General features: G+C 67.6%; 40 protein-coding genes and 1 tRNA gene. 29 read left to right on the forward strand and 12 right to left on the reverse strand.

Translation table 11 applies throughout. The features are described 5' to 3' along the window. Window positions 1-17: 17 nt before the first annotated feature. On the reverse strand, window positions 18-368 hold the full coding sequence (locus ON39_RS11910; protein ID WP_040733638.1) for a DMT family transporter: 351 nt from the start codon (window positions 366-368) through the stop codon (window positions 18-20). 73 nt (window positions 369-441) lie between these two features. On the opposite strand from ON39_RS11910, the gene ON39_RS11915 reads away from it, so the two are divergent. Both ON39_RS11915 and hisI read left to right on the forward strand, forming a co-directional pair. Next, a complete protein-coding gene (locus tag ON39_RS11915; RefSeq protein ID WP_211336361.1) occupies window positions 442-867 on the forward strand; it encodes a MarR family winged helix-turn-helix transcriptional regulator in 426 nt (141 codons plus the stop codon). A gap of 7 nt (window positions 868-874) precedes the next feature. Then, a complete protein-coding gene (hisI, locus tag ON39_RS11920) occupies window positions 875-1,213 on the forward strand; it encodes a phosphoribosyl-AMP cyclohydrolase (protein WP_040733640.1) in 339 nt (112 codons plus the stop codon). 40 nt (window positions 1,214-1,253) lie between these two features. On the opposite strand, the gene ON39_RS11925 is transcribed toward hisI, so the two are convergent. From ON39_RS11925 to ON39_RS11940, 4 genes are all read right to left on the reverse strand, one after another. After that, window positions 1,254-1,697 carry a MarR family winged helix-turn-helix transcriptional regulator gene (locus ON39_RS11925; protein WP_246003010.1) on the reverse strand — a complete coding sequence of 148 codons (444 nt, stop codon included), beginning with the start codon at window positions 1,695-1,697 and terminating at the stop codon, window positions 1,254-1,256. 201 nt (window positions 1,698-1,898) lie between these two features. Next, on the reverse strand, window positions 1,899-2,480 hold the full coding sequence (locus tag ON39_RS11930) for a hypothetical protein (protein WP_040733642.1): 582 nt from the start codon (window positions 2,478-2,480) through the stop codon (window positions 1,899-1,901). Between the two features lie 80 nt (window positions 2,481-2,560). Next, entirely contained in the window at window positions 2,561-3,022 is a 462-nt protein-coding gene (locus ON39_RS11935; protein ID WP_040733643.1) for a peroxiredoxin, read from the reverse strand. A gap of 93 nt (window positions 3,023-3,115) precedes the next feature. After that, window positions 3,116-3,409 carry a hypothetical protein gene (locus tag ON39_RS11940; RefSeq protein ID WP_040733644.1) on the reverse strand — a complete coding sequence of 98 codons (294 nt, stop codon included), beginning with the start codon at window positions 3,407-3,409 and terminating at the stop codon, window positions 3,116-3,118. A gap of 220 nt (window positions 3,410-3,629) precedes the next feature. Between ON39_RS11940 and ON39_RS11945 the strand changes: the two genes are divergently transcribed. From ON39_RS11945 to ON39_RS11995, 11 genes are all read left to right on the forward strand, one after another. Beyond that, entirely contained in the window at window positions 3,630-5,174 is a 1,545-nt protein-coding gene (locus ON39_RS11945; protein ID WP_040733672.1) for an anthranilate synthase component I, read from the forward strand. 41 nt (window positions 5,175-5,215) lie between these two features. Further along, window positions 5,216-5,953, forward strand: a complete 738-nt coding sequence (locus ON39_RS11950; RefSeq protein ID WP_040733673.1) for a TIGR02234 family membrane protein — start codon at window positions 5,216-5,218, stop codon at window positions 5,951-5,953. A gap of 183 nt (window positions 5,954-6,136) precedes the next feature. Then, the gene (trpC, locus tag ON39_RS11955; RefSeq protein WP_040733645.1) at window positions 6,137-6,955 is read left to right on the forward strand and encodes an indole-3-glycerol phosphate synthase TrpC; all 819 of its coding nucleotides are present in this window, start codon (window positions 6,137-6,139) and stop codon (window positions 6,953-6,955) included. Further along, window positions 6,952-8,214, forward strand: a complete 1,263-nt coding sequence (gene trpB / locus ON39_RS11960; protein WP_040733646.1) for a tryptophan synthase subunit beta — start codon at window positions 6,952-6,954, stop codon at window positions 8,212-8,214. Before trpC ends, trpB begins: the two co-directional genes overlap by 4 nt. Further along, the gene (gene trpA / locus ON39_RS11965) at window positions 8,211-9,011 is read left to right on the forward strand and encodes a tryptophan synthase subunit alpha (RefSeq protein ID WP_040733647.1); all 801 of its coding nucleotides are present in this window, start codon (window positions 8,211-8,213) and stop codon (window positions 9,009-9,011) included. Before trpB ends, trpA begins: the two co-directional genes overlap by 4 nt. Before the next feature lie 73 nt (window positions 9,012-9,084). After that, entirely contained in the window at window positions 9,085-10,494 is a 1,410-nt protein-coding gene (gene lgt / locus ON39_RS47215; protein ID WP_083894392.1) for a prolipoprotein diacylglyceryl transferase, read from the forward strand. A gap of 914 nt (window positions 10,495-11,408) precedes the next feature. After that, entirely contained in the window at window positions 11,409-11,915 is a 507-nt protein-coding gene (locus ON39_RS11975) for a TM2 domain-containing protein (protein WP_040733648.1), read from the forward strand. A 273-nt stretch (window positions 11,916-12,188) separates the two neighbouring features. After that, window positions 12,189-12,917 carry an amino acid ABC transporter substrate-binding protein gene (locus ON39_RS11980; protein ID WP_040733675.1) on the forward strand — a complete coding sequence of 243 codons (729 nt, stop codon included), beginning with the start codon at window positions 12,189-12,191 and terminating at the stop codon, window positions 12,915-12,917. Between the two features lie 12 nt (window positions 12,918-12,929). After that, window positions 12,930-13,598, forward strand: a complete 669-nt coding sequence (locus tag ON39_RS11985; RefSeq protein ID WP_040733649.1) for an amino acid ABC transporter permease — start codon at window positions 12,930-12,932, stop codon at window positions 13,596-13,598. 234 nt (window positions 13,599-13,832) lie between these two features. After that, window positions 13,833-15,251 carry a pyruvate kinase gene (pyk, locus tag ON39_RS11990; RefSeq protein ID WP_174412518.1) on the forward strand — a complete coding sequence of 473 codons (1,419 nt, stop codon included), beginning with the start codon at window positions 13,833-13,835 and terminating at the stop codon, window positions 15,249-15,251. 95 nt (window positions 15,252-15,346) lie between these two features. Next, window positions 15,347-16,165 (forward strand): acyl-CoA thioesterase, encoded by an 819-nt coding sequence (locus ON39_RS11995; protein WP_246003011.1) that lies wholly within the window; start codon window positions 15,347-15,349, stop codon window positions 16,163-16,165. 66 nt (window positions 16,166-16,231) lie between these two features. Here the strand turns inward: ON39_RS11995 and ON39_RS12000 are convergent, their stop codons facing one another. The 4 genes from ON39_RS12000 to ON39_RS12015 all read right to left on the reverse strand — a co-directional run bounded on the left by ON39_RS12000 (window position 16,232) and on the right by ON39_RS12015 (window position 19,617). Beyond that, window positions 16,232-16,651 carry a hypothetical protein gene (locus ON39_RS12000; protein WP_040733650.1) on the reverse strand — a complete coding sequence of 140 codons (420 nt, stop codon included), beginning with the start codon at window positions 16,649-16,651 and terminating at the stop codon, window positions 16,232-16,234. Between the two features lie 130 nt (window positions 16,652-16,781). Next, complete coding sequence (locus tag ON39_RS12005; protein ID WP_040733651.1) at window positions 16,782-17,402, reverse strand: arsenate reductase/protein-tyrosine-phosphatase family protein; 621 nt, start codon at window positions 17,400-17,402, stop codon at window positions 16,782-16,784. Between the two features lie 242 nt (window positions 17,403-17,644). Then, on the reverse strand, window positions 17,645-18,157 hold the full coding sequence (locus tag ON39_RS12010) for a monooxygenase family protein (RefSeq protein WP_040733679.1): 513 nt from the start codon (window positions 18,155-18,157) through the stop codon (window positions 17,645-17,647). 1,376 nt (window positions 18,158-19,533) lie between these two features. Further along, window positions 19,534-19,617: transfer RNA gene (locus ON39_RS12015), tRNA-Leu, on the reverse strand. 223 nt (window positions 19,618-19,840) lie between these two features. Here ON39_RS12015 and ON39_RS12020 point away from each other — a divergent pair. The 7 genes from ON39_RS12020 to ON39_RS12050 all read left to right on the forward strand — a co-directional run bounded on the left by ON39_RS12020 (window position 19,841) and on the right by ON39_RS12050 (window position 27,971). Beyond that, entirely contained in the window at window positions 19,841-20,458 is a 618-nt protein-coding gene (locus ON39_RS12020; RefSeq protein ID WP_014983319.1) for an ANTAR domain-containing response regulator, read from the forward strand. Between the two features lie 228 nt (window positions 20,459-20,686). Beyond that, a complete protein-coding gene (locus ON39_RS12025) occupies window positions 20,687-21,889 on the forward strand; it encodes a branched-chain amino acid ABC transporter substrate-binding protein (protein ID WP_040733655.1) in 1,203 nt (400 codons plus the stop codon). A gap of 96 nt (window positions 21,890-21,985) precedes the next feature. Next, window positions 21,986-23,023: a branched-chain amino acid ABC transporter permease gene (locus ON39_RS12030; protein ID WP_040733657.1), complete on the forward strand. Its 1,038-nt coding sequence runs from the start codon at window positions 21,986-21,988 to the stop codon at window positions 23,021-23,023. Further along, a complete protein-coding gene (locus tag ON39_RS12035; protein ID WP_040733658.1) occupies window positions 23,020-24,450 on the forward strand; it encodes a branched-chain amino acid ABC transporter permease in 1,431 nt (476 codons plus the stop codon). Before ON39_RS12030 ends, ON39_RS12035 begins: the two co-directional genes overlap by 4 nt. Next, a complete protein-coding gene (locus ON39_RS12040; protein WP_040733659.1) occupies window positions 24,447-25,442 on the forward strand; it encodes an ABC transporter ATP-binding protein in 996 nt (331 codons plus the stop codon). Before ON39_RS12035 ends, ON39_RS12040 begins: the two co-directional genes overlap by 4 nt. Window positions 25,443-25,549: 107 nt before the next feature. Continuing rightward, entirely contained in the window at window positions 25,550-26,245 is a 696-nt protein-coding gene (locus ON39_RS12045) for an ABC transporter ATP-binding protein (RefSeq protein WP_040733680.1), read from the forward strand. Window positions 26,246-26,294: 49 nt separating this feature from the next. Then, complete coding sequence (locus ON39_RS12050) at window positions 26,295-27,971, forward strand: DUF885 domain-containing protein (protein WP_246003002.1); 1,677 nt, start codon at window positions 26,295-26,297, stop codon at window positions 27,969-27,971. A gap of 7 nt (window positions 27,972-27,978) precedes the next feature. Here ON39_RS12050 and ON39_RS12055 read toward each other — a convergent pair whose 3' ends face one another. Beyond that, complete coding sequence (locus ON39_RS12055) at window positions 27,979-28,632, reverse strand: hypothetical protein (protein WP_051186530.1); 654 nt, start codon at window positions 28,630-28,632, stop codon at window positions 27,979-27,981. 208 nt (window positions 28,633-28,840) lie between these two features. Between ON39_RS12055 and polA the strand changes: the two genes are divergently transcribed. From polA to ON39_RS12075, 5 genes are all read left to right on the forward strand, one after another. Next, window positions 28,841-31,504, forward strand: a complete 2,664-nt coding sequence (polA, locus tag ON39_RS12060; protein WP_040733661.1) for a DNA polymerase I — start codon at window positions 28,841-28,843, stop codon at window positions 31,502-31,504. Window positions 31,505-31,674: 170 nt separating this feature from the next. Further along, window positions 31,675-32,547 (forward strand): alpha/beta fold hydrolase, encoded by an 873-nt coding sequence (locus tag ON39_RS12065; RefSeq protein WP_040733662.1) that lies wholly within the window; start codon window positions 31,675-31,677, stop codon window positions 32,545-32,547. 389 nt (window positions 32,548-32,936) lie between these two features. Then, entirely contained in the window at window positions 32,937-33,431 is a 495-nt protein-coding gene (locus tag ON39_RS12070) for a beta-class carbonic anhydrase (protein WP_040733663.1), read from the forward strand. 1,155 nt (window positions 33,432-34,586) lie between these two features. After that, complete coding sequence (locus ON39_RS48680) at window positions 34,587-34,790, forward strand: hypothetical protein (protein ID WP_146251198.1); 204 nt, start codon at window positions 34,587-34,589, stop codon at window positions 34,788-34,790. 95 nt (window positions 34,791-34,885) lie between these two features. Continuing rightward, entirely contained in the window at window positions 34,886-35,320 is a 435-nt protein-coding gene (locus ON39_RS12075; protein ID WP_040733664.1) for a 2-isopropylmalate synthase, read from the forward strand. Between the two features lie 61 nt (window positions 35,321-35,381). On the opposite strand, the gene trxA is transcribed toward ON39_RS12075, so the two are convergent. Beyond that, complete coding sequence (gene trxA / locus ON39_RS12080) at window positions 35,382-35,756, reverse strand: thioredoxin (RefSeq protein WP_040733665.1); 375 nt, start codon at window positions 35,754-35,756, stop codon at window positions 35,382-35,384. A gap of 269 nt (window positions 35,757-36,025) precedes the next feature. On the opposite strand from trxA, the gene ON39_RS12085 reads away from it, so the two are divergent. The 4 genes from ON39_RS12085 to ON39_RS12100 all read left to right on the forward strand — a co-directional run bounded on the left by ON39_RS12085 (window position 36,026) and on the right by ON39_RS12100 (window position 39,897). Further along, window positions 36,026-37,102 (forward strand): isocitrate/isopropylmalate dehydrogenase family protein, encoded by a 1,077-nt coding sequence (locus tag ON39_RS12085; RefSeq protein WP_040733667.1) that lies wholly within the window; start codon window positions 36,026-36,028, stop codon window positions 37,100-37,102. Between the two features lie 183 nt (window positions 37,103-37,285). Further along, window positions 37,286-38,149 (forward strand): ABC transporter substrate-binding protein, encoded by an 864-nt coding sequence (locus ON39_RS12090; RefSeq protein WP_040733668.1) that lies wholly within the window; start codon window positions 37,286-37,288, stop codon window positions 38,147-38,149. Window positions 38,150-38,152: 3 nt separating this feature from the next. Next, entirely contained in the window at window positions 38,153-39,112 is a 960-nt protein-coding gene (locus ON39_RS12095) for an amino acid ABC transporter permease (RefSeq protein WP_373283685.1), read from the forward strand. Between the two features lie 32 nt (window positions 39,113-39,144). Then, window positions 39,145-39,897: an amino acid ABC transporter ATP-binding protein gene (locus ON39_RS12100; protein ID WP_040733685.1), complete on the forward strand. Its 753-nt coding sequence runs from the start codon at window positions 39,145-39,147 to the stop codon at window positions 39,895-39,897. A 157-nt stretch (window positions 39,898-40,054) separates the two neighbouring features. Here ON39_RS12100 and ON39_RS12105 read toward each other — a convergent pair. Next, window positions 40,055-40,990: LysR family transcriptional regulator (locus ON39_RS12105; protein ID WP_255219262.1), on the reverse strand; the 936-nt coding region annotated here is incomplete at its 5' end.

The raw sequence follows: 40,990 nt of genomic DNA on the forward strand, positions 1-40,990 counted from the left end.
GGAAGCGAACTGGGGTATCAGACGGGCGCGGGTGCGGTCGCGCGGTTGGCGATGGTGTCGGCCAGCTTGAGCCCGAGCACGCCGCCGATGATCAGCACGAACGCGAGCACCTTCCAGACGTTGAGCGTCTCGTGGAAGATCACCGTGCCGAGGGTGACCGTGCCGACCGAGCCGATGCCGGTCCACACCGTGTAACCCACCCCGACGTCGAGGGTGCGCAGCGCCAGGCTGAGGAAGAAGATGCCGCCCGCGGCCGCCGCCGCGGTGAGCAGGGACGGGCCGAGCACGGTGAATCCGTGCGTCGCGTTGGTCGCCAGCGCGAAGACCACTTCGAAGACCGCGGCGATCATCAGGTAGATCCAGGCCATGAGTTCAGCTCCTTTAGTTGTATGTATATGCAATTACCTTGCGTGAGGAGAAGTATGCATGTACAAATAAATCGTGTCAAACAGTGAGCGTGACGAGCAGATGTGGAGCCGGCTGATCGCCCTGCACGCCCAGGTGGAGGGGCGATTGGCGGCGGCGGTGCAGCGCGGGCACGGCCTCGGGCTCTCGGAGTATCGAGCCCTCGGCTTCCTGGCGGAGGCCCCGGACGGGGAGTTGCGGATGCAGGACCTCTCCGCGCGCCTCGGCCTCAATCAGAGCTCGGTGACCAGGCTGGTCGGCCGGCTCGACGCCGCCGGGCTGGCCTACCGGGACCTGTGCCCGGACGATCGGCGCGGCGTCTACGCGGTGATCACCGACAAGGGACGCGAGCGCCATCGGTCCGCGGGCGACACCTACCGCGACACGCTCACCCTCGCGCTGGACGAGTCCGACGACGACACCGTGGCCGCCCTGCGGCGCGCCCATGTCCGACTGTTATAACGGTGCCATGACTCTCGATCCCGCCATCGCCGCCCGGCTCAAGCGCAACGAGGCCGGCCTGGTCGCCGCCGTCGCCCAGGAACGCGGCACCGGCGACGTGCTGATGATGGCGTGGATGGACGACGAGGCCCTGGCCCGCACGCTGGAAACCCGCAAGGCGACCTACTTTTCGCGTTCGCGCGGGGAGTACTGGGTCAAGGGGGAGACCTCGGGCCACACACAGTACGTCCACGAGGTCCGGCTCGACTGCGACGGCGACACCATTCTGCTGCTCGTGGACCAGGAAGGCGCCGCCTGCCACACCGGCACCCACACCTGCTTCGACTCGGACGTCCTGCTCGCCTAGCCCCGCACTCTCTTTCGGGCTCCGCACCCTCTCCAGGGCCCTAAAGCGAGTGCTGATCCTGAGAGGGAGTGCGGGATTTGGGGTCGGGGCTGAGGGTGTCGGTTAGGTGGTCGGCTAGTAGTTCGCTTAGTTCGGCTAGTTGGGCGGTTTGTTCGGGTTCTAGGCCGTTGAAGACCAGGTGGCGGACGGCGTCGAGGTAGCCGGGGGCTGCTTGGACGACTTTGTGGTAGCCGTCGTCTGTCAGGACGGCCTGCACGCCGCGGCGCCCGGCGGTAGCGGAGCGTTGCGCCCAGCCCATGCGTTCCAGCTTGGAAACGACGTGGGAAAGGCGTGATAGCGATGCATTTGCCTTGTGGGCGAGGTCACTCATTTGCAACCGGTGGCCCGGCTCTTCGGAGAGCAGGGTCAAGACCCAATACTCGAAATGCGTGACCCCGGACTCGCGTTGCATGTGGGTGTCCAAAGCGCCTGGTAGGCGGGTCATCAGCGCGACAATCGCGCGCCAAGCTCGTTGTTCAACCGGGTCGAGCCACTTCGTCACTGTGTGCCTTCTTTCAAGCCAAGTGACGTGGTTTTGTTAGTAAGCCTACCGATTATTGAAAAGCATATTCACAGTCACCCGCGACTCTGAGTTTGCCACGACTTCGCTCGCCCGTCATGAAGTTGTCCAGTAGCGTGAGGTCCCTCACAAACCGCCGGGGCCGGTCATGGCCGGGCCGGTGGTGCTCGGCGGCGGCGTCCGCGGGGTGTTGCGCTCGGGATGCCTGCGCCGCCACCACCGCATGATGACGAGCACCAGTGCCACGAGGAACAGCGCGGCCGCGATGAGCGCGCCCGCGAGGGACGCGCCGCGGAAGGCGGGCGCGTCGACGTCGAGGATCCGCTCGCCGGCGTGCGCGGCGTTGCTGCCGCCGAGCACGATGGTGAGCGTCATCAGATTGGGGATGGCGACGAGCACGGCGATGACCACGGCCGCGCCCGCCATGAACCGGCCGCCCCTGCGCCGCCACACCCGCAGCGCGAACAGCAGCAGGAACAGCGGGATGACCGTGCAGACGCCGCCGAAGACCAGGCCCCAGCCGATGCCCTTGGCGAAACTGCCGTGCACCATCTCCGCGATCCGCTGCGCCCACCAGCGCGGGATGAACGCGGACAGGATGAAGTAGGCGATGAACAGCAGGGCCAGCACCGCGAGCCCGCCGATGATCCACGTCTTCCAGGTGGGCCCGGTCGACTTCTGCTCCAGCTGTCCGTCGGTCGCAGTCATTAGCTCAGGGTAAGCCGGGTCAGCGACGGAAACGCGGTGATCGGCCCGGCGTTTCGGCCGGGCGTCGCGCTCGGCCGGGACTACTTCGCGTGCTCGCGCAGGAACTTCAGCGCCTCGTCGGCGTGCACGTTGGCGCGCAACTCGCCGGTGATGATCTTGCGCACGGTGCGGTCCCGATCGATGACGAACGTCTGCCGCTTGACCGGCGACAGCTTGCCGAGCAGGCCCCGCTTGACGCCGAACTGCGCGGCGACGGCGCCGTCGGGGTCGGAGAGCAGCGGGTAGCCGAGACGCTGCTTGTCGGCGAAGCCGGCCTGGGTGTCGACGGCGTCGGCGCTGATGCCCGCGCACGAGGCGCCGACCGCGGCGAAATCGGCGGCCAGGTCGCGGAAGTGGCAGGCCTCGGCCGTGCACACCGGGGTGTTCGCGGCGGGGTAGAAGAAGAGGACCAGCGGGCCGTCCGCGAGCAACGCGTCGAGCGAACGGGGCGTGCCGGATTGATCGGGGAGCTCGAACTGCGGGGCGAGCTGACCTGTCTGCATGGAATGGGACAGTACCGGGCGCGTGTCGCACCCGGTACCTGTCGAACCGCCCGCGTCGCGGACATGCCCGCGGCGAAGCTACGCGGCTACGTCCTAGATACCGATCAGCGCGGCGACTTCGGGGTTCTTGATCTGCATGACGTCGAGAATGCCGTGCGCGCGCAGGAAGGGCTTGAGTTCCTTGATCCGGTCGGCGTGCGTGGCGTATTCGTCCGGGAAGTGATCCTTGTCCAGGGTCTCCAGCGCCTTCGCGTAGGTGACGAAGGTGGCTAGCGCGCTCGGGGCACCCTGGGGGCCTGGCTTGGACTGCAGACCTACCATCCGTGGGGCCTGGCTCGGCGGACCGCCTGGGGCGGCGTGCCTGCCCTCCGGTTGCGAGGGGTACATCGGTTGTCTCCTCTCGATCATGGATACCGCGTGCGAGATGGAACGGAGCGAAGTGTAGAGACGACCCGCGCGGGGCCGCCGGGGGCATGAGAACCGGGCGGTCGTGTTTGTTGCCGGTGTGGCGAGCCGGGCCCCGCGCGGAACCCGCGGCGCCACTGGCGAATCCGGCCGCACGGGGTGCGCCGCACTTCGTGTCGGTGCACCCTGGGATGATGTGACCATGCCAGGCGCGTCGACTCCCACCACCACGACCCGTGCACAGTTCCACCAGCTGGCCGCGGAGCACCGGGTGGTACCGGTGACCCGAAAGGTGTTGGCGGACTCCGAAACTCCGCTCTCCGCCTACCGCAAGCTGGCCGACGACCGAGCGGGAACGTTCCTGTTCGAGTCGGCGGAGAACGGCCGATCGTGGTCGCGCTGGTCGTTCATCGGCGCGGGCAGTCCCTCGGCCCTGACCGTGGTCGACGGCGAGGCGGCCTGGCTGGGCAACATCCCGGTGGACGCGCCGTCGGGCGGCGACCCGCTGCTCGCGCTGCGCGAGACCCTCGAACTGCTGAAGACCGAGCGGGTGCCCGGCCTGCCCCCGCTCACCGGCGGCATGGTCGGCTACCTCGGCTACGACGCGGTCCGCCGCATCGAGCGCCTGCCGAACCTCGCGCACGACGATCTCCAGCTGCCCGAGATGGTGCTGCTGCTCGCCACCGACCTCGCCGCGTTCGACCACCACGAGGGCGCGATCACCCTCATCGCCAACGCGGTCAACTGGAACGGCACCGCCGCGCGCGTCGACGAGGCCTACGACGACGCGGTCGCCCGCCTGGATCGGATGACCGAGGCGCTCGCCGCCCCCGCCGCGTCCACGGTGTCGGTGTTCGAACGGCCCGAGCCGGAGTTCCGCCGCCGCCGCACCAGCGAGGAGTTCGGCGCGGGCGTGCGCAGGCTGGTCAAGGAGATCGAGGCGGGCGAGGCGTTCCAGGTCGTGCTCTCGCAGCGCTTCGAGATGGACTACGACGGCGCGCCGCTCGACCTGTACCGCATGCTGCGCGCGTCGAACCCGAGCCCGTACATGTACCTGCTGCACATCCCCGACGGCGACGGCGGCACCGCGTTCTCCATCGTCGGCTCCAGCCCCGAGTCGCTGGTCACCGTGAAGGAGGGGGTGGCGACGACCCATCCGATCGCGGGCACCCGCTGGCGCGGCGCCACCGAGGAGGACGACCTGCTGCTGGAGAAGGGCCTGCTCGCCGACGAGAAGGAGAACGCCGAGCACCTCATGCTCGTCGACCTCGGCCGCAACGACCTGGGCCGGGTCTGTCAGCCCGGCACCGTTCGGGTCACCGAGTACCGGCACATCGAGCGCTACAGCCATGTGATGCACCTGGTTTCGACGGTGTCCGGCCGGCTGGCCGCGGGCAAGATCGCGCTCGACGCGGTGCGCGCCTGCTTCCCGGCGGGCACGCTGTCCGGCGCGCCGAAGGTGCGCGCGATGGAGCTCATCGAGGAGCTGGAGCCGACCAGACGCGGGGTGTACGGCGGCGTCGTCGGCTACCTCGACTTCGCAGGCGACGCGGACACCGCGATCGCCATCCGCACGGCGCTGCTGAAGCGCGGCACCGCCTACGTGCAGGCGGGCGCGGGCATCGTCGCCGACTCCGACGCCGAGTACGAGGACGTCGAGGCCCGCAACAAGGCGATGGCGGTGCTCAAGGCGATCGCGGCGGCGAAGACGGTGCGCGCGTACGGCGCGAAGGGCGACGGCGCGTGACGGCCGACGAGCCCGATCCGGCCCACACCCCCGACCCCGACCTGGTCACCGAGCAGACCGCCGGCGCGGAGACGAAAGCCCCTGCGCGGCGCGGCTTTCCGGTCGGCCCCCTGGTGCTGCTCGCCGTCGCGGCGGCCGCGCTGTGGGGCTCCTCGCGGATGACCTGGGTGACGCTGACCTCCGCCGACGGCCTCACCGAACCGCGCACCGACCGCCTCAACGGCGGCGTCTGGTTCGGCGCGCTCACCCCGCTCGCGCTCGTGCTGCTCGCCTCCATCGCGGCCGTGCTGGCCACCAAGGGCTGGCTGCGCCGCGCGCTCGGCGTGCTGATCGCCCTGGTCGCCGCCGTCGCCGCGGTCCCGGCCTTCGCGCTGCTCACCAACTCGGGCAAGATCGCCGAACGCGCCGCCAAGCTGGCCGAGCTACCCGCCAGAGCGCAGGTGGGCGAGGCGACGACCTCGCCGCTGCCCGCCGTCCTCGCCCTGCTCGGCGCGCTGGCGGCGTTCGCTGCGGGCGGGCTGCTCGCGCGGATGCCGCAGGAGACCGCCCGGCTCTCCGGCAAGTACGACAATCCGGTGTTCCGCCGCGCCGCCGCCACCGAACAGGTCACCAAGCGGCGCGACGACACGGCAACCCAGGACCCGGACTCCGCTCAGTTGTCCGAACGCGTGCTGTGGGACGCGCTGGACGCAGGCACCGACCCCACCGAGGACGCCGCGAACCCCGGTGCGCGGCCCGAGGATCGGGACGGAAACGGGGCGGGTGGACGTGCGCACTGAAGGTTCCGGGCGCGGCGACTGTGGCGGCGCACACCTTGCGCTCGGACTGGTTGGCTGGTCCACAACACGACCCGGCGCGAACGCGACCGGTACGCCCATTTATTCTTTGTCAGCATCGGTGAGACAGCGCCTGGGGGGATTCTCAGGCAGCAAGTCCGTCTCCCCAGAAAGGATTCGAGCCAGATGACGGTACTCGACTCGATTCTCGACGGGGTCCGCGCGGATGTGGCCGCTCGGGAAGCCCTCCTCGATTTCCAGGCGGTCAAGGCGGCCGCCGCGGCGGCCAGTAGCCCGCTCGACGCGCGCGCGGCCCTGCTCGAAGACGGCATCGGCGTCGTCGCGGAGGTGAAGCGAGCCAGCCCCTCCAAGGGCGAGCTCGCCGACATCCCCGACCCCGCCAGCCTGGCCAAGGCATACGAGGACGGGGGCGCCCGGATCATCAGCGTGCTCACCGAGGGCCGCCGCTTCCACGGGTCGCTCGACGACCTGGACGCGGTCCGCGCCACCGTGAACATCCCGATCCTGCGCAAGGACTTCGTCGTCGGGCCGTACCAGATCCACGAGGCCCGCGCGCACGGCGCCGACGTGATCCTGTTGATCGTCGCGGCGCTGGAGCAGGACGTGCTCTCCTCGCTCATCGACCGCACCGAGTCGCTCGGCATGACCGCGCTGGTCGAGGTGCACACCGAGGAGGAGGCCGACCGCGCGCTGGAGGCCGGCGCCTCGGTGATCGGCGTGAACGCCCGCAACCTCAAGACGCTCGAGGTCGACCGGGACGTGTTCGCCCGGATCGCGCCCGGCCTGCCCACCGAGGTCATCCGCATCGCCGAGTCCGGCATTCGCGGCACCGCCGACCTGCTGGCCTACGCCGGCGCGGGCGCGGACGCCGTGCTCGTCGGCGAGGGCCTGGTGACCAGCGGTGATCCCCGCGCGGCGGTCTCCGAGCTGGTGACTGCGGGCACCCACCCGTCCTGCCCGAAGCCCGCGCGGCGGGGCCGGTGACCGGGGTGAGTGAGCTGCCCAAGGCCAGCGACGGCGTCGCGCACCGCAGCGCGCACGAGCCCGACGCGGGCGGCCACTTCGGCGTCTACGGTGGCAGGCACGTGCCCGAGGCGCTGATGGCGGTCATCGAGGACGTCACCGCGATCTACGAGAAGTCCCGGCTCGACCCGGACTTCCTCAACGAGCTCGACCGGTTGCAGCGCGATTACACCGGCCGTCCCTCGCCGGTGTTCGAGTGCACCCGGCTCGCCGAGCACGCGGGCGGCGCGCGCATCCTGCTCAAGCGGGAAGACCTGAACCACACCGGTTCTCACAAGATCAACAATGTGCTCGGCCAGGCCCTGCTCGCCAAGCGGATGGGCAAGACCCGCGTCATCGCGGAGACCGGAGCAGGCCAGCACGGCGTGGCCACCGCCACGGCGTGCGCGCTGCTCGGCCTGGACTGCGTCATCTACATGGGCGCCGTCGACACCGCGCGCCAGGCCCTGAACGTGGCCAGGATGCGGCTGCTCGGCGCCGAGGTCGTCTCGGTGACCACGGGCTCGAAGACGCTCAAGGACGCGATCAACGAGGCCCTGCGCGACTGGGTCAGCAACGCCGACGACACCTATTACTGCTTCGGCACCGCCGCGGGCCCGCACCCGTTCCCCATGCTGGTGCGCGACTTCCAGCGCGTGATCGGCCTCGAGGCCCGCGCGCAGGTGCAGGAGTCCACCGGCAAGCTGCCCGACGCGGTCGTCGCCTGTGTCGGCGGCGGCTCCAACGCCATCGGCATCTTCCACGCCTTCATCGACGACCCCGACGTCCGGCTGGTCGGCTACGAGGCGGCCGGCGACGGCGTCGAAACCGGCAGGCACGCCGCCACTTTCACCGGCGGCACGCCCGGCGCGTTCCAGGGCGCCTACTCGTACCTGCTCCAGGACGAGGACGGCCAGACCATCGAGTCGCACTCGATCTCCGCCGGACTGGACTACCCCGGCGTCGGCCCCGAGCACGCGCTGCTCAAGGACATCGGCCGCGCGGAGTACCGCCCGATCACCGACACCGAGGCGATGGACGCGCTGCTGCTGCTCAGCCGCACCGAGGGCATCATCCCCGCGATCGAGTCCGCGCACGCGGTGGCCGGCGCGCTGCAACTGGGCAAGGAACTGGGCCCCGGCGCGATCATCCTGGTCAACCTGTCCGGCCGCGGCGACAAGGACATGGACACCGCGGCGCGCTGGTTCGGGCTGTTGGATGAGGAGGCCGTTCAGTCGTGAGCCAACAATCTCGTTTGGCAAACACCTTCGCCGCGACGCGCGGTGAGGGCCGTGCCGCGCTCATCGGTTACCTGCCTGCGGGCTACCCCGACCTGGCCGGCTCCATCGAGGTCTGCCGCGCCATGGTCGAATCCGGTTGCGACATCATCGAAGTCGGCGTCGCCTACTCCGATCCGGTGATGGACGGCCCGACCATCCAGGCCGCCGCCGATCAGGCGCTGCGGGGCGGCGTGCGGGTGCGCGACGTGTTCTCCGTCGTCGAGGCGATCACCTCGGCGGGCGGCCAAGCCGTGGTGATGAGCTACTGGAACCCGGTGCTCAAGTACGGCGTCGACACCTTCGCGCGTGATCTCGCGGCCGCGGGCGGCGCGGGCATCATCACCCCGAACCTCATTCCGGAGGAGGCCGACGACTGGTTCGTCGCCTCGTCCACGCACAACCTGGACCGCATCTTCCTGGTCGCGCCGTCGTCCACCGAGGAGCGTCTGGTGAAGACGCTCGAGGCGTCGCGCGGCTTCGTGTACGCCGCGTCCACCATGGGCGTCACCGGCGCCCGTGACGCGGTGTCGTCGGCGGCTCCCGCGCTCTGCGCGCGGATCCGAGCGCACTCCGACATCCCCATCGGCGTCGGCCTCGGCGTCCGCTCCGGCGCGCAGGCGGCCGAGATCGCTTCCTACGCGGACGGAGTCATCGTGGGTTCGGCGCTGGTGAGCGCGGCGGGCGAGGGCCTCGACGCGGTCCGCGCGCTCACCGAGGAGCTCGCCGAGGGCGTGCGTTCGGCGACCGTCGCCTCCTGAGCGGCGTGTCCGGCGGCGGACGCCACGGTGCGGTGGTTCTGGCGTCGGCACGGTTCTCCGCTACGGTGGCCCCGTGACCTTACGAGTCCTGGCCTACATTCCGAGCCCTCCGCAGGGCGTGTGGCACATCGGTCCGTTCCCGTTGCGGGCCTACGCGCTGTGCATCATCCTCGGCATCATCGTCGCCATCTGGTGGGGCGAGCGGCGCTGGCGTGAACGCGGCGGACAGCAGGGCGCGATCCTGGACGTCGCGATGTTCGCGGTGCCGTTCGGTCTGATCGGCGGCAGGCTCTACCACGTCGCCACCGACTGGCAGAAGTACTTCGGCCCCGACGGCGACCCCGCTGCCGCGCTGCAGATCTGGAACGGCGGCCTCGGCATCTGGGGCGCGGTGCTGCTCGGCGGCGTCGGCGCCTGGATCGGCTGCCGGGTGTATCGAATCCCGTTGCCCGCATTGGGCGACGCGATCGCCCCGCCGATCCTGCTGGCCCAGGCCATCGGCCGGCTCGGCAACTACTTCAACCAGGAGCTGTACGGCCGCAAGACCGACCTGCCCTGGGGCTTGGAGATCTTCTTCCGGTACAACGACGACCTGAAGCCGGACGCGATGAACGGCGTCTCCAACGGCGTCGTCGACAAGGTCGTGCACCCGACGTTCCTGTACGAGCTGATCTGGAACGTGCTCATCGTGGTGCTGCTCGTGCAGCTCGACAAGCGCTACCGCATCGGGCACGGACGCCTGTTCGCGCTGTACGTCGCCGGCTACAGCTTCGGCCGTTTCTTCGTCGAGCTGATGCGCGACGACGAGGCAACCCACATCGCGGGCATCCGCATCAACTCGTTCACCGCCGCGATCGTATTCCTCGCCGCCATCGCCTATTTCGTGTTCGCGACCAAGGGGCGCGAGACCGCGGCGGAGTTGCAGCCGTCGCCGGTGCAGCGTCCGTGGCCATGGCAGATCGGTGCTCTGCGCGCCGCCGCCGCGTCGGAGCCGGCCGCCGACTCGGATACGGTTGTGCTGGAGAAGGATTCGGCCAAGGAGACCGCCGGCGCCACAGCCACGGACGTCGGCGAGTCGAGTACGACCACCGATGCCGAGAGCGACGCGCCTACCAGGACCGGGAGCGACGCGCCTACCACGACCGAGAACGACGCGCCTACCACGACCGAGAGCGACGCGCCTGCCGCGACCGGGAGCGACGCGTCCACCTCGACCGTCAGCGACGCGCCCACTTCGACTATCAACGACGTGCCTGCCGCGACGAACAGCGACGCGCCCAGCGCAACCGACAGCGACGCGCCTGCCACGACCGAGAGCGACGCGCCCGCCTCGACCGTCAGCGACGTGCCTGCGGCGACGAACAACAGTGACGCGCCCAGTGCGACCGACAGCGACGCGTCCGCTTCGACCACCGACGCGCCCGCCGTGCCCGAGGACCACCGCGACAAATCCCACGCCCCGGACCCCCGCAACCGTTCCTAGCTCGAAAGGTGTCCGTCTCCAACGAGCGCCGACGTGACCGATCGGCAGGGGCCTGCGCTGACGTAACCGCCCGGCAGACAGCTCGCTCTGATCTCACAGAGCTTCCACACCGTTCACAAGGGCTCCAGCCCTTGTGAACGGTGTGCACGGTCTGTGAACCCAACCGCAGCGTCGCACCGTACCTCGGCCCCTCCGAACGCAACCACAGCCAGATGACCACGCTGGAACCTCCACATCGCGCGCCTGACTGCTGGAGAAAGCCGGGTACGGCACCCATCGCGCCCAGCACTGCCCGATCATTGCTTGGACAGGTGCACCTTTTCGGACAGGTGCGCCTTTCGGGCAGGTGCGCCTTTTCGGACAGGCACAGCTGAGACATCCTGCGAAAGCTGAAGACCCATCCAGGTTTTCACTGGAGCAGTGCTGGGCGCGACGAGTGCCGTCCCCGACTGTCTCCAGCAGTCAGGAGCGCGGTGCTCAGTCCCAGCGTGGTCATCTGGCTGTGGTTGCGTGTAGAGCATGGAAGATCAGCAGAGTCATATGGTTGTTGTCCAAGATCGTTGGGCGACCATATGACTCTGCTCGGTGTGGCAACGAATCGGCGACCGTCCGCGATAACAGCGTGGAGTCCGGCGAACCAGTCACCGGCCTTCGATCCAACGCCCGATCTGAACTGCGTGGTCGAGCCGGACGAAGTACAGTCTGGCCAAGCCGCGAAGCCGGAGACGGCCGCGGAGCTGGGACCACGATCCGCGATCAGGGCAACCGATTTCGCGACGACACGGGGTTGACCCGTCGGGGAGGTCCGGAACTCAGCTGCGTGGCCGACCGTCGTGCCGCGACGACACCGTCGCGGCACCCGGCGCACGTCGCGGAGAGGCGGGGGAGCGCCCGCACGAATGAGGAGGACATTAGTGACCGACCCCTACCAGCAGAACAACCCGGGATTCGGTGGGCCCCAGTACGGCCCGCCCGGCACGGGGCCGGATCTGAACAAGCCGCAGGACACCGCGGCCATGCCGCAGTACGATTCCCAGCCCTACGCCCAGCAGCCCGTCGACCCGTACGCCCAGCCGCAGTACGGCCAGGCCAACCCGTACGGCCAGCAGCCCGGCGCCTACCCACCCGCAGGCTACGGCCCGCCGGGCTACAACCCGAACGACCCCGAAGCCCCTTGGGGCCGTGACCAATTCGGCGTCCCGTTCTCGGACAAGCAGAAACTGATCGCGGGCCTGCTCCAGATCTTCCTCGGCGCGTTCGGTGTCGGCCGTTTCTATACCGGCTACACCGGCATCGCCATCGCCCAGATCGCGGTCACCTGGTTGACCTGTGGCATCGGTGGCATCTGGCCGCTCGTCGACGGCATCCTCATGCTGATCGGCAAGGTACCCGACAGCGACGGCCGCCCCCTGCGCGACTGAGCACCCTGCGAGACGACGGGCATCGCCGATCCGGCGGTGCCCGTCCGTCATTCCAGCACCACCGATGCGGCAGGTCAGTGCCCCGAGGATCAGGGGCACCGCACCGCGACGCGCCCTTGTTTCGGCGAGTGCAACCCTTTCGCGCACCATGATCGATATAGGGTCCTTCGCAAAGCACCCGGCGTAGCATGAGCCGGATTTGCGTGTTGTGCGCGGGATGTCCCGCGCACCGAAGAGAGGGAACCCGTGCGTCGCAAGCTGTTCGCCGCCGCCATGCTCGCCATCGTCGCCGCCACCGGGCTCACCGCCTGCGGGAGCAGCAGCGATCCGAACGTGTTGAAGGTCGGCACCGAAGGCACCTACTCCCCGTTCAGCTTCCAGGGCGCCGACGGCAAGATCACCGGCTACGACATCGAGGTCATCCAGGCCGTCGGCGACAAGCTCGGCAAGAAGGTCGAGTTCGTGCAGACCCCGTGGGACGCCATCTTCGCCGGGCTCGAGTCCAAGCGCTTCGACCTGGTCGCCAACCAGGTGACGATCAACGACGACCGCAAGAACAAGTACGCCCTCTCCCAGCCGTACACCACCTCCGACGGCGTGATCGTCACCCGCGCCGACAACAACGCCATCACCACCCTCGCCGACCTGAAGGGCAAGACCTGCGCCCAGTCCGCCACCAGCAACTGGGGAAAGGTCGCCAGTGGCGCGGGCGCGAAGGTCGAGGCGGTCGAGGGCTTCGTGCAGGCCATCCAGCTGCTGAAGAACGGCCGCGTCGACGCCACGGTCAACGACACCCTCGCCGTCGCCGAGTACACCAAGAAGACCGGCGACACCGGCGTGAAGGTCGCGGGCAAGACCGGCGAGACGAGCAAGCAGGCCTTCGCCGCCCGCAAGGACGACGCCCTGATCAAGGACGTCGACAAGGCGCTGACCGAGCTGCGCGCCGACGGCACGCTCGCCAAGATCTCGGACAAGTATTTCGGCACCGACGTCAGCAAGTAGCCGACGCCCTCCATGGATGCCGCTACCAGAGAACTGATCTGGCACAACCTGTGGCCGATGCTGCAGGCCACCGTCGAGAAAACTCTGCCGCTCACCGCGATCAGCTTCGTCATCGGCTTGGCGATCGCGCTGTTCGTGGCGCTGGCCCGGATGTCGCCGGTGTGGCCGCTCTCGGCGGCCGCCCGGTTCTACATCTCGATCATCCGGGGCACACCGCTGCTCGTGCAGCTGTTCATCGTGTTCTACGCGCTGCCGCAGTTCAACATCGTGATCGATCCATTCCCCGCGGCGGTGATCGCGTTCAGCCTCAATGTCGGCGGCTACGCGGCCGAGGTCGTGCGCGCGTCGATCCTCAGCGTCGCGAAGGGGCAGTGGGAGGCCTCGCAGGCGCTCGGCCTGACGTATCCGCAGATGATGCGGCTGATCATCCTGCCGCAAGCCTCCCGCATCGCGGTGCCACCCCTGTCGAACACGCTGATCTCGCTGGTGAAGGACACGTCGCTGGCCTCGACGATCCTGGTGACCGAGCTGTTGCGCGTCGCGCAGCTCGCCGCCGCCCCGACCTTCGACTTCTTCGCGCTGTACGGCGTCGCGGCGGTGTACTACTGGGTCATCTGCCTGATCCTCGGCTTCGGTCAGACCCGGCTGGAGACGCGGCTCGCCCGGCACGTGGCTACCTGACGGCATGTCGAAACGCGGTCGTTTCAGCCCCGGGAATTCACTCGATTTCGCGCCGCGAATCACTACCAACGAGTAACATTTACGCGCCGCTGTTTCGAACAGACGACGCTGGCCAGGGGCGTTGCGTAATGCGTAACGTTTTGTAGGTTTCGCCAAGTCGCGGTTCATTTTTTTACTTAGCTTTCACCCGGGGCACAGGCGGCTCCGGCAACCTGTCGGGACTAGGCTCTACCCGTGATGCGACGGACGAAGATTGTGTGCACGCTCGGCCCGGCTACAGCCACCGAGGACCGTATCCGCGAACTCGTCGAGAGCGGCATGGACGTGGCTCGACTGAACTTCAGTCACGGCGAACACGCGGATCACGCTGAGAACTACAAGAAGGTGCGGTCGGCCTCCGACCACCTCGGCCGGGCGGTCGGCATCCTGGCCGACCTGCAGGGACCCAAGATCCGGCTGGGCCGGTTCATCGAGGGCAAGACCGTCTGGGCGACGGGCGAAGAGGTCAGGATCACCGTCGACGAGGTCGACGGAACCCACGACCGCGTCTCCACCACGTACAAGGAGCTCGCGCAGGACGCGAAGGCCGGCGACCGGCTGCTCGTCGACGACGGCAAGGTCGGGCTCACCGTCATCCGGGTCGACGGCAACGACGTCGTCTGCCGGGTGACCGAGGGCGGCCCGGTCTCCAACAACAAGGGCGTCTCGCTGCCGGGCATGGACGTCTCGGTGCCCGCGCTGTCGGAGAAGGACATCGAGGACCTGGAGTTCGCCCTGAAGCTCGGGGTCGACTTCATCGCGCTGTCGTTCGTGCGGTCCCCGGCCGACGTCGAGCTGGTGCACGACATCATGGACCGGGTGGGTCGGCGGGTGCCGGTGATCGCCAAGCTGGAGAAGCCGGAGGCGATCGACAACCTCGAGGCCGTCGTGCTCGCCTTCGACGCGGTCATGGTCGCGCGCGGCGACCTCGGTGTCGAGCTCCCGCTCGAGCAGGTGCCGCTGGTGCAGAAGCGGGCCATCCAGATGGCGCGCGAGAACGCCAAGCCGGTGATCGTCGCCACCCAGATGCTGGAGTCGATGATCGAGAACTCGCGCCCCACCCGGGCCGAGGCCTCCGACGTCGCGAACGCGGTGCTCGACGGCGCCGACGCGGTGATGCTGTCCGGCGAGACCTCGGTCGGCGCGTGGCCGATCGAGACGGTGCGCACGATGGCGCGCATCGTGCACGCGGTGGAGACCGAGTCGACCAGAGTGCCGCCGCTGACCCACGTGCCGCGCACCAAGCGCGGCGTGATCTCCTACGCCGCCCGCGACATCGGCGAGCGGCTCAACGCCAAGGCGCTGGTCGCGTTCACCCAGTCCGGCGACACCGTGCGTCGCCTGGCCCGGCTGCACACCCCGCTGCCGCTGCTCGCGTTCACCCCGCTGCCGGAGGTGCGCAGCCAGCTCGCGCTGACCTGGGGCACGGAGACCTTCATCGTGCCGACGGTGGACAGCACCGACGCTATGATCCACCAGGTCGATGTAGCACTGCTGTCGATGGAGCGATACCAGAAGGGTGACCTCGTGGTAATCGTGGCCGGCTCCCCGCCGGGTACGGTCGGTTCCACCAACCTGATCCACGTGCATCGCATCGGTGAGGAGGATCATTAATCGTGAATAGTTCTCTTGGAGGGTCGGTCGTCGATTCGTCGGCGGCCGGGAAGTCTGATCTGGACGTGCTGCTCGGCCTGCTCGATCTCGAGCAGATGGACGAGGACGTGTTCGTCGGTCAGCATCCGGAGAAGGTGTGGAGCCGCACGTTCGGCGGCCAACTCGTCGCGCAGGCGATCATCGCGGCGGGCCGCACGGTCGGTGACCGTCCGGTGCACGCGATCAACGCGCATTTCGTGCGCGGCGGCGATACCAAGAAGCCGATCGAGTACCGGGTGGACCGGCACCGCGACGGCCGCGCGTTCGCCAATCGCACCGTCACCGCCCTCCAGGACGATCAAGAGCTGTTCGTGATGCTCGCGGCGTTCCAGGACTGGAACAAGGGGCTCGAGCACGGGCATCCGCTGCCCGAGGTGCCCGATCCGGAGACGCTGCCCCGGGTCGAGGAGAGTTTCCAAGGCTTGGAAGACAAGCTGGAGATGTTCGTCAAGGCGCCGCACCCGATCGACATGCGCTACACCAACGATCCGGCGTGGATCCTGAAGGGCACGGGGGAGCGGCTCAACCACAATCGGGTGTGGATGCGCGCGGACGGGCGGCTGCCCGACGATCCGCTGCTGCACGTCGCGACCCTGGGTTACTCGTCCGACACCACCGTGCTGGACTCGATCATCACCACGCACGGCCTCTCCTGGGGGCTCGACCGCATCGTGGCGGCGACGGTGAATCATTCGATCTGGTTCCACCGTCCGTTCCGTTTCGACGACTGGGCGCTGTACGCCACCGAGTCCCCGGTCGCGTCCGGCTCCCGCGGCCTGGCCACCGGTCGTTTCTTCTCCCGCAGCGGGGAACTGCTCGCCACCACCGTGCAGGAAGGCCTGATCCGGCACTTCCCGTCGCGGGCCAAGTCGTAACGACTGTCGCCGCATCCGCTTACCGGTCGATCGATCGGGAGCCGATGCGGCGCAGTCGTTTTCGCCTCAAATGCGTTCGCGCTCGATATCGAGGTCGACGTCGGTGCGCTGGGTGGCGCGGAGGGAGAACGGGATGTTCTGGCTGGGCTCGGTGCGCGCTACACCGTAAATGCCGTGCAGCAGTTGCTGTTCCAGCCCGGCCATGTCGGCGTCGGTGAGTTCGGCGGGCGCGCCGACCAGGCTGAGCGCGATCTCGTAGGTGCCGCGCTCGCCCGGCTCGACGCCGGGATGCTCCATCCGCCACTGGGTTTCGAGGGTGACGTGAGCCGGGTCGTCGGTGTCCACCGGCAGCGTGAAGCGCCACGCGAACACCTCGCGGTCCTGCAGGTGGTCGTCCACTACCTCGCGCACGGTCTGCACGACTCGCTCGAGGGTTTCCGCTGTCACATACACATGGAGCGAAACATCCGAAATGCGTTTCGGCATGTCTATTCCTGTCGTGTGTCGAACCAGCAACGGTGGAAGTTGGTGTCCGCGGGAGTGTAATACTTCCGACCCGGAAATGGACATAGCAGCCCGGCATTGCTGTGTCGGAGAGCGATATCTGTCGCGAAGACTACCTGATGCGGTGTGCGGCCAGGAAAGACGCCAGCGGTGGGGAGCCGGCGCCCGGCTCGATGACCAGTCCGGTCCGCTCGTCGGCGGCCAGGCGCGCCTGCTCGTGCGGCGCGAGGGCGAGCAGCAGCGGCACCAGCGCCTCGGCGATCCGGTCGCCGACCTCGCAGTACGCCTGTTCGGACAGGCCGACCGGGTCGGTGATGTTCTCCCGGCCGACGATCGAGAGATCGTTGCGCGCCCTGTGCAGTTCGGCGATCGAGCGCGCGCCGGTGACGTGCGCGATGCGGTGCGCCTCGAGCAGGGTGAAGGTGCGCGCCGCGACGCCGAAGCCCAACTGGCTCACCTGATCGCGGATCTGCTGGGTCATGGTCAGCACCAGATCGGCGTTGTCGACCATCTCGTTCTTCAGTCGCCGTGCCTTGAAGCCGCTCGCGTCCGCGCCGAGGCCCTCGATGGCCTGGGCCGCGAGCGGTTCGACCGGAAAGCCGACCAGCGCACGGGTTCCCGCGCTCTCCGCGGTGAGATTCGGTAGGGCGTGTTCGACCGCGAGAGCGCGGGTGAGGCGCTCGGCAATCACCGAACGGCAAACATTGCCGTTGCAGACGAACAGGACGTGCATACGAATACGGTAAACGTTCGATAACGCCGTCGATGTCCGAAAACCTCCGAAACGCGCGGTACGGAGGAATATTCATCTGCAGGTCAGATGCCGTACACAAGCGGCGGCGCACATGCGGTGTGCGTCGCAACCATAAATGATCATGTTCGACTGTGTCCTCCTGCACTTACCCCGCGCCCGCGTCATCGAAACACAACGTTGTGATTGCGTCGTGATAAGCCGATCATGGGACGATCCGGCGACTAGTCGAATTCGCCGCTGTAGTAAGTCTTTTCGTCGATCACCGGCGCCAGTCCGCTCGGCTCGTCGCTCAGTCGTCCCCGCGTGGAGAACATTCGCCCGCGCGAGGCGATCACCGGCGCGAACCGCGTCAGCCCTGTCGCGCCGTCCATGTCGCCGTACATCGCGTCGATGCCGCCCCGCAGGAAGTACGCCTCGTGCCAGAACCCCGTCCCGCCCGAGTCCCGCAGAAACCGCTGCCACCAATCCCGGTGCGGCGCCGACCGAGTCCACCGCTCCAGGCTCTCCAGATCCCGCCAGTACTGCCGCGCCCCCCAGTGCGGCGGAAACAGCGACCAGATCACGTCCTCGTGCGACAGCAGTCCGTCCGGCCGATCCTGGTGCGCCCGATACAGTTTCGGCCCGAGCCCCAGCAACCGCAGGATCCCGCGGACCTTACGCACCCGCATCCCGAGATAGATCACGACCAGATCCGGATACCCACCCAGATCCACCGTCTCCCTGTTCACCCGCATCCCAACCTCCGCTGCCCCGGGCGCCCACATGCTCACCCTACGGATGAATACGACCGAGACGACCGAACAGTTCGATGCACCGAACACGCGGCACAAATTTTATCAGTCCCCCCACCCCCACGTCCGCCGTATTGACCAGCGCCTCAACGCATCTCGTCAGAGTAATAGCCTAAGCTGATCACACCTCACTCCAAGGGGCGGTGCCAAGGTCCTGACACCGCGCCGAGGAAGGAGGTGATGGGATGGCGAAACATCGCCGGGCAAAGAGCAAGGCCCCGGTCGACTACGGCATCGTGCTCACAACAGCTGCCGTGATCGCCGGGGCGCTCCTGCTGGTCCGCTGGTTGAGGGGCTAGTTAACCCATCAGGTGGGGCGTCGACTGCAATCGGCGTCCCACCGCCCAGCATCACTAACGTGACAACGTCACTTTACCCCACCCCACGCCACCCACGCCGTCGATCGACGAGCCGTTTCAACGCCAAACGCTCTGTGATCCCGCGCGTCCGCCGGATTGACCAGGGCTGCAACACTTCTCACCGGAGTTATAGCCTAAGCTGATCACACCTCGTTCCGAGGGGCGGTGGACATGGTCCACACACCGCGCCCAGGAAGGAGGTGGTGGGGGATGGCGAAACATCGCCGGAAAAAGCGAGAGGCCCCGGTCGACTACGGCATCATCGTAGCGGAAGCTGCCGTGGTCGCCGGGGCTCTCATGCTGGTCCGCCGAGTCTGGCTGGCTAAGTAACCCATCAGGTGGGGCGTCGCACCAACGGCGTCCCACCGCCCAGCATCACTTGCGTGACAACATCACTTTACCCCAACCCCTGCAAGAGGCGGCGATCAATCGCCACCAAGCCGCCAGGCGCAACCACTGTGCGGAGGGCCGAAAGCGATTCCGCGACGGACTCACCCAACGCAACCTCCTACAAGGGGATTCAGGATCGAAGCGCGACCCCTCCATCAAACGCAGCCCATTGCAAGGGTCAAGGACCGATCGCAACCCACTCACCAAACTCAACTACTGCCCGGGGGTCAAGGATCGATCGCGACTTACTCACCAAACCCAACCATTGCAAGGGTCGAGGATCGATCGCGACTGACCACCAACCGCAGCCATCGCAAGGTCAAGGACCGATCGCGACTCACTCACTGAACGCAACCACTGCACGGGTCAAGGCTCGATCGCGACCGATTCGCCGAACGTGACCACAGCAAAGTCAAGCCTCGATCGCAACCATTCCGCTAAACGCAACCACTGCAAGGGGGGTTCGGGGGGCGAAGCCCCGCCGAGCGGGGTCCGGGGGTTGCACCCCCGGTGTAATGACGAGCGACCCCCGTTCGCGCATTCCGCGAACAGGGGTCGCCCTGGAGCTCGTGCCGAGTGTGGGACTCGAACCCACACGTCCTTTCGGACAACGGTTTTTGAGACCGTCGCGTCTGCCAGTTCCGCCAACCCGGCGCACCGGGAGGAATGATAGCGGTTGGGGTGGTCTGTCACCTAACCGGTTGCGTCGTGTGCCACAGCTGACCGGTTTGCCCTGGGTATATGCGTTCTACGCCGAAGTGAAAGGTACTCTTTACATCACTCGGCAGCTCGGTGGTGAGGTCGATGGTCGGCGAGTTGGACCAACGTCCGCCCTCCGGCGTGTCGGGACAGGCATCGGAACCAGAGGGGTCTACCAATGAGCACAGCAGCAGGGGGCGCGGGCACGAAGCGCGACGCGGGGGCCAAGCGGGTCGTTGTCGCCGAGGACGAGGCGCTCATCCGCATGGATCTGGTCGAGATGCTGACCGAGGAGGGCTATCTGGTGGTCGGTGAGGCAGGCGACGGCCAGCAGGCGGTGGATCTGGCGGTCGAGCACCGGCCGGATCTGGTCATCATGGATGTGAAGATGCCGCGTCGGGACGGTATCGACGCCGCGGCCGAGATCGCCTCGAAACGTGTTGCCCCGGTGGTCATTTTGACCGCGTTCAGTCAGCGTGATCTGGTCGAGCGGGCGCGCGATGCCGGCGCGATGGCGTATCTGGTGAAGCCGTTCACCAAGTCGGATCTGGTGCCCGCGATCGAGTTGGCGGCGAGCCGTTTCCATGAGATCACCGCGTTGGAGGGCGAGGTCGCGAACCTGTCCGACCGTTTGGAGACGCGCAAGTTGGTGGAGCGGGCGAAGGGTGTGTTGATGCAGACCCAGGGCTTGTCCGAGCCGCAGGCGTTCAAGTGGATTCAGCGGACCGCGATGGATCGCCGGACTACGATGAAGGCGGTCGCCGAGGTCGTGCTGGAGAACCTCGCTCCGAAGTGAGCCCGGCTGCCGTCGGCTGTGAATTTTACGCGCGTGAAACGCAATCGTGAACAAAAATTCGACACGATGTTGCGTCCATGATCCGAATGTGATGCGGAACTAACGTATGAACGCTAAGTTCTGACCGGGCTGACGTGGTCGGCCCCCTCGGTGATCCCGGGGGAGCACAGGACTTAGAGGTGAAACGTGCTTAGTTCGACATGGCACAGTCGTACGACGCGAGGTGTTTTGGCTATCGGCGCTGTCGCCGCGCTGGTGCTGACGGGCTGCAGTGACAAATCGACCAGCAACAACGGTTCGGACGCGTCCGGGACCAGCGGCGGCGCCGCGGGGCTGAAGATCACGCCGGTGGCGCAGGTGGACATCAACGGCAAGGAAGTTCCGAAGACCGACGCGTCCAAGGCCGCCGACCCCGCCGGTGACGGCAAGGCCACGTGCGCCCCGGCCACCCTCGCCTTCGCGGGCGCGCTGACGGGTCCGAACGCCGCACTCGGGATCAATATCGAGATGGGCGCGAAGCTGGCGCTCGATCAGCACAACAAGGCCAATCCGGGCTGCCAGATCTCGCTGAAGTCGTTCGACACCGAGGGCGACCCGCAGAAGGCCACCCAGGTCATTCCGCAGATCGTGAACGACAAGTCGATCATCGGCCTGCTCGGCCCGACGTTCTCCGGTGAGACCAAGGCGACCGGCAAGGTCCTCAGCGACGCCGGCCTGGCCTCGCTGACCTCCTCGGCCACCAACGCCACGCTCACCTCGAACGGCTGGACCAGCTTCTTCCGCGGCCTGGCCAACGACGACGTGCAGGGCCCGTCCGTGGCGAAGTACCTGACCGGCACCGCGGGCTACAAGAAGGTCTGCGTCGTCCAGGACAACAGCGACTACGGCACCGGCCTGGCGAAGAGCATCACCGAGGGCCTGGGCGCCGCGGCCGATGCCAGCTGCTCGTCCAGCATCAAGACCGGTGACAAGGACTTCTCCGCCACGGTCACCAAGATCGCGGGCGCGAACGCCGACGCCGTGTTCTACGCGGGCTACTACGCCGAGGGTGCGCCGCTCGCGCAGCAGCTGAAGTCGGGCGGCTTCAAGGGCGTCTTCGTCGCCCCGGACGGCACGAACGACCCGCAGTTCCTGGCCCAGGCGGGCAGCGCGGCCAAGGGCGCGACGCTGACCTGCCCGTGTGGCCCGGCCCCGGAGAAGTTCGAGAAGGACTACCAGGCCCTGAACAAGCAGCCCTCGGGCGTGTACTCGGTCGAGGCCTACGACCTGACCACGATCTTCACCAAGGGCATCGGCGCGGGCAAGGTCACTCGCCCTGACCTGCTGGACTACGTGCGTTCCTACGACGGCGCCGGCCTGGCCCGTCAGTACAAGTGGAGCGCCAACGGCGAGCTCAGCAACGCGCTGATCTGGATCTACACGGTCAAGTAATCCACACAAACGGTCGCGCAGCACGTAACGGGGTTCGCGCGAATCCCGTTACGTGCTGCTGTTTCGTGAGGGTGAATGTATGAGGGCGAATTACGAATGACTTCCATTGCTTTAGCCGGCGCTGTACAACTCGCCGGCGGGTCGATCGACTTCAACTATGAAGGCGTGATCCATGATTTCTGGCGACTGACCGTCGACGGATTGTCCTACGGTGCGATCTACGCACTGGTCGCTGTCGGCTATACCCTGGTCTACGGCGTGCTGCGGCTTATCAATTTTGCCCATTCGGAAATATTCATGCTCGGCCTGTTCGGTCAGTATGTCGGGCTGATGCTGCTCGGTTTCTCGCCCAGCGGCGATGTCTACTCACAGGGCATCATCCTCACCATCACCTATCTGGCGTTGGCGATGATCTTCGGCATGGCGGTCTCCGGGGCCGCGGCTGTCGGATTGGAACGCGTCGCCTATCGGCCGCTGCGCAGACGCGGCGCCAAACCCCTGATCTTTCTCATCACCGCGATCGGCGCCTCCTTCGTGATCCAGGAGATCGTGCACTTCGTGTTGCCGAAGATCTGGCCGAAGCTGGGCGGCACCAACGCCCAGAAGCCGATCATGCTGGTGGAGGCGACGAAGCAGTTCAGTTTCGGCGGCGCGGACATCACCAACGTGACGCTGGTGATCATCGGCGCGGCGGTCATCCTGGCCATCGCCACCGAGTTGCTCATCAATCAGACCAAGTTCGGCCGCGGCATCCGGGCCGTGGCGCAGGATCCGGACACCGCGACGCTGATGGGCGTCTCGCGGGAGCGGATCATCATGCTCACCTTCCTCATCGGCGGTGTGCTCGCCGGCGCGGCCGCGCTGTTGTACGCGCTCAAGATCCCCAACGGGATCATCTACTCGGGTGGTTTCATCCTCGGCATCAAGGCGTTCAGCGCCGCGGTGCTCGGCGGTATCGGTAACCTGCGCGGCGCGCTGCTCGGCGGCCTGCTGCTCGGGCTGGCGGAGAACTACGGCCAGATCCTGTTCGGCACCGAGTGGCGCGACGTCGTCGCGTTCGTGGTGCTCGTGCTGGTGCTGATGATTCGACCGACCGGCATTTTGGGTGAGAGTCTCGGGAAGGCACGGGCATGAGCAACGTTTCGACCAAAACCGCCGCCCCGCCGCCGGCGCCCGAGCGCCCGATGCGCGGCGTCGGTGACGCGCTGCGCTCCTGGTGGGGTGGCCTGTCCCGGCCCGCGCAGTGGGCCGTCGGCATCCCCGCCATCATCGCGCTGGCGTTGCTGCCGTTGTTCCCGCCGCCGTTCATCGATACGCCGGGCACCAGCTTCGGCGGCGTGATGGCGCAGTTCGCCATGTACGCGCTGCTCGCCGTCGGCCTGAATGTCGTTGTCGGACAAGCGGGTCTGCTCGACCTGGGCTACGTCGGCTTCTACGCCGTCGGCGCCTACACGGTCGGCCTGCTGACCAGTCCCAACAGCCCGTGGAACCAGACCGACGGCGGCTGGCTCAACGAGGACTGGGCCTGGCTGGCCTGCCTGCCGCTGGCGGCGGCGGTCACCGCGGTGTCCGGTCTGATCCTGGGCACCCCGACGCTGCGGCTGCGCGGCGACTACCTGGCGATCGTGACCCTCGGCTTCGGTGAGATCGTCCGGCTGCTCGCCGACAACCTCGGCCAGGTCACCAACGGCAGCCTCGGCCTGTCCGGCATCGCCTACCCGCACGTCGGCGAGTCCCCGACCAAACAGAACGGCGTCTTCTCCTCCGGCAACGTCGGAAACTCCGACTCCGCCAACATCTTCGACAAGGCCAACGCCGGCACCTGGTGGTTCTGGGTCGGCATGGTGCTGGTGATCATCACGCTGCTGATCGTCGGCAACCTGGAGCGCAGCCGGGTCGGCCGCGCGTGGGTGTCCATCCGCGAGGACGAGGACGCGGCCGAGATCATGGGCGTGCCGACGTTCAAGTTCAAGCTGTGGGCGTTCATGATCGGCGCCGCGGTCGGCGGCCTCTCCGGCGCGCTGTACGCGGGGCAGGTGCAGTTCATCAACCCGACCGGGTTCAACATCATCAACTCGATGCTGTTCCTGTGCGCGGTGGTGATCGGCGGTCAGGGCAACAAACTCGGCGTGATCGTCGGCGCGTTCGTCATCGTGTACCTGCCGAACCGGCTGCTCTCGGTGCAGGCCGTCGGTCAGACGGCGGTCGGCTGGATCGCGCTGGTCGTCACCGTCGTGCTGGTGGTCGCGTCGATCATGGTGTGGCGCAGGTGGGCTCGCGCGCAGGAGCGTCCGATCCGGCTCGGCTACCTCGGTGGGGTGGCCGTGGCGCTGATCGTCATGCTGATCGTGCTCGGCAATGTGCTGAAGTTCCATCAGGCCGGCGCGCAATCGCTGGGAGACTACAAGTATCTGTTCTTCGGCATCACACTGATGGTGGTCATGATCTTCAAACCGCAGGGCCTGTTCCCGGTCCGGCAGAAGTTGCTCGCCTACGGGCGGCAGGTGTACCAGGCCGTGCGTAGACCGTTCGGCGACGAGGCGATGGGGGCGACCCGATGACCGGGCCGAGCGCGGGCGGCGCGCTGTTCGACAACGAGGACATGGCCGGCGGTTACGCGGCCGAGCCCGAGGTCGAGCCGAGTGCGGGCGTGGTCGATCTGACCGCGGTCATTCCGGATCTGGCCGATGCGGAGACCGTCGCGGAGGTCGTCGCCTCCAGCCGCGAGATCGAGACGGCCGTCGGCGCGCCGCTGCTGCGCACCGAGGACCTGACCGTGAAGTTCGGCGGCCTGACCGCGCTGGACGCGGTGAGTTTCGAGATCCGCCGCGGCGAGATCCTCGGCCTCATCGGGCCCAACGGCGCGGGAAAGACCACCTGCTTCAACGCGATCACGGGCGTCTACCGCCCGTCGTCGGGCACGGTGTACTTCGACGGCGCGCCGTTGACCAAGACCAAGCGCAACGCCATCACCCGGCTCGGCATCGCGCGCACCTTCCAGAACATCCGGCTCTTCAACGAGATGACCGCGCTGGAGAACGTGGTCGTCGGCACCGACGCCAGGCACAAGACCTCGGTGCCCGGCGCCATCTTCCGCACCGCGCGGCATCGGCGCGAGGAGCACGACGCGATCGAGCGGGGCATGGCGCTGCTCGAGTTCGTCGGCATCGCGCCGAGGGCGGTGGAGAAGGCGCGCAACCTGTCCTACGGCGATCAGCGCAGGCTCGAGATCGCCAGGGCGCTGGCCACCGAGCCGAAGCTGCTCTGCCTGGACGAGCCCGCCGCCGGGTTCAATCCCAGCGAGAAGTCGGCGCTGATGGATCTGATCCGCAAGATCCGCGATGACGGGTTCACCGTGCTGTTGATCGAGCACGACATGCGCCTGGTGATGGGCGTGACCGACCGGATCGTGGTGCTGGAGTTCGGCCGCAAGATCGCCGACGGGCTGCCCGCCGACATCCGGGAGGATCCCGCGGTGATCGCCGCCTATCTCGGCGTGCCCGACGACGGCATCGAGACGGGAACGGCAAGCGCGCACGGGACGGACGGGTAGGAGCAGCGATGGCATCGCACAGAGAACCGGAACAGCAGACCGTCGACGTGACCAAGGGCGCCGCGGCGACCGAGGGCAGCTCGGAGACGCTGCTCGAGGTGACCGACATGGTCGTCAACTACGGCAGAATCCAAGCGCTGCACGGGATTTCGCTGCGGGTGGCGGCGGGTGAGCTGGTGACCCTGCTCGGCGCGAACGGCGCGGGCAAGACCACCACGATGCGGGCGCTGTCGGGCCTGCTGCCGCTGACCCGAGGCCGAATCATGTTCGAGGGCCGCGACATCACCCACATGAAGGCGCACGAACGAGTGGGTGAGGGGCTGATCCAGGCGCCGGAGGGCCGGGGCGTGTTCCCCGGCATGACGGTGCAGGAAAACCTCGACATGGGTTGCTACGGAAGGCCGTTCAAGCAGAAGGCGGAGTACGCCAAGACGCTCGAGTGGGTGTTCGAGCTGTTCCCGCGGATGGCCGAGCGGCGCAAGCAGGTCGGCGGCACGCTCTCCGGCGGCGAGCAGCAGATGCTCGCCATCGGGCGTTCGCTGATGGCGCGGCCCCGGCTGCTGTTGCTGGACGAGCCGTCGATGGGCTTGGCGCCCATGATCATTCAGCAGATCTTCCGGATCATCACCGAGATCAACCAGCAGGGCACCACTGTGCTGCTGGTCGAGCAGAACGCTCAGCAGGCGCTCTCGCGCAGCGACCGCGCCTACATCATGGAGACGGGCGAGGTCACTAAGACCGGCTCCGGGCGGGAACTGCTCACCGATCCGTCGGTGAAGTCGGCGTACCTGGGCGTCGGCTAGGGGCGAAACCCCGGTGCCGCGCGGCGGTCCTCGAGGCATGATCGTCACCATGAATGGTCACGATGAGCTGACAGGTCTGGCCGAGCGGTACTGGGACACCTTTCTCGAGGCCAAACCCAGCGACGCGACACTGCTCGGCGATCGGCGCTTCGACGATCGCATCGAGGATCTGTCCGCCGAGGCCGACGAGCGTCTGCTGTCGACCTGGCGCGAACTGCTGCGTCAGGTCGACGCGGTCGACGCCGAGGGGCTCGACCCGACCGATCGGACCACGCGCAGCCTGCTGCGCACCGAATTGTCCGGCGCGATAGAGCGATTGGCGTGGCGCCCGCTGGAGCTGGCCTCCGATCAGATGGAGGGCGTGCACGCCAACGCGCTGACCATGGCGCCGCAGACCAACGCGCCGCGGCCGGAGAACGCCCGCGCGCTCGTCCAGCGCTTCCGGCAGTACGGCGACATGCTCGGGCAGGCCGTCGAGCGGTTTCGCGCCGGGCTGGCCGCGGGCCGCACACCGGCGCGCATCACCCTCGAACGGTCGCTGAACCAGCTCGACGGCTACCTCGCCTCGGAGCTGTCGGAGGATCCGTTCGTCACCATGGCGGGTCCGCGGGACTGGGACGGCGAGGCCGCGTGGCGGGCCGAATTGACCGACGTGGCAAGGGATGTCATCCGTCCGGCGTTCCAGAGCTACCGCGACGTGCTCTTCGACGAGCTGCTGCCCGCCAGCCGCTCGGACGACCAGCCGGGCCTGTGCTGGCTCGGCGCCGACGGCGAGGACATCTACCGCCGCCAGCTGCGCTACCACACCACGCTGCCCGAGCTCGGCGCCGACGAGATTCACGAACTCGGCCTCACCGAGCTCGCCGGGCTGCGCGAGGAGTACGCGACGGTCGGGCAGCGGCTGTTCGGCACCGCCGAGCTCGGCGAGGTCTTCGCCAGGCTGCGCGACGATCCGGCGCTGTGTTATGTCGACGGCGAACAGATCATGTTCGACGCGCGTCACGCGCTCACCTCGGCGAGCGCCGAGATGGGCAACTGGTTCGGCAGGCTGCCCAAGGAGTCGTGCGATATCGTCGCGATTCCCGACTTCCTCGCCGCCGACGCGCCGCCCGCGTACTACTTCCCGCCCGCCGCGGACGGCTCCCGGCCCGGCACCTACTTCGTCAACACCTATCACCCCACCGGCCGCGGCCGCTTCGAGACCGCGTCGGTCGCCTTCCACGAGGCCATCCCCGGCCACCACCTGCAGCTCACCATCGCCAACGAGCTCGCGCACCTGCCGCGCTTCCAGCGCCAGTCGTTCGCGAACACCGCCTTCGTCGAGGGCTGGGCGCTGTACACCGAACGCCTCGCCGACGAAATGGGTTTGTACGAAGACGATTTGGGCCGGATCGGCATGCTCTCCGGGGACTCGTGGCGCTCCTGCCGCCTCGTCGTCGACACCGGTCTGCACGCCAAAGGGTGGACCAGGCAGCAGGCCATCGACTTCATGGTCGCCAACTGCCCCGCCGGGCTGGCCGAGATCACCACCGAGGTGGATCGCTACATCGGCATGCCCGGCCAGGCCGTCGCCTACAAGGTCGGCCAACTGGAGATCCGCCGTCAACGCCTCGCCGCCACCGAACGACTCGGCAGCGCCTTCGACATCAAGTCCTTCCACGACGTCGTCCTCGGCTCGGGCTCCGTCAGCCTGCCGGTCCTGCGAGAACTGGTCGCCACCCTCTGACCTCGGCTCAGCCTTCGTGCTGTGGCGGGTGGTGTCGAAGGCCGTCCGGCGTGAAAGAGAACGACGCCGCGAAGGGGCCGTCGCCGTAGCGGACCGCGAGCAAGATCGGTTCGGGATGGCTCGGCGGCCAAGACTCGTCCGACCCCGGTTCGGCCCCGTTCCACAGATGGAAGAAGATCATCGGATCCGCGGTGTGCTGGGTCCCGTAGGCCAGCGTCTTCTCGTATAACGGGTTCGTGCCGCCGAACAGCACGCTGGGTGGCCCGAAGGTCTCCTCGACGTCGTGCCAGGTGCGGTTCTCGGCCACGAACGTCCCGATCGAGGAGCGCACGGCGGCGTATTCGTCGTCGGTCAGCGTTCGGTCGAGGCGCAGCCAGCCGCGTTGCCGAGCGGCCTCGGCGTACATCGACGGCAGCGCCGAGTGAAGGCCGTCGGGGAGGTGCCGTTGCAGGGCTCCCTTGATGCCGGTAGGCGTGAAAGCGTTGCGCGCCCGCCAGGATTCATGCAGGTCAGCCATGCCGCTGTCGGTGTCCTCCAGTAAGAACAGGTGGTGGAACACCGTCCACAGCGCGGGTTCGCCGCCGAACATCGCCAGTCGCCGCAGCATCTGGTTGACCTGGTCGATCAGGTAGGCGTGCATGGCCTCGGAGGAACGGAGCATTCGACTACTTTCGCGTGGGAGTGCGAGCCTATGTTCGGTCAGATCGGCCGCTCGCGGGGCGGAATGCGTGGGTTCGACGGCGACCGGGTGTCGGCGTACGAGCTTGTCGGTGCTGGTCCCTAGACTCTGGGGCGTGAGTTCACCCACGACTGCTCAGCGCCCCGCCTCCGGCTCCAGCGATTCCGGGTCGGGTGACCGGCCGACGCTGATGTTGCTGGACGGGCACTCGATCGCCTATCGCGCGTTCTTCGCGCTACCGGCGGAAAACTTCAAGACGGTCACGGGGCAGACCACCAACGCGGTGTACGGCTTCACCGCGATGCTGATCAACCTGCTGCGCGACGAGAAGCCGACGCACATCGCGACGGCGTTCGACGTGAACCGCAAGACGTTTCGCACCGAGGCGTACCCGGAGTACAAGGCGAACCGCTCGCAGACCCCGGACGAGTTCCGTGGCCAGGTCGAGCTCACCAAGGACGTGCTCGGCGCGATGGGCATCCCGGTGATGGCCATCGAGGGCTTCGAGGCCGACGACATCATCGCCACGCTCACCACCCGCGCGGTGTCCGAGGGCTTCCGGGTGCTGATCGTCTCCGGCGACCGCGACGCCATCCAGCTGGTGAACGACGACGTCACGGTGCTGTACCCGCGCAAGGGCGTGTCCGACCTGACGCGGTTCACCCCCGACGAGGTCTTCGCCAAATACGGCCTCACGCCCGCCCAGTACCCCGACTACGCCGCCCTGCGCGGCGACCCGAGCGACAACCTGCCCGGCATCCCCGGCGTCGGCGAGAAGACCGCCGCCAAGTGGATCCGCGAGTACGGCGATCTCAACGCCCTCGTCGACAAGGTGGACCAGGTGAAGGGCAAGGTCGGCGACGCGCTGCGCGCCAACCTGAGCAGCGTCATCCTGAACCGTCAGCTCACCGAGATGGTGCGGGACATGCCGCTGCCGTACACGCCGGATCAGCTGGCGCAGCAGCCCTGGGATCGCAACAAGATCCACCAGCTCTTCGACGACCTCGAGTTCCGCGTGCTGCGCGACCGTCTCTTCGAGACGCTGGCCCCCAAGGAGCCGGAGGCCGAGGCGGGCTTCGAGATCAGCGGCGGGGCGCTCGAGGTCGGTGCGGTCGCCGACTGGCTCGCCGAGCATGCGAAAGCCGGTGTGCGACACGGCGTGTCGATCGTCGGCAGCGGTGTGCCCGGCAGCGGCGACGTGCGCGCTCTCGCCATCGCGGCCGGCGACGGCGAGAGCGGCTACATCGACGTCGCCGTCCTCACGCCGGCGGACGAGGCGGCGCTGGGCGCCTGGCTCGCCGACCCGGCCGTGCCCAAGGCACTGCACGAGGCGAAGGCCGCCATGCATGCGCTGCGCGGGCGCGGATGGACCCTCGGCGGGCTCACCAGCGACACCGCGCTGGCCGCCTACCTTGTCCGCCCCGGCCAGCGCAGCTTCAACCTCGACGACCTCTCGCTGCGCTACCTGCGCCGCGAACTGCGCGCCGAGACCGACGAGACGGCGCAGCTCTCGCTGCTCGACGACGAGGACACCGTCGACGCCGAGGTCGCGCAGGCCGAAATGCTGCGCGCGCGGGCCGTCGCCGACCTCGCCGACGCGCTCGACACCGAACTCCAGCAGATCGAGTCCGTCCCGCTGCTCGAGGACATGGAGCTGCCGCTGCTCAGCGTGCTCGCCACCCTGGAGGACGCGGGCATCGCGGTCGACTGCGACCAGCTGAGCACGCTGCAGCGCCAGTTCGCCGACAAGGTGAACGACGCGGCCGAGGCGGCCTACGGGGTGATCGGCAAACAGATCAACCTCGGCTCGCCGAAGCAGCTGCAGGTCGTCTTGTTCGACGAGCTCGACATGCCGAAGACCAAGCGCACCAAGACCGGCTACACCACCGACGCCGACGCGCTCGAGTCGCTGTTCGAGAAGACCGAGCACCCGTTCCTGCAACACCTGCTCGAGCATCGCGACGCGACCCGGCTCAAGGTGACCGTCGACGGCCTGCTCAAGTGCGTCGCCGACGACGGCCGCATCCACACCACGTTCAACCAGACCATCGCCGCCACCGGTCGGCTCTCGTCCACCGAGCCGAACCTGCAGAACATCCCGATCCGCACCGACACCGGCAGGCAGATTCGCGACACCTTCGTCGTCGGCGCCGGCTACGAGTCGCTGATGACCGCCGACTACAGCCAGATCGAGATGCGCATCATGGCCCACCTCTCCGAGGACGAGGCGCTCATCGAGGCCTTCAACTCCGGCGAGGACCTGCACAGTTTCGTTGCGTCCAAGGCCTTCGACATCCCGATCGCCGAGGTCAGCCCCGAACTGCGTCGCCGCATCAAGGCCATGTCCTACGGCCTCGCCTACGGTCTGAGCTCCTACGGCCTCGCCGCGCAGCTGAAGATCAGCACCACCGAGGCCAAAGAGCAGATGGACGTGTACTTCGACCGCTTCGGCGGCATCCGCGACTACCTCTACGAGGTGGTCGAGCAGGCCCGCAAGGTCGGCTACACCTCCACCCTGTTCGGTCGCCGCCGCTACCTGCCCGACCTCGACTCCAGCAACCGGCAGCGCCGCGAGGCCGCCGAGCGCATGGCGCTCAACGCGCCCATCCAGGGCACCGCGGCCGACATCATCAAGGTCGCGATGATCAACGTGCACAAGGCGATTCAGGAGGCGGGCCTGCGCTCGCGCATGCTCCTGCAGATCCACGACGAGCTGCTCTTCGAGGTCGCCGAGGGGGAGCGGGAGGCGCTGGAGGCGCTGGCCAAGGAGCAGATGGCCGCCGCCATCCATCTGTCGGTGCCGTTGGACGTCTCGGTGGGCACCGGCCGCAGCTGGGACAACGCCGCTCACTGACCTTCGCGCTGTCGCGCGCAGGTGTCGGCGCGCGGCATCGCACAGGTGGCCGAACAGGTCACGTCGGTGCGTGCATCGCACAAGTGGCCGAAGCGACCACGTCGGTGCGCGGCGTCGACGGCTCGGCCGAGGGCCTTCCCTCGGTGTGAGGTCGAAATCTAGGGTGGGGCATGGCCTTTCCCCGCGTATTCCGGGAGTTCGACGTCGAGACGTCCGTCGGAGCGATCCATGGAACGATCGGCGGCGACGGCCCACCGCTGTTGCTGCTGCACGGTTTTCCGCAAACCCACCTGATGTGGGAGGCGGTGGCGGGCGAGCTGGCCGAACGGCATACCGTCGTCGCCACCGACCTGCGCGGCTACGGCGGCAGCGTGGCCACGCCGCCGTCGGAGGCGGACTACTCGATGCGCGGACTGGCCGTCGATCAGGTCGAGGCCATGGCCGCGCTGGGGTTCGATCGCTTCGACGTGGCCGGCCACGATCGCGGCGGGCGCTGCGCCTACCGCATGGCCATCGACCATCCCGACACGGTGACTCGACTGGCCGTCCTCGACATCGTCCCCACCCTCGACTCCTTCGAACGCGCCGACCACCGCTTCGCCCTCGGCTTCTGGGTCTGGAGCTTCCTCGCCGCCCCCGCGCCCATCCCCGAAACCCTGATCCTCGGCGCCCCCGACGCCTTCATCGACCACGTGCTCGCCGCCTGGCCGGACCCCGGCTTCACCTTCCCGGAAGCGTCGGCCCGCGCTTACCGCACCCAGTTCCACGACCCCGCCCGAGTACAAGCCATCTGCGCCCAATACCGCTGCGCGCCGACCATCGACACCGAACTGGACCGCCTGTACCGCCCCCGCCGGCCCATCACCTGCCCCACCCTCGTCCTCTGGAGCGCCACTGGCGCCGTCGCCGAATGGTATGACCCGCTTGCCATTTGGCGCCAATGGTCCCGCGATGCCCAAGGTGCCTCCATACCCGCCGGCCACTTCCTCCCCGAGGAGGCTCCGGACCTGGTCGCCCAGCACCTTCGCGACTTCTTCCACTGACCGGAACCCATCCGTCGGTCGCAATCGAGCTTCCGCTCGCGGACAGCATCGGATAGCCGTACCTGTCTTCTTCTTGCGCCCAATCTGTTCCGGCGGACCGGTCACGAGCCGGTCGGGCGGGCGTTCGGCGACGAGCTCTTCGACGCTTGCTTCGACTGGCTGTTCCGGCACGGCGTTTTACCCGACACCATCGATGACGTGCACACGGCGAGCTGTAAACGGTCGGGGCGGGGCCTGTGGCGTCGCAGTGTGAGGTGAGCTTGTGTCGGACTCGGCACGCCAGTAAACGAATCACGGTGAGCAGGAACGGTGCTGCGTGCCGCAGAGGCTTCTATCGTGGGCCACGCCACATATAAGCAGCCACGCATACCGAGCGCAGGGGACCACCCATGACTGTGACCGATGAGTACCTGCAGAACAACGCCGCCTACGCGAGCACCTTCACTGGGCCGCTGCCCTTGCCGCCCGCCAAGCACGTCGCGGTGGTCGCGTGCATGGACGCGAGACTGAATGTGTATGGGGCACTAGGGATCAAAGAGGGCGAGTCGCACGTCATCCGCAACGCGGGCGGAGTGATCACCGCCGACGAGATCCGTTCGCTCGCGATAAGCCAGCGCCTGCTCGGCACCCGCGAGATCATCCTGATCCACCACACCGACTGCGGCATGCTCACCTTCACCGACGACGACTTCAAGGCGTCGATCCAACAGGAGGTCGGCATCAAACCGGAGTGGTCCGCCGAAGCCTTCACCGACCTGGAAACCGATGTGCGCCAAAGCATCGCCCGCATCACCGCCAGCCCCTTCATCCCCCACAAAGACTCCATCCGCGGCTTCATCTTCGACATAGCCACCGGCAAACTAACCGAAGTCCTCCCCGCCTGACCCGACAACCCGCACCCCGCACCGTCTCTCAGGATCCGCACTCACTCCAGGGCCCAATACCGAGTGCGGATCCCAAGAAAGAGTGCGACTTTCGCCTATTGCCTGCTCTGCCACGCTCAGGCACAACATCCACTCCCGCGCCCATGTACCCGCTCCACCTCCGCGCCGCCCGGTGCCGGCCTACGCCTGCGTGTCCACCCAACCCGCTCGCGCGGCTACTGGGTCTGCGACGTGTTCGCCGCACCTTCTCTCGGGATCCGCACCGGCTTTAGGGCCCAAGACGGAGTGCGGATCCCGAGAAAGAGTGCGCCGCCTTTGCGCGAAGCGCCGCGCCCTTCCGGCGTGCCCCGTCATGTCGGGCACATCATCCCACTGAGCATGTGTGCCGCCAAGCCGCCACCCGTCCAAGCGTCGCACTTCTTCTTGGGAGCCGCACCCGCTCTGGGGCCCGATAGGGAGTGCGGATCCCGAGAAGGAGTGCGACGCGTGCGCCCGCCTGCGCCCTGCACACCTTCTCGGGATCCGCCCCGCTTCAGGGCCAACAGGGAGTGCAGATCCCAAGAAAGAGCGCGACTTTCAGCCAGTGCCGGTCCACTTCCGCGCACCGCCGAGGCGCTGGCCCACGCCTGCGTGTCCACCTAATCCGCTCGCCCGGCTACTGGTCTACGACGCGTGTGCCGCACCTTCTCTCGGGATCCGCACCGGCTTTAGGGCCCAAGACGGAGTGCGGATCCCGAGAAAGAGTGCGCCGCCTCCGCGCGAAGCGCCGCGCACTTCCGGCGTGCCCCGTCATGTCGGGCACATCACCCCGCTGAGCATGTGTGCCGCCAAGCCGCCACCCGTCCAAGCGTCGCACTTCTTCTTGGGAGCCGCACCCGCTCTGGGGCCCAAGAGGGAGTGCGGATCCCGAGAGGGAGTGCGACGTGGGCTCGGCCAGCCGCGCCCACGTGTCGGACCGCGCCCACGCGCCCTCCCGGCACCCCCGACATGGCGAGCACATGACCCCCGGCTGAACATATGTGCCGTGCGGCACCGTCCGTGATCGGCGAGCGCGGCGCCGCGCGCCCCTGAGCTGGGGGAACGCTACTCGCCGGTAGACAAATCGGGCGGCGAATATGGTTGCTATTGGGCGAAGATGTCTCTATTCTCGAGCGCGTGCCGAATCCCGCCGACTGCCGCACCGCAGCGCTTGATGTCGCAGACCGCGACAGCGCTGGGTTTCTGGCGTCGCTCACCGGGCCCTCCGTGATCATGCAGGCCACCGCCGCCGGTCCCGAGGCTCCCGCCGGGCTACTTCCGCTCACCGCGACGGTGGCGCAACGGCGAATTCTCGTAGTAACCCGCCGTAGCGGGGTCTGATCCGGACCGGCCCCCTCGCTGCGGGCTGAAAACTTGTTAGTGCTGGTCCCCTCTGTCAACTGAGCCACGACATTCCTCGGGAAGACCTACTTTCAATGACAATCCTCACTCTCGATCCTCAGTCCTTCCATGCCGCCGCACCGAAGAGCCTGCGCCACGAAAGCGCGGACCTCACCCCGGCACAATTCCACGATCGCTACTGCGAACACACCGGGCCTATTCGCCTCGGTGACTGGTCGCCGACCGGTAGCCGCAGTGCCGATTTCGCGGTCACCCTTGAGTTCGCCGATCATCTGCGCACGGTCGTCGCCTCCGGCAGCCTGGTCGCCGCGATGACCTCCGCCCTCTACGAGGAGGGCTACCACGTGGAGATTCTGCAGTTCCACCAGCGCCGCACCGGCGCGGGCACCGCGACCTTCGTGCAGTGCGAGTGCAACGGCCGACGCGGCTGGGGCGCGGCGCTCGCCGACGACAGCTCGGAGTCGACGGTTCGCGCGATGATTGCCGGCGTGAATCTGCTCGGTAGCTGACCGACGACGAAAAGGGCCGTCCCTCTCCGTGAGAAGGGACGGCCCTTTGATTCGATTCGGGTTACTGCCCGGCGCCGGCCTGCTGCTCGGCGAGCTGCTTGCGCACCTCGTCCATGTCCAGCTCCTTCACCTGGGTGACCAGGTCTTCGAGCGCGGCGGGCGGCAGCGCGCCGGGCTGCGCGAACACCAGCACACCCTCGCGGAAGGCCATGATGGTCGGGATCGAGCGGATGTTCGCGGCGGCCGCGAGACCCTGCTCGGACTCGGTGTCGACCTTGCCGTGCACGACATCGGCGTGCTTCTCCGAAGAGGCCTCGAAGGTCGGCGCGAAGCTCTTGCACGGGCCGCACCACTCAGCCCAGAAATCGACCAGTACCACGTCGTTTCCGGTGACTACCTCGTCAAAGTTCTTTTCGGTCAGCGTCTGGGTGGCCATGACGTCCTCTCGTATTCGGTATGCCAGCTACAACGCCGACAGATGGCTATATCTTCCACGGACTAATGGCGGCTGCCCACCGTCGCCGCGTATCCGGCGACGGCTGCGGTCTGCCCTCGATAGGGTTCTTCCCCGGCCGCGACACCCTGACACCCGGTTCACCAGATTCCGGAGAATGAGCGGGTCGGTTCGTCGCGACGCAACCCACGGCGCAAGGATGAACCCGTGTGCGAACTACCAATCGTGACCAGTGTCAGCGGAGATCCGTCGTGAACGCGGCACTTCGCCTCGGCCTGATCGATGGCGACGGCATCGGACCGGAGGTGGTGCGCGCCGCGCGACAGGTCGTCGACGAGGCATTGTCGGCGGCGGACGCCCCGCGGGTCGAGTGGGTGCCGCTGCTCATGGGCCATCGCGCCATCGAGAAATACGGTGACCCCCTGCCGGAGCGGACGCTGACCGCACTGGAGAACGTGGACGCCTGGATCCTCGGCCCGCACGACAACGCCTCCTACCCGGCCGAGCATCGCCACGCGGTCGCCCCGGGCGGCGCGATTCGCAAGCGGTTCGGCCTGTACGCCAACATCCGCCCGGCCCGCGCCTTCGCCGGCGTGCGGGCGGCCGCGCGGCGGATCGACCTGGTGATCGTGCGCGAGAACAGTGAGGGCTTCTACGCCGATCGCAATATGTTCGCCGGGTCGGGGGAGTTCCGGCCGACCGAGGACGTCGCCATGATGGTCGGCGTCGTCACCAGGCAGGCCTGCGAACGGATCGCCCACGAGGCCTTCCGGCTGGCCGCGTCCCGTCGCAAGAGACTGACGATCGTGCACAAGGCCAACGTGCTGCCCATGACCATGGGCCTGTTCCGCGACGTCTGCTATGACATTGCCCACGCCTATCCCGGCGTCGAGGTCACCGACGAACACGTCGACGCGACCGCCGCCCATCTCGTCCGCGCCGCCGAAGACTACGACGTCCTGGTCACCGAGAACCTCTTCGGCGACATCCTCTCCGACCTCGCGGGCGAGTTGAGCGGCTCACTGGGCCTGGCCGCCTCCCTCAACTGCTCGGCCACCCACGCCATGGCCCAGGCCGTGCACGGCGCCGCGCCCACGATCGCCGGGCACAACCGCGCCAACCCGGCCGCGTTGCAACTGTCCTCGGCAATGCTGTTGCGCTGGTTGGGAACTCGCGATAGCAGCGACGCATTACTGCACGCCGCCGAGCGCGTCGAACGAGCCGTCGCGGCCACCCTGGCGGCGGGCATCGCCACCTCGGACCTGGGCGGACAGGCGTCGACCAGCGAGTTCACCGAACAGGTTTGTGCTAGGGTGCTCCGCCGGTAGTCGTAGTGTGTGTAGCTCGGAGTGTTCAACAAGGAACGGATGAATCTTCCGTTACTGTCCAGCACGAAGCGTCTCGGTCGCTTAGATTGCCAACGGGTGGTGACACCCGGGTTTCTTGAATCCGAAATGTGGAGGGCTGCTGTGTCTGTTCGATCGGTTCTTGGCAGGCGCGCCCTGCAGACGATGTGTGTACTCGCCGGAGGCGCACTGGTACTGACGGGCTGTAGTAATTCCGAAGACTCCGGACCCGCGGTGCAGAAGGTCGGGGGAATCGAGAAGGTCGACTCCATCGCCGCGCAGCTCCCCGACAAGATCAAGCAGTCCGGCAAGCTGGTTGTCGGCGTGAACATTCCGTATCAGCCCAACGAGTACAAGGACCCGAGCGGCAAGATCGTCGGCTTCGACGTCGACATGATGGATGCGGTCGCCGCCACCCTCGGTGTCAAGGCCGAGTACCTCGAGTCCGCGTTCGAGAAGATCATTCCGACGATCCAGGCCGGCACCTACGACGTCGGCATGTCCTCGATCACCGACTCGAAGGAACGCGAGCAGCAGGTCGACTTCACCACCTACTTCAGCGCCGGTATCCAGTGGGCGCAGCAGAAGGGCAAGCCGGTCGACCCGGACAACGCCTGCGGCAAGCGGGTCGCCGTGCAGGCCACCACCGTGGAGCACACCGACGAGGTGCCCGCCAAGAGCGCCAAGTGCGTCGCCGAGGGCAAGCCCGCCATCGACATCAAGTCCTTCGACGAGCAGAGCGCCGCGACCAACGCCCTCGTGCTCGGTCAGGTCGACGCGATGTCCGCCGACTCCCCGGTGACCGCGTACGCGATCAAGCAGAGCGACGGAAAGATCGAGAAGGCCGGTGCCGCTTTCGATTCCGCGCCGTACGGCTGGGCCGTGCCCAAGGGTTCGCCGCTGGCCGCCGTGCTGCAGAAGGCCGTGCAGAGCCTGATCGATAACGGCAAGTACATGGAGATCGCGAAGAACTGGGGCGTCGAGGAAGGCGCGATCACCAAGTCGGTCGTCAACGGCGCCGTGAGCTGACCCATGACCTCGAACGAAACCATGCCGGCGCCCGGCGACCCCGGGCCCGGCGCGGCAGCAGTATCCCAGGAGCCGGAGCCGATCAAAGCGGTTCCGCTGCGCAGGCCCGGCCGGTGGATCGCCGCCGCGGTCATCCTGGTACTCGTCGGACTCTTCGTTTACGGCGCCGCGACGAACGAGGCCTACAAGTGGGGAACCTACGGCAAGTACCTGTTCGACACCCGGATCATCGCCGGCGTGGTGGTCACGCTCGAGCTGACCGTGCTCGCCATGGCGATCGCCATCTCGCTGGGTACGTTGCTCGCGGTGATGCGTCTGTCGCCGAACCCGGTCTTGCGCTCCGCGTCGTGGGTGTACCTCTGGATCTTCCGTGGCACACCGGTTTTCGTGCAGTTGGTGTTCTGGGGCCTGTTCCCGTCGCTGTACAAACACATCGTGCTCGGCATCCCGTGGGGGCCGCACCTGATCGATCTGGATGTGCAGAGCCTGCAGGCCGCGTTCCTGTTCGCGGTGATCGGCCTCGGCCTCAACGAGGCGGCCTACATGGCCGAGATCGTCCGTGCCGGAATCAATTCCGTCGGTGAGGGGCAGCGCGAGGCCTCGACCGCGCTCGGCATGTCCTGGGGCATGACCATGCGCCGGACGGTGCTGCCACAGGCCATGCGGGTGATCATCCCGCCGACGGGCAACGAGCTCATCGGCATGTTGAAGACCACCTCGCTGGTCACCGCGCTTCCGCTGAGCACCGACCTCTTCGGCCGGGCTCGCGAGATCTACGGCGTCAACTTCCAGCCGGTGCCGTTGCTGCTGGTCTCCGCGACCTGGTACCTCGCGGTCACCAGCGTGCTGATGGTCGGCCAGTTCTACCTGGAGCGCTACTACTCGCGCGGCCTGTCCCGCCAGCTGACCGGCAAGCAGTTGCAGGATCTCGCCGACGCCCAGACGATTGTGAAGGCGAAATGACCACCGCCGGCGGCGTGAAAGACGCACAACCGATGATCCTCGCCGACCGCGTCTGCAAGAACTTCGGCGCACTCCAGGTCCTCAAGGGCGTCTCCCTGGAGATCGGCCGCGGCGAGGTGCTCTGCGTGATCGGCCCGTCCGGTTCGGGCAAATCCACGTTCCTGCGCTGCATCAACCATCTCGAAGAGGTGAACGCGGGCCGGCTCTACGTGGACGGCGAACTCGTCGGCTACCAGGAGAAGAACGGCAAGCTCTACGAGCTGCATCCGCGCGAGGCCGCCCGGCAGCGGCGCGAGATCGGCATGGTGTTCCAGCATTTCAATCTGTTCCCGCACCGCACGGTGCTGGAGAACGTGATCGAGGCGCCGACCCAGGTCAAGAAGGTCCCCAAGGCCACGGCGGTGGCCAAGGCACAGGAGCTGCTCGACCGAGTCGGCTTGGCGGAGAAGGCGAATGCCTATCCGGCGCAGCTGTCCGGCGGACAGCAGCAGCGCGTCGCCATCGCCCGCGCGCTGGCCATGGACCCGAAGCTGATGCTGTTCGACGAGCCGACCTCGGCGCTGGACCCCGAGCTGGTCGGCGAGGTGCTGGAGGTCATGCGCGAACTGGCCCAGTCCGGCATGACCATGGTCGTGGTCACGCACGAAATGGGTTTCGCCCGTGAGGTGGCCGACAAGCTGGTCTTCATGGACGGCGGCGTCATCATCGAGGCAGGCGCCCCCCGCGAGCTCCTCGCCAACCCGAAACACGAACGCACCCAAGCGTTCCTGTCCCGCCTGCTCTAGAACGCCCGTTCCGGGCGTCTGAGGTGCCCCACAGAGCGTCCGTACGGTTCACAAGCACCGGAAGGCCTGTGAACGGTACGGACGCTCTGTGGGCTTCTGGCCGCGCCGTGCGCTCCAGCGGTCGACGGACGGGGCGCCGGAGATGCCTGCGATGCGATTACTGTGCGGAATGGTTGCGGCTCAGTGCGATACGGAGTTGACCCAATAGCACCTTGGCTGCCGGACTCGCGGACCGGTCGGTACGCCAGACCAGGGCGAGCCGGCCGCGTAGCTCGGGTTCGATGATCTGAACGACGCGGACGCCGAAGGCTTTTGCCTCCGCAGGGGTCAACGCCGGCACGACGGCGATGCCGAGCCCGCGCGCGGCGAGCCGGAGCAGCAGCGGGGGAGCGGCGGCCTCGAAGGCGATGTTCGGCACGAAACCGGCTGCGGCGCAAGAGCGTTCGAAGACGCCGCGCAGGCCGGTGCCGGGCGGTAGGCAGATCAGCGGGCGGTCGCGCAGGTCGGTGAGCGCGACGGTGTCTCCGTGCGTCCGATCGTCGGCGGCCACCGCGGCGACGACGGCGGTCTCCAGCACCACGTCCTGCCCGATGCCGGGTTCTATTGGCGCGCCGGTCAATCCGATCAGGGCGACGTCCAGCTCGCCGCGGCCCAGTGCGGCGAGCATGCGTTCGGAGGTGTCCTCGGTGAGGCTGATGGCGACCTCGGGGTGGTCGTCGTGGAAGTCGGCAAGCACGGGCGCGACGTCGAGCTCCTCGGTGGCGGCCCCGGAGATGAGCCCGACGCGAACGTGGCCGCGTAGCAGGCCCGCGAACTCGTCCACCGTCTCGGTGATGCGCTCGGTCGCCGCGAGCGCCGCCTTGGCGTGCTTCAGCACCGCCGCGCCGATCTCGGTCGGCGTCACCGTGCGGCCGCCGCGGTCGAGCAACTGCTGGCCGAGCTCGCGTTCGAGCTGCCGGATCTGCGCGCTCAGCCCAGGTTGTGCCAGGTGCAGCCGCGCGGCGGCGCGGGTGAAGTTGGCCTCCTCCACGACGGTGACGAAGTAGCGCAGCTGCCGCAGTTCCATAACCGTTGATTCTAGCTTCGATAAGAT

The organism is Nocardia tenerifensis NBRC 101015 (genome assembly GCF_000308715.1).
Taxonomy (GTDB): domain Bacteria; phylum Actinomycetota; class Actinomycetes; order Mycobacteriales; family Mycobacteriaceae; genus Nocardia; species Nocardia tenerifensis.

Coding starts and splice junctions, on each gene's coding strand:
- trxA (WP_040733665.1), bottom strand. CDS start 35,756: ATGGCCACCCAGACGCTGACCGAAAAGAACTTTGACGAGGTAGTCACC.
- hisI (WP_040733640.1), top strand. CDS start 875: ATGACTCTCGATCCCGCCATCGCCGCCCGGCTCAAGCGCAACGAGGCC.
- ON39_RS12075 (WP_040733664.1), top strand. CDS start 34,886: ATGACAATCCTCACTCTCGATCCTCAGTCCTTCCATGCCGCCGCACCG.
- ON39_RS12070 (WP_040733663.1), top strand. CDS start 32,937: ATGACTGTGACCGATGAGTACCTGCAGAACAACGCCGCCTACGCGAGC.
- ON39_RS11985 (WP_040733649.1), top strand. CDS start 12,930: ATGGATGCCGCTACCAGAGAACTGATCTGGCACAACCTGTGGCCGATG.
- ON39_RS12090 (WP_040733668.1), top strand. CDS start 37,286: ATGTGTGTACTCGCCGGAGGCGCACTGGTACTGACGGGCTGTAGTAAT.
- ON39_RS12030 (WP_040733657.1), top strand. CDS start 21,986: ATGACTTCCATTGCTTTAGCCGGCGCTGTACAACTCGCCGGCGGGTCG.
- ON39_RS12050 (WP_246003002.1), top strand. CDS start 26,295: ATGAATGGTCACGATGAGCTGACAGGTCTGGCCGAGCGGTACTGGGAC.
- ON39_RS11925 (WP_246003010.1), bottom strand. CDS start 1,697: ATGACCCGCCTACCAGGCGCTTTGGACACCCACATGCAACGCGAGTCC.
- ON39_RS12035 (WP_040733658.1), top strand. CDS start 23,020: ATGAGCAACGTTTCGACCAAAACCGCCGCCCCGCCGCCGGCGCCCGAG.
- ON39_RS11995 (WP_246003011.1), top strand. CDS start 15,347: ATGGACGAGGACGTGTTCGTCGGTCAGCATCCGGAGAAGGTGTGGAGC.
- ON39_RS12000 (WP_040733650.1), bottom strand. CDS start 16,651: ATGCCGAAACGCATTTCGGATGTTTCGCTCCATGTGTATGTGACAGCG.
- ON39_RS11910 (WP_040733638.1), bottom strand. CDS start 368: ATGGCCTGGATCTACCTGATGATCGCCGCGGTCTTCGAAGTGGTCTTC.
- ON39_RS12045 (WP_040733680.1), top strand. CDS start 25,550: ATGGTCGTCAACTACGGCAGAATCCAAGCGCTGCACGGGATTTCGCTG.
- ON39_RS12100 (WP_040733685.1), top strand. CDS start 39,145: ATGATCCTCGCCGACCGCGTCTGCAAGAACTTCGGCGCACTCCAGGTC.
- ON39_RS12010 (WP_040733679.1), bottom strand. CDS start 18,157: ATGCGGGTGAACAGGGAGACGGTGGATCTGGGTGGGTATCCGGATCTG.
- ON39_RS11940 (WP_040733644.1), bottom strand. CDS start 3,409: ATGTACCCCTCGCAACCGGAGGGCAGGCACGCCGCCCCAGGCGGTCCG.
- ON39_RS12095 (WP_373283685.1), top strand. CDS start 38,153: ATGACCTCGAACGAAACCATGCCGGCGCCCGGCGACCCCGGGCCCGGC.
- ON39_RS12005 (WP_040733651.1), bottom strand. CDS start 17,402: ATGCACGTCCTGTTCGTCTGCAACGGCAATGTTTGCCGTTCGGTGATT.
- trpC (WP_040733645.1), top strand. CDS start 6,137: ATGACGGTACTCGACTCGATTCTCGACGGGGTCCGCGCGGATGTGGCC.
- ON39_RS12020 (WP_014983319.1), top strand. CDS start 19,841: ATGAGCACAGCAGCAGGGGGCGCGGGCACGAAGCGCGACGCGGGGGCC.
- ON39_RS12055 (WP_051186530.1), bottom strand. CDS start 28,632: ATGCTCCGTTCCTCCGAGGCCATGCACGCCTACCTGATCGACCAGGTC.
- ON39_RS12040 (WP_040733659.1), top strand. CDS start 24,447: ATGACCGGGCCGAGCGCGGGCGGCGCGCTGTTCGACAACGAGGACATG.
- ON39_RS11980 (WP_040733675.1), top strand. CDS start 12,189: ATGCTCGCCATCGTCGCCGCCACCGGGCTCACCGCCTGCGGGAGCAGC.
- ON39_RS11935 (WP_040733643.1), bottom strand. CDS start 3,022: ATGCAGACAGGTCAGCTCGCCCCGCAGTTCGAGCTCCCCGATCAATCC.
- polA (WP_040733661.1), top strand. CDS start 28,841: ATGTTGCTGGACGGGCACTCGATCGCCTATCGCGCGTTCTTCGCGCTA.
- ON39_RS11945 (WP_040733672.1), top strand. CDS start 3,630: ATGCCAGGCGCGTCGACTCCCACCACCACGACCCGTGCACAGTTCCAC.
- ON39_RS11930 (WP_040733642.1), bottom strand. CDS start 2,480: ATGACTGCGACCGACGGACAGCTGGAGCAGAAGTCGACCGGGCCCACC.
- ON39_RS12065 (WP_040733662.1), top strand. CDS start 31,675: ATGGCCTTTCCCCGCGTATTCCGGGAGTTCGACGTCGAGACGTCCGTC.